This is a genomic window from Persicobacter diffluens (assembly GCF_036244895.1).
Classification (GTDB): domain Bacteria; phylum Bacteroidota; class Bacteroidia; order Cytophagales; family Cyclobacteriaceae; genus Persicobacter; species Persicobacter diffluens.
Genome location: NZ_BQKE01000001.1, coordinates 1,614,802 through 1,672,472 on the forward strand (window position 1 = coordinate 1,614,802; position 57,671 = coordinate 1,672,472).

At 42.9% G+C, this 57,671-nt stretch carries 47 protein-coding genes (1 of these 47 running past the window's edge); 30 read left to right on the top strand and 17 right to left on the bottom strand.

The features are described from left to right. Nucleotides 1–88: 88 nt before the first annotated feature. From AAA970_RS06730 to AAA970_RS06755, 6 genes are all read left to right on the top strand, one after another. Nucleotides 89–2,041: an OmpA family protein gene (locus AAA970_RS06730; protein ID WP_338236469.1), complete on the top strand. Its 1,953-nt coding sequence runs from the start codon at nt 89–91 to the stop codon at nt 2,039–2,041. Nucleotides 2,042–2,053: 12 nt separating this feature from the next. Then, nucleotides 2,054–4,120 carry a dipeptidyl-peptidase 3 family protein gene (locus tag AAA970_RS06735; RefSeq protein ID WP_338236470.1) on the top strand — a complete coding sequence of 689 codons (2,067 nt, stop codon included), beginning with the start codon at nt 2,054–2,056 and terminating at the stop codon, nt 4,118–4,120. A gap of 621 nt (nt 4,121–4,741) precedes the next feature. Further along, nucleotides 4,742–5,779 (top strand): PorP/SprF family type IX secretion system membrane protein, encoded by a 1,038-nt coding sequence (locus tag AAA970_RS06740; RefSeq protein WP_338236471.1) that lies wholly within the window; start codon nt 4,742–4,744, stop codon nt 5,777–5,779. 62 nt (nt 5,780–5,841) lie between these two features. Continuing rightward, the gene (locus AAA970_RS06745) at nt 5,842–6,360 is read left to right on the top strand and encodes a hypothetical protein (protein ID WP_338236472.1); all 519 of its coding nucleotides are present in this window, start codon (nt 5,842–5,844) and stop codon (nt 6,358–6,360) included. A 17-nt stretch (nt 6,361–6,377) separates the two neighbouring features. After that, nucleotides 6,378–7,793 carry a CCA tRNA nucleotidyltransferase gene (locus AAA970_RS06750; protein WP_338236473.1) on the top strand — a complete coding sequence of 472 codons (1,416 nt, stop codon included), beginning with the start codon at nt 6,378–6,380 and terminating at the stop codon, nt 7,791–7,793. A gap of 96 nt (nt 7,794–7,889) precedes the next feature. Continuing rightward, a complete protein-coding gene (locus AAA970_RS06755) occupies nt 7,890–8,600 on the top strand; it encodes a hypothetical protein (RefSeq protein WP_060686150.1) in 711 nt (236 codons plus the stop codon). 241 nt (nt 8,601–8,841) lie between these two features. Here AAA970_RS06755 and gldC read toward each other — a convergent pair whose 3' ends face one another. Then, entirely contained in the window at nt 8,842–9,192 is a 351-nt protein-coding gene (gene gldC / locus AAA970_RS06760; protein WP_060686151.1) for a gliding motility protein GldC, read from the bottom strand. Between the two features lie 720 nt (nt 9,193–9,912). Between gldC and AAA970_RS06765 the strand changes: the two genes are divergently transcribed. From AAA970_RS06765 to AAA970_RS06820, 12 genes are all read left to right on the top strand, one after another. Next, nucleotides 9,913–10,947 (top strand): NADP(H)-dependent aldo-keto reductase, encoded by a 1,035-nt coding sequence (locus AAA970_RS06765; RefSeq protein ID WP_338236474.1) that lies wholly within the window; start codon nt 9,913–9,915, stop codon nt 10,945–10,947. Between the two features lie 144 nt (nt 10,948–11,091). Then, nucleotides 11,092–12,114: a DNA polymerase III subunit delta gene (gene holA / locus AAA970_RS06770; RefSeq protein WP_338236476.1), complete on the top strand. Its 1,023-nt coding sequence runs from the start codon at nt 11,092–11,094 to the stop codon at nt 12,112–12,114. A 214-nt stretch (nt 12,115–12,328) separates the two neighbouring features. Further along, the gene (locus tag AAA970_RS06775; RefSeq protein WP_338236477.1) at nt 12,329–15,421 is read left to right on the top strand and encodes a tetratricopeptide repeat protein; all 3,093 of its coding nucleotides are present in this window, start codon (nt 12,329–12,331) and stop codon (nt 15,419–15,421) included. A gap of 19 nt (nt 15,422–15,440) precedes the next feature. After that, nucleotides 15,441–17,081, top strand: a complete 1,641-nt coding sequence (locus AAA970_RS06780; RefSeq protein WP_338236478.1) for a TonB-dependent receptor — start codon at nt 15,441–15,443, stop codon at nt 17,079–17,081. 157 nt (nt 17,082–17,238) lie between these two features. Continuing rightward, complete coding sequence (locus tag AAA970_RS06785) at nt 17,239–17,979, top strand: SPOR domain-containing protein (protein WP_338236479.1); 741 nt, start codon at nt 17,239–17,241, stop codon at nt 17,977–17,979. A 214-nt stretch (nt 17,980–18,193) separates the two neighbouring features. Next, on the top strand, nt 18,194–18,892 hold the full coding sequence (locus tag AAA970_RS06790; protein ID WP_060687443.1) for a MotA/TolQ/ExbB proton channel family protein: 699 nt from the start codon (nt 18,194–18,196) through the stop codon (nt 18,890–18,892). A 19-nt stretch (nt 18,893–18,911) separates the two neighbouring features. Continuing rightward, nucleotides 18,912–19,307, top strand: a complete 396-nt coding sequence (locus AAA970_RS06795; RefSeq protein WP_053404695.1) for an ExbD/TolR family protein — start codon at nt 18,912–18,914, stop codon at nt 19,305–19,307. Between the two features lie 2 nt (nt 19,308–19,309). Continuing rightward, complete coding sequence (locus tag AAA970_RS06800) at nt 19,310–20,158, top strand: hypothetical protein (protein WP_338236480.1); 849 nt, start codon at nt 19,310–19,312, stop codon at nt 20,156–20,158. Between the two features lie 376 nt (nt 20,159–20,534). Beyond that, a complete protein-coding gene (locus tag AAA970_RS06805) occupies nt 20,535–20,837 on the top strand; it encodes a type II toxin-antitoxin system HigB family toxin (protein WP_338236481.1) in 303 nt (100 codons plus the stop codon). After that, a complete protein-coding gene (locus AAA970_RS06810) occupies nt 20,834–21,196 on the top strand; it encodes a helix-turn-helix domain-containing protein (protein WP_053404699.1) in 363 nt (120 codons plus the stop codon). Before AAA970_RS06805 ends, AAA970_RS06810 begins: the two co-directional genes overlap by 4 nt. 126 nt (nt 21,197–21,322) lie before the next feature. After that, on the top strand, nt 21,323–23,302 hold the full coding sequence (locus AAA970_RS06815; RefSeq protein ID WP_338236482.1) for a LamG-like jellyroll fold domain-containing protein: 1,980 nt from the start codon (nt 21,323–21,325) through the stop codon (nt 23,300–23,302). 120 nt (nt 23,303–23,422) lie between these two features. Next, complete coding sequence (locus AAA970_RS06820; protein WP_338236483.1) at nt 23,423–26,074, top strand: glycoside hydrolase family 3 C-terminal domain-containing protein; 2,652 nt, start codon at nt 23,423–23,425, stop codon at nt 26,072–26,074. Nucleotides 26,075–26,371: 297 nt separating this feature from the next. Here the strand turns inward: AAA970_RS06820 and AAA970_RS06825 are convergent, their stop codons facing one another. The 3 genes from AAA970_RS06825 to AAA970_RS06835 are packed head-to-tail and all read right to left on the bottom strand — an operon-like array spanning nt 26,372 to nt 28,929. Then, nucleotides 26,372–27,232: an SAM-dependent methyltransferase gene (locus AAA970_RS06825; protein ID WP_338236484.1), complete on the bottom strand. Its 861-nt coding sequence runs from the start codon at nt 27,230–27,232 to the stop codon at nt 26,372–26,374. Beyond that, nucleotides 27,222–27,956: a hypothetical protein gene (locus AAA970_RS06830; RefSeq protein ID WP_338236485.1), complete on the bottom strand. Its 735-nt coding sequence runs from the start codon at nt 27,954–27,956 to the stop codon at nt 27,222–27,224. Before AAA970_RS06830 ends, AAA970_RS06825 begins: the two co-directional genes overlap by 11 nt. Nucleotides 27,957–27,984: 28 nt before the next feature. Continuing rightward, the gene (locus AAA970_RS06835) at nt 27,985–28,929 is read right to left on the bottom strand and encodes a prenyltransferase (protein ID WP_338236486.1); all 945 of its coding nucleotides are present in this window, start codon (nt 28,927–28,929) and stop codon (nt 27,985–27,987) included. Nucleotides 28,930–29,002: 73 nt separating this feature from the next. Between AAA970_RS06835 and AAA970_RS06840 the strand changes: the two genes are divergently transcribed. Continuing rightward, a complete protein-coding gene (locus AAA970_RS06840; RefSeq protein ID WP_338236487.1) occupies nt 29,003–30,850 on the top strand; it encodes a mechanosensitive ion channel family protein in 1,848 nt (615 codons plus the stop codon). On the opposite strand, the gene AAA970_RS06845 is transcribed toward AAA970_RS06840, so the two are convergent. From AAA970_RS06845 to AAA970_RS06875, 7 genes are all read right to left on the bottom strand, one after another. Next, nucleotides 30,847–31,311 (bottom strand): GNAT family N-acetyltransferase, encoded by a 465-nt coding sequence (locus AAA970_RS06845; protein ID WP_338236488.1) that lies wholly within the window; start codon nt 31,309–31,311, stop codon nt 30,847–30,849. The two genes, AAA970_RS06840 and AAA970_RS06845, sit on opposite strands and share 4 nt — an antisense overlap. Before the next feature lie 75 nt (nt 31,312–31,386). Beyond that, the gene (locus tag AAA970_RS06850; protein WP_338236489.1) at nt 31,387–32,589 is read right to left on the bottom strand and encodes an acetate/propionate family kinase; all 1,203 of its coding nucleotides are present in this window, start codon (nt 32,587–32,589) and stop codon (nt 31,387–31,389) included. A 111-nt stretch (nt 32,590–32,700) separates the two neighbouring features. Next, on the bottom strand, nt 32,701–33,921 hold the full coding sequence (locus AAA970_RS06855) for an acetate/propionate family kinase (RefSeq protein WP_338236490.1): 1,221 nt from the start codon (nt 33,919–33,921) through the stop codon (nt 32,701–32,703). 43 nt (nt 33,922–33,964) lie between these two features. Then, entirely contained in the window at nt 33,965–34,921 is a 957-nt protein-coding gene (locus AAA970_RS06860; RefSeq protein WP_053404709.1) for a 3-hydroxyacyl-CoA dehydrogenase family protein, read from the bottom strand. Nucleotides 34,922–34,999: 78 nt separating this feature from the next. Further along, on the bottom strand, nt 35,000–36,001 hold the full coding sequence (gene pta, locus AAA970_RS06865) for a phosphate acetyltransferase (protein WP_053404710.1): 1,002 nt from the start codon (nt 35,999–36,001) through the stop codon (nt 35,000–35,002). Between the two features lie 412 nt (nt 36,002–36,413). Then, nucleotides 36,414–38,225 carry a membrane protein insertase YidC gene (yidC, locus tag AAA970_RS06870; protein WP_338236491.1) on the bottom strand — a complete coding sequence of 604 codons (1,812 nt, stop codon included), beginning with the start codon at nt 38,223–38,225 and terminating at the stop codon, nt 36,414–36,416. A 120-nt stretch (nt 38,226–38,345) separates the two neighbouring features. Continuing rightward, a complete protein-coding gene (locus AAA970_RS06875) occupies nt 38,346–39,962 on the bottom strand; it encodes a CTP synthase (protein ID WP_338236492.1) in 1,617 nt (538 codons plus the stop codon). 370 nt (nt 39,963–40,332) lie between these two features. On the opposite strand from AAA970_RS06875, the gene AAA970_RS06880 reads away from it, so the two are divergent. Then, complete coding sequence (locus tag AAA970_RS06880; protein WP_338236493.1) at nt 40,333–41,535, top strand: response regulator; 1,203 nt, start codon at nt 40,333–40,335, stop codon at nt 41,533–41,535. 30 nt (nt 41,536–41,565) lie between these two features. Here AAA970_RS06880 and AAA970_RS06885 read toward each other — a convergent pair whose 3' ends face one another. Both AAA970_RS06885 and AAA970_RS06890 read right to left on the bottom strand, forming a co-directional pair. Continuing rightward, entirely contained in the window at nt 41,566–42,579 is a 1,014-nt protein-coding gene (locus tag AAA970_RS06885) for a 3-oxoacyl-ACP synthase III family protein (protein WP_338236494.1), read from the bottom strand. A 218-nt stretch (nt 42,580–42,797) separates the two neighbouring features. Beyond that, nucleotides 42,798–44,501 (bottom strand): GAF domain-containing protein, encoded by a 1,704-nt coding sequence (locus tag AAA970_RS06890; protein WP_338236495.1) that lies wholly within the window; start codon nt 44,499–44,501, stop codon nt 42,798–42,800. Between the two features lie 128 nt (nt 44,502–44,629). On the opposite strand from AAA970_RS06890, the gene AAA970_RS06895 reads away from it, so the two are divergent. The 6 genes from AAA970_RS06895 to AAA970_RS06920 all read left to right on the top strand — a co-directional run bounded on the left by AAA970_RS06895 (nt 44,630) and on the right by AAA970_RS06920 (nt 50,800). Continuing rightward, the gene (locus AAA970_RS06895; RefSeq protein WP_338236496.1) at nt 44,630–46,036 is read left to right on the top strand and encodes a DUF5106 domain-containing protein; all 1,407 of its coding nucleotides are present in this window, start codon (nt 44,630–44,632) and stop codon (nt 46,034–46,036) included. 111 nt (nt 46,037–46,147) lie between these two features. Continuing rightward, nucleotides 46,148–46,537: a GtrA family protein gene (locus AAA970_RS06900; RefSeq protein WP_084792842.1), complete on the top strand. Its 390-nt coding sequence runs from the start codon at nt 46,148–46,150 to the stop codon at nt 46,535–46,537. Continuing rightward, nucleotides 46,538–48,250 (top strand): ArnT family glycosyltransferase, encoded by a 1,713-nt coding sequence (locus AAA970_RS06905; protein WP_338236497.1) that lies wholly within the window; start codon nt 46,538–46,540, stop codon nt 48,248–48,250. Nucleotides 48,251–48,341: 91 nt separating this feature from the next. After that, nucleotides 48,342–49,943: an OmpA family protein gene (locus AAA970_RS06910; RefSeq protein ID WP_338236498.1), complete on the top strand. Its 1,602-nt coding sequence runs from the start codon at nt 48,342–48,344 to the stop codon at nt 49,941–49,943. A 1-nt stretch (nt 49,944) separates the two neighbouring features. Continuing rightward, nucleotides 49,945–50,133: a hypothetical protein gene (locus AAA970_RS06915; RefSeq protein WP_053404720.1), complete on the top strand. Its 189-nt coding sequence runs from the start codon at nt 49,945–49,947 to the stop codon at nt 50,131–50,133. Beyond that, nucleotides 50,120–50,800 carry a DUF7255 family protein gene (locus AAA970_RS06920; RefSeq protein ID WP_338236499.1) on the top strand — a complete coding sequence of 227 codons (681 nt, stop codon included), beginning with the start codon at nt 50,120–50,122 and terminating at the stop codon, nt 50,798–50,800. The genes AAA970_RS06915 and AAA970_RS06920 overlap by 14 nt, the downstream gene beginning before the upstream one ends. A gap of 307 nt (nt 50,801–51,107) precedes the next feature. Here the strand turns inward: AAA970_RS06920 and AAA970_RS06925 are convergent, their stop codons facing one another. The 3 genes from AAA970_RS06925 to AAA970_RS06935 form a co-directional block, all read right to left on the bottom strand. After that, the gene (locus tag AAA970_RS06925) at nt 51,108–51,725 is read right to left on the bottom strand and encodes a deoxynucleoside kinase (RefSeq protein ID WP_338236500.1); all 618 of its coding nucleotides are present in this window, start codon (nt 51,723–51,725) and stop codon (nt 51,108–51,110) included. Between the two features lie 13 nt (nt 51,726–51,738). Beyond that, nucleotides 51,739–52,356 (bottom strand): deoxynucleoside kinase, encoded by a 618-nt coding sequence (locus AAA970_RS06930; RefSeq protein WP_053404723.1) that lies wholly within the window; start codon nt 52,354–52,356, stop codon nt 51,739–51,741. Nucleotides 52,357–52,796: 440 nt separating this feature from the next. Continuing rightward, nucleotides 52,797–53,129, bottom strand: a complete 333-nt coding sequence (locus AAA970_RS06935) for a tetratricopeptide repeat protein (protein WP_338236501.1) — start codon at nt 53,127–53,129, stop codon at nt 52,797–52,799. 207 nt (nt 53,130–53,336) lie between these two features. Between AAA970_RS06935 and AAA970_RS06940 the strand changes: the two genes are divergently transcribed. The 4 genes from AAA970_RS06940 to AAA970_RS06955 all read left to right on the top strand — a co-directional run bounded on the left by AAA970_RS06940 (nt 53,337) and on the right by AAA970_RS06955 (nt 57,184). Next, nucleotides 53,337–54,071: an electron transfer flavoprotein subunit beta/FixA family protein gene (locus tag AAA970_RS06940; protein WP_338236502.1), complete on the top strand. Its 735-nt coding sequence runs from the start codon at nt 53,337–53,339 to the stop codon at nt 54,069–54,071. Between the two features lie 57 nt (nt 54,072–54,128). Further along, on the top strand, nt 54,129–55,100 hold the full coding sequence (locus tag AAA970_RS06945) for an electron transfer flavoprotein subunit alpha/FixB family protein (RefSeq protein WP_338236503.1): 972 nt from the start codon (nt 54,129–54,131) through the stop codon (nt 55,098–55,100). 6 nt (nt 55,101–55,106) lie between these two features. Then, on the top strand, nt 55,107–55,769 hold the full coding sequence (locus tag AAA970_RS06950) for a bifunctional nuclease family protein (RefSeq protein WP_053404727.1): 663 nt from the start codon (nt 55,107–55,109) through the stop codon (nt 55,767–55,769). Between the two features lie 98 nt (nt 55,770–55,867). After that, nucleotides 55,868–57,184 carry a NupC/NupG family nucleoside CNT transporter gene (locus AAA970_RS06955; RefSeq protein WP_053404728.1) on the top strand — a complete coding sequence of 439 codons (1,317 nt, stop codon included), beginning with the start codon at nt 55,868–55,870 and terminating at the stop codon, nt 57,182–57,184. Between the two features lie 324 nt (nt 57,185–57,508). Here the strand turns inward: AAA970_RS06955 and xseB are convergent, their stop codons facing one another. After that, nucleotides 57,509–57,671, bottom strand: the 3' portion of a protein-coding gene (gene xseB, locus AAA970_RS06960) for an exodeoxyribonuclease VII small subunit (protein WP_060686184.1). The gene runs 47 nt beyond the window's last position; the window shows 163 of its 210 coding nt (coding positions 48–210); its start codon lies beyond the right edge, outside the window; its stop codon occupies nt 57,509–57,511.

The following is a 57,671-nucleotide window of genomic DNA, read 5'->3' on the forward strand; positions in this document are numbered from 1 at the left end:
ATTCAGGAACAAGCTCTGTATTATTCTTTATATTTCCGTTTCAACGGCATTATGGCACTAATTTTCAATAGCCAGCATTAACAAAATTATGATTAGAAAAATATTTGCGATTATCACGTTGATGTTATTCGGAGGCATAAACCTTTATGCCCAGGGACATCAGGGATTTTCCACTTCCTCCAAAAAAGCAATTAAACTTTATGACCAGGCAACAGTCCTGCTGAAGGCCCGACAGTTTCCGGAAGCAGAGCGAAAGCTTTTTGATGCCCTGAAGAAAGATCCGGATTTCATTGAGGCTCACCTTCGTCTGGCGAGCATCTATAGTTTATACCGCAAGCCTCAATATGAAAAGGAACATTTAGAGAAAGTGGCCACCATAGCGAATGGGAATCCGAAATACGCTAAAGTCTATGGTAAATTGGCCGGTGTCTATTTTAATGAAGGGCGATACGATGATGCTTTGGCCATGGGGAAAATGCATATGCAGGCCCGGCCACCAGAGCGGGAAGCAAAGCAAACCGAATGGGTGATGGAGTGTGCGGCTTATGCGAAGGAATTAATGAGCGAACCGGTGCCCTTTGTGCCAAAGGAGATGGACGCCAATGTGAATCAGTTTGCTTTGCAATATTTTCCGGTAGTTACAGTGGACGAAAAAACCTTGATTTTTACACGTCGGGTTGGTAACGGCCGCACAGATACGGAAGATATTGTGATTTGTAATAGAAGGGAAGACGGCAGCTGGTCAGATCCGGTGTCTATTTCTGACCGGATCAATACCGAGATGAATGAAGGAACCTGCACTATTTCCTCAGATGGGAAAATGTTGATTTTTACCTCTTGCAGTGGAGAAAGAAAGAGCTTCGGGAGCTGTGATTTATACGTGACCTATAAAGTTGGAGAAGAATGGAGTGAACCGGAGAATCTGGGGAAAACGGTCAATTCTAGTGCCTGGGAATCTCAGCCTGCCTTAAGTGCAGATGGGCGGGAATTGTATTTTGTCTCTGATCGTCGGGGAGGTTTTGGGAAGCGAGACCTATTTGTGACCTACCGTACGCCGAAAGGCATCTGGACGCCCGCTACCAATTTAGGGAAAGAAATCAACACGAATGGAGATGAAGTCGGGCCTTTTATTCATGTGAATGGGCAGCGCTTGTATTTCTCTTCCAACGGGCATAAAGGAATGGGCGGTTATGATTTCTTCTATTCCGATAGAAAATCTGATGGCACCTGGGGAGAAGTAAAAAACCTGGGGTATCCGATTAATGATCATAAAGATCAGTCCTCTTTGGTAGTGAATGCCACCGGAACTACGGGCTATATCTCCATAGATGATTTGCATGGAGAGCAGCCGGAGTCCAAACTTTATACTTTTGATATTCCGGAAGATCAGCGCATTCCGAACCGAAGCAGCTATGTGGCCGGTACCGTCTTTGATCTAGACACCAAGCAACCATTGGATGCAAAAGTGGAGCTGTATAATGTGGCCAATAATACCATGATTAATACCGTGGTATCAGATCCCGAGAATGGGGGCTACCAAATTGTACTGACCGAGGGAGAGCAATATGCTTTGTTTGTTTCGCGCAAAGGCTATTTGTATAAGTCTATTCCATTCGATTATAAAAGGGTAGAAGGAGAGACGCCTAAGCCGGTGCATCAGGATATTTACCTGGAGCCGATCCGTACGGGCACGGTTACCCGACTGGAAAATGTCTTTTTTGATTCGGATTCCTACCAATTGCGTGAAGAGTCCAAGTCAGAGTTGATGAAGGCAGTGAAATTCCTGGAAGAAAACCCGAAGCTGGTCATGGAAATTTCCGGTCATACGGATGATGTCGGAAATGCCAGTTATAATAAGGAGTTGTCCAAAAACAGAGCAAAGGCGGTTTATGAATTCATGGTGTCGGAAAATATTGATGCCAACAGACTTCGTTATAAAGGCTATGGTATGGATCAGCCGGTGGTGGATAATGATTCCGATGCCAATCGTCAAAAAAATAGAAGAATTGAGTTTAAGGTCATTGGTGACCAATATAATTAATGCATAACCTTTATGAATAAATTTTTTATCACCCTTGGATTGGCGGCCGCTTTGGTGGGTTTGCAATCCTGTGGCGGGAATACTCCGGAAAATTCAGCCCAAACGGAAGTAGCGGAGGAAGCTTCGGATTTTAAATATAAAGTGGATCAGTTTGCTGATTTATCCATTTTGCGCTATAAAGTACCGGGATTTGAAGCGCTAAGTCAGCAGCAAAAAGTATTTGTATATTACCTTTCTCAGGCCGCTTTGGCCGGACGTGATATTATTTACGATCAGAACTATAAGCACAACCTGTCGGTGCGCAAAACACTGGAAGCCATTTTGTCGGCAGAAGGAATGGATAAAAATACGGAAGAATGGAAAGGATTTGAAACCTATGCCAAGCGGGTATTCTTCTCCAACGGTATCCACCATCATTATTCTTCCGATAAATTGAAGCCGGCCTGCTCTCAGGCGTATTTCGAAGGTTTATTGGCCAATATTTCGGAGGATCAGTTGCCTTTAAATGGGAAATCGAAGGCGGATTTCGTCTCTTTTATTGCGGAAGTGATTTTCTCGGATATGGACAATAAGCGGGTGAGCGCTGATCCTAAGACCGATTTGATTCAGTCTTCTGCGATGAATATGTACGCAGATGATATCACGCAAAAGGAGGTTGAGGAATTTTATAAAGCAAAGAAAAGCCCCAACCCGGATCGACCATTGAGTTTTGGATTAAACTCCAAGCTGGTGAAAGAAAATGGGGGAATTGTGGAGAAATTCTACAAAGTAGGCGGCCTGTATTCGGAGGCCCTGGAGCAAATGGTGTATTGGCTGGAGAAGGCCAAAACGGTTGCGGAGAATGAAGGGCAGAAAGAATGGTTGTCGCTTTTGATTCAGTACTATCAGACCGGTGACTTGCAGACTTTCGATGATTTCTCAGTAGCCTGGACCAAGGCCACTGAAGGAGATGTCGATATGATTCACGGTTTCATTGAAGTATATAATGACCCGATGAGTTACCGCGGTTCCTTTGAATCCATCATCGAAATCAAAGATCCGGAGGCCTCTTCCCGCATGGCCGCTTTGGCGGAAAATGCACAGTGGTTTGAAGATCATTCCCCAATTGATAAGGCTCATAAAAAATCAAAAGTAGTGGGGATTTCCTATAAAGTAGTGAATGCTGCCATGGAGTCTGGTGATGCAGCTCCTTCCACGCCGGTAGGGGTGAATTTGCCAAATTCCAACTGGATTCGAAAAGTATATGGCTCGAAGGCGGTTTCTTTAGGAAATATCAAGAATGCTTACGAAGAAGCCGGCGGTCCCGGGATGCTGGATGAATTTTCCTGGTCACAGGAGGAAAAAGAGCGTGCGATTAAATATGGCGTTCTATCGAATAATATGCGCACGGCTTTGCATGAGGTAATTGGTCACGCTTCCGGTCAATTGGAGCAAGGGGTAGGCACGCCTAAAGAAACACTCAAAAACTATTCAGATGCTTTAGAAGAGGCCCGGGCAGATTTGGTGGCGCTTTATTATCTGATGGATCAGAAATTGGTGGACATTGGCGTGATTCCGAATCTGGAAGTTGGAAAAGCGGCTTATGATGCATTTATGAGAAACGGCATGATGCTTCAATTGCGTCGCCTGGAACCGGGAGCGATTATTGAACAAGCGCACATGCGTAACCGCGCCATGATTTCTCATTGGATTTTTGAAAAAGGGCAGGCGGAAGGCGTCGTGACGGAAGAAAAGCGCGATGGTAAAACCTTCTTTGTGATTAATGATTATGAAAAAATGCGTACCCTGTTGGGGCAGTTGCTGAATGAAGTGCAACGCATTAAATCTCAGGGAGACTATAAAGCTGGACAAGCCTTAATTGAAAATTATGGTGTACAAGTAGACGCCAAGATTTATCAGGAGGTGATTGATCGCTATGCACATTTGGATAGTGCGCCTTATGGAGGCTTTATTCAGCCAAAGTATACGGTTATCAAAGAAGGTGATGAAATTAAAGATGTTGAAATTTCTTACCCGGACGATTTTATTCAGCAGATGCTGGAATATGGGAAAGAATACGCCTTTTTGCCAGTGAATTAATTCGGGATAATGCTAAAGAAAAAAAGGTTACCAAATTTATTGGTAGCCTTTTTTTATGTACTTTATTTAAAATTTTTTAGTCAAGATTTTCTGTCAGTGTATACGATTTGGCTTTACCTTCTTATTGAGATGTGATTATAAAAATTTATAGGCAAGACGAAAAATCAAAAAACCTTGTAAGAATTTTGCAAATTCTGGGTGAAAATCAATGATTTTAGATGGAAAATGATTTTTTTTGAAGCGTGAATAGCAATAGGGATATTTCATATAGATATTTTGATATTTATTGGACAAAAAAGGAATTTCCTCTATTTTCATTCATGAGTACTGTTTCTGGCTTTTCTGTATTATTTTTTTGATTATTATTAGAATGACTTATTGCTTTTTCTAATAATTCAGACCGAATAATGGAGTAAGTTCGCTTAACATGAACAAAAGAAGTTTTCTTGTGGGATTTGGATACAGATATTTCGATGTAATGTTTCGTGTGAGCCGGCAACAGCTTTAAGGGATAAGGCCGCTGTGTGGTACTTTTAGCCTCATATTTTGATTAACTAATCAAAATATATATGGTTAATGAGGCCAAGGGGTGCCTTGTACAGCCCAAACCAACATCATCCTATGCATCGAATTTTACGCTTTATATTTATATGCCTGTCATTGATTTTTATTGACAAGCATTGCCAGGGGCAGGACTTTATGTTCTCTCAATTTTATAATGCGCCCTTTTATGTTAACCCTGCTTTTGTAGGGGCTACCCCTTATCATCGGATAACGATGAATAACAGGATTCAGTGGCCACAGCTTCCGCAAGCGGTGCAAACCCATGCGGTCTCCTGGGATTATAATGTCCGCAAACTGAATTCCGGATTTGGGGTAATGGCCTCTTCGGATAGAATTGGTACCGCCAATCTATCCACCAATCAGATGGCCTTTATGTATTCTTATATGCTACGCATTCAGAATAAGTTGATTGTTCGGCCCGGACTCTCCTTTGTGGCGGGAAACAGAAGCCTGGATATGGATAAATTGCTGTTTTCAGATAATAATGGGGTGCAACCCATCCCGCCCAATATCAAGAATGAGTTGGGGATGCATAATATCTTCGATTTTAACACGGGCTTGTTGGTGTATACTCGAAATTATTGGTTCAGTGCGGCGGTTTATCATTTGGCAACGCCTACCTTGACTTTTCAGGAAGATGGTACAGGAACCATTCCGATTAAATATACTTTCGCAGTAGGAGGGAATTTCAAGGTAAAGCAGAACGTATTTAATGCCAAATTGCGTAGTCTGGCTTTTTCTCCAAGTTTGATGTATGAACGTCAGGGGGATTTTGAAACCCTCTCTGCCGGGGTGAAGTACTACCACTATCCCGTAACCATTGGTCTCTGGTACAGAGGGGTGCCTATTCCAATTTATCCGGAGGCCGTGACGAACAACCAGGCTTTTGTGTTCACAATGGGACTGACTTACGATATTTTTGAATTTGGTTACTCTTATGATTTCGGCTTAGGGGGAACAGGTTCCAAAAGTTTTGGTGGAGCGCATGAGCTTTCGATCAAAATCCTGATCAAACGCCATCCATTGAAACGAAGTAAGGATCATTACAAATCTTTACCGTGTCCGGCCTTCTATAAAGAAGAATTATTCTACTAAGAATGGCTTATGCATTTAAAAAAAAGATCGCTTTACCGGCGATCTTTTTTTATTTTTGCAAGATGGAAATAAGACAAAATCGGGATTGGAACAATAAAGTCTGGACCATTTCTCAGGGAAAGAAGAGTTGTTTGGTTTTTTCATTAAAAGAATATGCGCTGTTTGAACAGTTACAGCAGCAAGGCGGCTTTTCTGCGGATCAATGCTATTTACTGGTCAATGAGATCGGCTTGTTGAATATTTATTTTCATGAAGTTCCGGAGACCTCGCTGGATATTCTGGAATTTACAGATCGGCCGGTGGCGCTGAAATTAAATGGAGGGCGTAATGTGCCTGCAGGGATGATGGCTGAAGACGATCGCTTAAATGCCTTTTTTATGAAAGCCGAACATTTTGGTGCGCTGGCCAGAGTACAGCAACCTTTGGTGCTGGTGGAGCTGAAAGGAGGAATATCCGGGCAGGCATGGTTGCAGGCTGAGCAGAATCTGTTAATTTTGCAGGATGATAGTCTGCGGTTCCCTTTTAAGCGCCGGGAAGTGGCCATGGGGACCAATGGGGACATCAAGATTAAAGATCTTTAGTATCCAAAAGGGATTCAATGAATTATAAGTCATATTTAGACCAAATTCCGATTTTTGCTAAAATCGGTGCGTGCGCAGATGCTTTGGGGGTAGAAACCTATGTGATTGGTGGATTTGTACGCGATATTATATTAAATCGTCCGAGTAAAGATATAGATATTGTTTGTGTGGGTTCAGGTATTGAACTGGCACAGGAGGTGGCCAAGGCCGTTGGAAATGTGAAAGTGAATGTTTTCAAAAACTTTGGTACTGCCATGCTGAAAGATGGCGACTGGGAGGTAGAGTTTGTGGGGGCGCGTAAGGAGTCCTATAACCGTGATTCCCGCAAACCGATAGTGGAGGATGGCACTTTGGAAGATGATCAGAATCGTCGGGATTTTACGATCAATGCCATGGCGATTCGTCTGAATGCCGATCATTTCGGGGATTTGATTGATCCTTTTGACGGTATGGGAGATATCGAAAGGAAGATTATCCGTACGCCACTGGATCCGGATATCACTTTTTCGGATGATCCCCTGCGGATGATGCGCGCGGTGCGTTTTGCTACTCAGCTTAATTTTGATATTGACGCGGATACCTTTTTTGCTCTGAGCAAAAATGCGGAACGTTTGTCGATCATTTCCCGCGAACGCATAGCGGATGAAATGAACAAAATGATTCTGGCCAAAAACCCCTCTTACGGCTTCAAATTACTTTTTCAGTCCAGGCTTTTGCATCAGTTTTTTCCGGAGATGGTAGCTTTGCAGGGTGTGGAGGTGAAAAACGGTCGCAAGCATAAAGATAACTTTTACCATACGCTGCAGGTGTTGGATAATGTGGCCGAAATGAGTGATGACCTTTGGTTGCGCTGGGCGGCGATTTTGCACGATATCGCCAAGCCACCAACGAAGCGTTTTCACCCTAAAGCAGGCTGGACATTCCACGGGCATGAGGATAAAGGGGCACGCATGGTGCCAGCTATTTTCCGTAAGCTGAAATTGCCTATGAATGAAAAGATGAAGATGGTGCAGAAGTTAGTGCGCCTGCATCTTCGTCCGATTCCATTGGTGAAAGAGGAAATCACGGATTCCGCCCTTCGTCGTTTACTGTTCGAAGCAGGGGAAGACCTGGAGCGTTTGATGATGCTTTGCCGTGCGGATATTACCTCTAAAAATGAGCGTAAGGTCACACAGTATCTGAAAAATTTCGACATTGTGGAGGAAAAGCTGCGCATAGTGGAGGAGAATGATCAGGTACGAAATTTCCAGCCACCGGTATCGGGAGAGGATATTATGGAATATTTTGATTTAAAACCTTCCCGTGAGGTAGGGCTTATCAAGGATGCGATAAAAGAAGCAGTTTTGGAAGGCGAAATCAAAAATGACAAAGAAGAAGCTTTTGCTTTGATGATTAAATTAGGAGATGAAATGGGGCTGAAAGCCGCAAAATAAATGGAAAGGGGTATGATCCCCTTTTTTCTTGTTAAATACTGTTAATTTTTATCTGATGGGTGATTTTTTCACTTATCTTCAAAGAAAAATTTTTTTATGAAAAGAATATTATTGGTGTTCGCCTTGATTTTGGGATGGAACGGCGTGCAGGCACAGGAGGTAGCAACAGATACACAAGATGAGCTTCCGAAAATTAATATTGCCGATTTTTATCATATTAATGATGCGGTTTATCGTCGTGCTATGCAGTATAATGACATGGGAGTGGCCAAGGATGCCCTTTACCGATTGATTACTGTTGATCCGCAGAATGATTCGCTTTTGGTGAATTTGGCCAATATTTATTTTGAGCAACGCCAGTGGATTTCAGCCGTTTTGGCTTCCAAAGATGCAAAAACGGTTAACCCGAATAATGTGGCGGCGCTACAAATTGAGGCGTATGGTTTGCAGTATTTGGGGGTGAAGGATAAGGCAGCCGAAGCTTTTGAGGCCTGGTATTTAAAGACTACCGAGAAGGAGGCCCTTTATCAGTTGGCCCTTTTGCAACTGGAGTTGAAGAAATATGCCGAATGCGAAACCAATGTGGATATTCTGTTAGCAGATGCGGAATACATCAAAAATACTGCTCAGGTAGAGGGTACCGAGGGGAACCAGGTGACCATTCCGATGGAAGCAGTTCTTTATAACCTGAAAGGAGTAGCAGAATCTATTCAGGGCAATAAGGCAGAAGCTAAAAAGCTGATCGGAAAAGCAGTGGAGATCGCTCCGGAATTTAAAATTGCCAAAGATCGCCTAGCGACATTATAAATAGACACGCGTGGCTTGCGTATAAAAAAGGGATGAAGTTGGAGCTTCATCCCTTTTTTTGTTTTCCGGGAAAAATGATGGAATAGTTTCCTGTTTCGAGTTTTTCTCATGGCAGCAGATAAAGCCGGAAAATGGCAATTCACCTAAGCCTGGGTTATTATGAAATCAGTAGCATCCATCTCCATAATACAATAGAGCCCTTTTTAGTGTAACTCCTAAATATATAGGGGGATAATTTGGGCTAGGCTTCTTTCTTGCCGTTTTCCATTTCTTCAATATGGCGGCGCATCATTTTATCTGCCAGGGCTTTGATGTCACTGGCCATTTCTTCGTCTCCCGTTGAGTTTAGCAGGGTTTGGGCCATGCCACCAAGGGTATCAATACAGAATCTTTTCATTTGATCTACCGGCATTTCTTTGTCCCAAAGATCAATTCGAAGGGTGTTCAGCTGCTTTGGATCCCAGATTGACAGGCTGAAAGCATGAGTTTCCTGCATTTGATCAAATGGGCCGTCTGTGGCATCCCAAAGGATTTTTTCGGGTACGTTGTTTTCATCCAGTTCAACGTCGATTTTTATGCTTGATTTTTTCATGGTTTCAGGTCTTATTTGATTAAAATTCCAAAAAATTTGAACGACAAGACTGCCGTTTGCTCTTTTGTGCTGGCAATAATATTGAAATTTTCCTCCAAAAAAAATTGTTGACCCGCGAAGGTATCCGAATGTCTGCTTAATGATTTTCGTATCCCGGGAGATTAAACCGGATTATGCATACTTAAATCTTTCTTTAGCTGCAGGATGGGAAAAATGAAGGAATTTTTCTGTTTCGAGTTTTTCCCAAAGAAGCAAAGGAATGAGGGGGAAGTAAGCCTACTTAAATTGGGGCTATTGTAAAATCTTCAAAATTATCGTAACACATTGTTGGTGTGTCTCTTAGGGGGTGAATCTAGCGGGAATAATTTGGGTGATTTTTCTGTTCCTTTAATAGGATAGGGGGAGCACAGTCAGTGGCCTGTTTCGAATTTGGCAGGGAAGCGATTTTGGTGATAGTTTGATCGGTCATTTATACCTAAATACATTGAAAGACCACTCTTTAGCCCGAATGATTGCAAAAGGGGGGAGGAGTAGGGGGATTATAGGCATATCCGAAAAGTGCATTTGTGGCTAAGGACTTCAAGGTGGGTTCATGTGATCATTTTTCTGTATTGAATCATATAAAAAAACAATAATAATTGTCTTCTATCGCACTTTTTTTTCCTTGTGGGAATTAATTTGCTTGGTATATTTGAGCGCTTGTTAAATCTTCATCAATTTATGAAATACTCCAAATTAGGAAATACATCGCTCGAGGTGTCTAAGATATGCTTAGGAACCATGACCTTCGGGCAACAAAATTCTGAAGCAGAAGGCCACGAACAGATGGATTACGCCCTGGATCAGGGGGTGAACTTTTTCGATACCGCCGAGCTGTATTCCATTCCTCCCAAGGCCGAAACGCAGGGATCTACCGAACGCATTATCGGAAGCTGGTTCAAGAAAAACGGGAATCGTGATAAAGTGATTTTAGCTTCCAAAGTGGCGGGTCCGAATCCAAATTTTAAATGGTTCCGTGGAGGCGCTGATTTTTCCCGTCAACAAATTCGGGAGGCTGTTGAGGGTAGTCTGCAGCGCCTGGGGACAGATTATATTGATTTGTATCAATTGCATTGGCCGGATCGCTCCACCAACTTCTTCGGCCAATTGGGTTATGAACATCAATCGGATGACGTGACGGACTTTGCCGGTATTTTAGAGACCATGCAGGAGTTGATTTACGAAGGGAAAATCCGTTATGTGGGCATTTCCAATGAAACCCCTTATGGCTTTATGAATTATCTGCATTTAGCGAACAGCAAAAAAATGCCCAGGGTCATGTCCATTCAAAACCCTTACAATTTGCTGAACCGTTCATTTGAAGTCGGTAATGCGGAAATTGCCATTCGGGAACAGGCCGGTTTGCTGGCTTATTCACCTTTGGGTTTTGGCGTACTTTCCGGCAAGTACCGGAATGGTCAAAAGCCGGAGAATGCCCGAATCACCATCTGGCCGCATTATAGCCGATATTCTTCGGAGCAATGTGTTCAGGCAGTGGAAGGCTATGCTCAGGTGGCCGAAAAGTATGGTTTAAGCCTTACCGAACTTTCTTTGGGTTTTGTGAATAGCCGTCCCTTTCTGACTTCCAACATTATTGGAGCCACGACATTGGAACAGTTAAGAGAAAATATCGCCACCGTTAATGTGGAGATTACGGAAGAGATCATGGCTGATATCAATGCCGTGCATCAACAGTTTCCGAATCCGGCGCCATGATGGCCGTGGGAAATAAAATATATTAGGAGCTTCGGCTCCTTTTTTATTGCCCTACAGATTTTCTATTGCCCTACTTTCCGCTATTTTTGTGAATTAAGAAGGGGTACTCCCTTCAAAATTTGTCTGAATTCAGCCTTTACCTGTATGCCACATAAAGCCGAGGACGTTCTGAAGCAACTTCGGAAAAAAGAATACGCCCCAGTTTACTTTCTGCAGGGCGATGAGCCTTATTTTATCGATCAAATTGCAGATTATATTGAAAAAAATGCCCTTCAGGAGCATGAAAAATCTTTCAATCAGATGGTGCTTTACGGGAAAGATGTTGCGGTGAGCGATATCCTTTCTCAGGCAAGGCGATTTCCCATGATGGCAGAGCGTCAGGTAGTGATCGTCAAAGAGGCACAGTCTATTAATGGCTTCACCAATAAGGAGCCTTCAGAGCTGATGGTGAATTACTTGAAGCAGGTGGTCCCTTCTACCATATTGGTTTTCTGTTTTAAAGGAAAATCTCTGGATAAGAGAAAAGCAATTTATAAGGCTTTTGAAGAATATGGTATTGTGGTGGATGCCAAAAAGATGTACGATAATCAGCTGCCGGCTTGGGTAGGCCGATATGTTCAGTCTTTGAAATGCACCATTACCGAAGAGGCCAGCTATTTATTGACGGAGCATATTGGAAATGATTTGGATCGGTTGACCAATGAAATCGCTAAGATTCAGACCAACTTCGAAGGGCCGGTCAACATTACGCCTGAGCTTATTGAAAAATATGTCGGCATTTCCAAAGACTATAATGTATTCGAAATGCAGCGGGCCCTGGCCTCCAGAGACGTATTGAAAGCCAATAAAATTGCACAGTATTTTGCAGCGAATCCTAAAGAGCACCCTTTGATTCCACTGATTTCGGTCCTATTTGGTTTTTACTCCAAATTATTAATTGCTTCCCGTCAGCAGGATAAATCGGAGGCCGGACTGGCCCAAGTACTTCGATTGCCTCCTTTCGTGGTCAGGGAGTATAAGCAGGCCCTGCATTTGTACAATGTACAACAGCTGATGGCTAGTATACAAGCCCTTCATCTGGCGGATTTACAATCCAAAGGGGTGGAGAGTGGGCAAAAAGACGAAGGGGCTATCCTGACGGAGTTGGTCTACAATATTTTACATTAAAAAAAGGGTAGTGGACTTTTAACCAGCTTTTCGTTCTTCAAAGCAAGGTCGAAAAAAATCCTCTCCTCTATCGGATAAGCGCACAAATATGCTTATTAAGTCAATTCTTTGATGTATTTTGAGGAATATTTTGTGCTTTATGAATTTTTCCTGATCAGTCTATGATGATCAGCTAACTTAGATGGCAATCTAAATGATGGTGAAAAAATTGCTTATGGCGGCAATGTTGCTTAGTGCTACAGAAGCAACCTATGCCCAAACTTCGGAAGGCCAGCAGGCCCCTCACCGAAAATACTCCCGCGGACTGGAATTAATGCAGCAGGGGAATTTCGTGGCGGCGCGATTGGCCTTTGAGTCCTACTTAAAAACTCAGAATGCGGCTTATCGAGCGGAGGCCGCCTATGGTCAGGCCAAAAGTGCCATTCAGGTGGAGGATATCGACGGCCTGCCACTGATGGAAGGTTTTATTAAAGAATACCCAACGCATCCTAAGCATCATTTTGCGCTGAAGGAGGTCGGGGATTATTACTACCGCAAGAAAAAATACCCTCAGGCGCTCAATTATTACGAGCAGGCGGATACTTATCAATTGGATGAAGCGGCGGCGCTGGAAGTGAACTTCCGCAAGGCATACGCCTATTTTTCCCAGGAAAATTTCGATCAGGCATTTCCACTGTTTGCAAATATCAAGCGGGTATCCGGACCACACCAGCATCAAGCGGCTTATTATGCCGGGGTGATTGCCTATCAGCAGGAGAAATATGATCAGGCCATCAGTGATCTCAAACTGGCGGCGGAAGATGATCAGTATAAGGCACAGGTGCCTTATATGGTGGCGAATATCTACTATCAGCAAAACCGCTATGAAGAACTGGTGGCCTATGTGGAGGAGAGCAAAAAGATTCCCCGTTTGGCCAATAAGCGGGAGATGATGTTACTTTCCGGTGAAGCTTATTTCCAGATGGGGCGTTATGAAAAAGCAGGAGAAGCATTTGATGCTTATTTGAATAATAACAGATCCACGCTTTCGGCGGACGTTTTATACCGCATTGCCTATACCTATTACAAATTGGGCGAAACGGAGAAAGCGGTAGACGCCTTCAAAAAGGTTGCGGCATCTGAGGATGAATCTGCGGTTCTGGCATCTTATTACTTGGGGCAATTGTACCTGAAGCAGGGCAATGATACCTATGCGCTGACGGCTTTTAATCAGGTGAGGCAAGCAGAAGTGGAGCCTGCCCTGAAAGAAGAAGCAGAGTTTCAGTTCGCGTATTTGAATTATAAATTAGGCCGACTGGATGTGGCAGTGGAGGCACTCCAAGCCTTCGCAGCGAATTATCCAAGGTCCAGATATATACATCAGACCAATGATTTGATTGGAGACGCTTATTTGCATACCCGAAATTATGAGAAGGCGCTGAATTATTTTGATCGTATCCCTAATAAATCCGCCAAGGTGCGTCAGGCTTATCAGGAACTGGCTTATAAACGAGGAGTAGAATTATTTAATAATAACCAGCCAGCTGAGGCCATTCAGCTTTTTGAGCGATCACTGACTTATCCATTGGATCCGGAATTTGAAAATCAGGCTTATTACTGGATAGGGGAGGCAAAATCGATTCAAAAGGAATGGGGCGATGCCATCAATGCTTATGCCCGCGTATTTGTCATTACAGCGCCAAACAGCCGCCTTTATACCAAGTCCAATTATGGAATGGGTTATGCTTTTTTTAATTCGAAGCAGTATAAAAAAGCTATTCCGCATTTCAAGGATTATACCCGTAGCCTGAGAATGGCCAGCGATAAAATGTTCTATAACGATGCACTTTTGCGTTTGGGAGACTGCTATTATGTGACCAAGGATTATTCTCAGGCGAAGAAAACCTATCAAATGGCCATTGATGAGCATTTGACCACCCAGGACCATGCCTGGTTTCAGAAAGGAGTGGTGGCACAGCTGACCGGAGATGTGAAAACAGCTGAGCGTTCTTTTGATTATCTGATTAATTTGAAGCCTCAGAGCACTTATTATAGCAAAGCCTGTTTGCAAAAAGGGCAATTGTATTTGGAAAATACCCAGTATCAAAAAGCCATTGCTTCTTTTGATGAACTGATTCAGAATAACCCACAGAGTGCCTATGTGCCATTGGCCATTTTGAAAAAGGCAGGAGCACAGTACAACTTGCAGCAGTATCCGCAAGCATCGAAAAGTTATATTTCTATTATCGAGCAGTATCCGCAAGACCCAGTGTCGGAAGAGGCCTTGATGGCCCTTCAGGAATCTTTGGCTGCCGCGGGTAAACCGGAGGATTTCGGGAAATATTTAACCGCTTATAAGGCACAGCATCCGGATGGTAATCTGACGGATGTAGAGCTGGAATCTGCCAAAAGCCTGTATTATGCGCAAAAGTATGATGCGGCCAAAGGGCAGCTGGAAAAATTCCTGCAGCAGTATGACCATACCGCAGCGGCTTCGGAGGCCCGTTACCTGATGGCGGAAATTTATTATCGTACAGACCAACTGCCGCAGGCATTGGAATGGTACAACAAGGTGGTGAAAGACGGAAAGAATAATTATATCAATAAATCCCTTTACCGTCTGACGGATTTGTACCGTGAGCTGGGAGATTATCCGCAGGCCATTACTTATGGTCGTCAGTTTGCTTTGAGAAGTAGCACGAAGAAAGAGCGTTATAATGCATGGTCTGGCTTGATGCGATCCTATTTTGAATTGCAGAACTATGATTCGGCGGTATTTTTTGCCTATCAGGTGAAAGAAAAAGCAGCCGTGAATGTGAATGCTTCCAATTTGGCCAATCTTTATATCGGAAAGTCATTATTGGCAGAAGGAAAACGACCAGAAGCCATGGATATGTTTGTGGAGTTAATGAATTCTGCTAAAGATGAAAACGGGGCAGAAGCACAATATTTACTGGCGGATATTTTCTATCAGCAAAAGCAACATAAGCAGTCGGTGGAAACGCTTTACGACCTCTCTCAAAACTTCGGGATTTATCCAAAATGGGTAGGCAAAGCTTATTTGTTGATGGTAGACAACTATGTGGCAATGGATGAGCTGTTTCAGGCAAAAGCTACGCTGACCTCTATAATAGAAAATGCCAATGATCCTTATTTGGTGAGGGAAGCACAGGTGAAGTTGGAGTCTGTGGAAAACCTTTTGGCTAAGCAGGTGGCGGTTAAGGATACTACTAAAGTCCAAATTGCCGAGCCGGATAGTGTGGTGGAGTCCGGAGATATTGTGGATGCCGATGGTGCCCGTAGCGCTTTAGAAACTGAAATCGATTAACCCGCTGACCGAATTGAAAATGAAAAAGACGATATTTTTATTCACAGGGATGATGCTGGCCACCGGATGGGTGGCTGCACAGGAACAGGAGCAAATACAGGATGCTCGCATTGTGATTGAAAAAAACAGAACCAATGAGGTGCAGGTCGAGGAACGTTCCTTCGAAAAAATTGCGCCTCCGCGCCAAAATCGTAATGCGCCTATAGAATTGAATTATCAACCAGTGGAATTTCAGGCGGAATTAAGTGCCCTTGATCCGAGTATTCGGGTGTTAGGGCTGAAAAGTCCCAAATTACCGAAATCTTCCAGTAATTTCTTTCGGGCAGGATTCGGGAACTATATCACGCCATTGCTGGAGGGATATGTGAATACGGTGCGGAATAAGAATATGGATGCCGGTTTGTATTTACGCCATTATTCTTCCCTTCAGGGGCCGGTAGACAAAAAGAACTCGGCCAGCTCCGAGAATATTTTGGGCGGGCAATTTAATTATTACGGTAAGGGTGCCAGCCTGAATACCCACATTGATTATCAGCGTTGGGGTAATCGTTTCTATGGTTATCCGGCAGGGACAGAAGTGGTGTTGGATGATATTAAGCAAAACATCAATTTCTTCAATTTAGGCTTTGACCTGAAGAATACCATTGAAGATGCTAATTTGGATTATAAATCCAGTTTGAATTACCATTATACCGGAGACCGCTTTGAGGCTTCAGAAAATTGGGTGGAATTTGACGGAGACTTCCTGTACAATTCCGGTGATGTTTGGCAGGCGGGCGTAATGGTGGAGCTGGACTTTGCTGCTCGTCAGGATTCTTTGGTAAGTGATAATCGCCTGGGCTTGCAGATTATTCCAAATGTGAAAATGTCTTTCGATCAGTTTGATCTCCGTCTGGGGCTGAATTTTGCTTATCAAAACGACACGACAGATCATCTGGACAATTTTATGGTATTCCCTCATTTTGAAGGAATTTACCATATGGGAGAGTATTTTGAAGTATTTGCCAGCCTAAAAGGAGATTTGCATTTCAATACTTATCATAACGCGATTCGCTATAATCCATGGATGGCCGCTAACTTTGCGCTTTATAATTCTGCCACACCCTACGATTTTACTGTTGGGGGAAGAGGGAAATTTTCTCATTTTCTAAGTTATGAAGCCCAGGTGGGTATCGGGCAGGTGAGTAACCTGATGACGGTAGTGAATAATCCCTTGGATCAGGCCGGTTTTTACACCCTTTACGACGGAGGGAAAACGACCCTGTTTCATATTGAAGGGCATTTGACTTATGAAGGAAATGGCATCAATGCCGGTACAGATTTGCGATTGAATACTTATGGAACCGATCAGTTGGAAGCGGCTTACCATTTGCCCAAGCTGGATTTAGCTTTATGGGGAAATTATCAATTCAATGATAAACTTTCTTTTGGGGCAGACCTTAAAGTATTAGGGGGAATAACCGCAGCCAATGTTGAAACCGGTGCTACCGAAAATCTGAAAACCATTATTGATTTGGGTGCAAAGGCCGATTATAAAATTACAGAGCAGTTTGGAGCCTTTGTGACCATTGACAATATGCTGGCGCAAAAATATGAGCGTTTTCAGCATTATCCGGTAAGAGGTTTTCAAATGATGGTGGGCGCTACCGCTCAATTTTAACCCATTGATATATGGTATATTGAAGTGATCTCCTTAAAAATTCAGGCTTGAATTTGTCCGTTTTATGATAAAAAAGCAGGATTTTTTAGGGAGATTTCTTTTAATTTCATTTAATTACAAATAATTAACCTTTTTTTCACTTTAGCGGCTTAAAAGAATGGCTGACATCAACGACTTAAACAACCCAAATGAGGAGAATGAACGCAAAGATGAGTTCGATGCGGATAATTTTGGGCTTCCAAATGTGAATTTTGACAATAATGAGGATCAGGGCTCTACTTTTGAAAGTGATCCCCCTCAGAATGAATTTTTCTCTCACTATCAGGAGGAAACACCGGAGGAAGAGCCTGAGGAAGAGTTTTCTTTCGCTGAAAATCAGGATTTTACTTCAGATTTTGATATTGATGAGGAAGAAGAAGAAAGTAATAAGAAAACATGGATTTGGATTTCTGTGATCTTAGTTCTTTTAATAGGAGGTGGGGTTATGTTTTGGTTATTGAGCGGAGAGGAAGAACCTGTCGTTGCTGAAAAACCAAAAGTGGAAGAAACAAAACCTGTTCAGCCGGAACCTGAGCCAGAGCCAGTTGTAGAGGAGCCGGAGCCATTAGAAGCTAATGTTGACAACGATGGTGTTTCAGGGATTGAGCGATTAACTTCACTTTCAGGAAATTTCCATGTAGTAGTAAAAAGTTTTCTGGATGGAGATTTAGCATTGGATTTTGCTAAATCATTGGAAGCAGAAGGTAAGATGGTTTACTTATTCCGCTCTCCAAAGAAAAATGGCATTAGTTATCACCGTGTTTCTTTAGGGAAATATGCCACAGAAGAGGAAGCGAATGAAGAACTGGATCTTTACAAATCCAATTTTGGTGAGGATGTGTGGATCAAAAAATTCTAGACTCAAAATAGCTTAAACGTTTTAAAATAAAAAAGCCTCGGTAATGTACATTGCCGGGGCTCTTTTTTTGGGCTCAGGCATCACAAAGCGAAGATTTTATTTTATATTTCGCATTAAACGCATACAGGAAAAGTGTTTTCTGTTGCCGGGTTTTTGAAAATTTCACAGGCCCTTATTGATCAATGAAATATAACTGTAACCCCATATGTTACCTATGCTTTTACTTCAAATCTCTACGACTACCACTGAGCAAGTGATGACGGATGTGGCGACTGAGCCGGCAGCTTCCATCAACCTTTTAGAATTATTGTTTAAAGGAGGCTGGATGATGCTTCCGCTGGCGCTTCTATTAGTCGGAGCCATTTACATTATTTTGGAGCGTTGGTTCACCCTGAAGAATGCCTCTAAGCTTCCCAAAGATTTTAATGAGACGATTCGCGCTTTGGTGGCAGAAGGAGAAGTACAACAGGCTTTGATGGTTTGTCAGCAGAGTGATTCACCGGTGGCAAAGATGATAGAGAAAGGCATCAGCCGTATAGGAAGTTCTTTGAAAAATATCGAGGCCTCTATTGAAAATGTAGGCAAGATTGAGATTTACCGATTAGAGAAAAACCTGAGCGTTTTGGCGACTATTTCCGGAGCAGCGCCTATGATGGGTTTCCTGGGGACGGTAACCGGGATGATTTCCGCCTTTATCGCCATTGCACAGGAGGAAGGATCGGTAAGTCCGAAATTACTTTCTTCCGGTATTTATGAGGCCATGATCACCACTGCTTTTGGTTTGTTGGTAGGCTTAATTGCTTATTTGGGTTATAACTTTTTGGTGGCAAAAGTGCAGAAGCTGATTCAATCAATGGAGTACAATGCCATTGATTTTATTGATTTGTTGCAGGAGCCTCAAAACAAAGTTTAATCCTCCAAAAAGAAAAGCGATGCCTTTACAATCAAAAAATAAAATTAATGCCGCTTTCAGCATGTCTTCCATGACGGATGTGATCTTTTTGCTGTTGATCTTTTTCATGCTGACTTCTAACTTCATTACGCCTTCCGGCCTGCCGGTGAATTTGCCCTCCAGCAAAAAGGCAGAAATAGTGATGCAGAAGTTAAGTGTTACGGTTACATCTGATTTGAATTATTTTGTAAATGACCGCAAAGTAGACCGCGGAATGGTAGAAAGTGCTCTGGCGGCCGAATTAAAAGGAAAGGAAGGAGTGGTGGTGCTCCATATTGATAAAAGTGTACCCACCGAGCATTTAGTTTATGTGGCAGGAATTGCCGCAAAGTTAAAAGCCAAAGTTTCTATTGCGGCCACACCGGAAAACAGATAGATATGAAGGATGCAAAGCAAAAGAAAAGAGAACAACTCAGTGGCATCCTGACGGCAATACTGACCATCGCTTTGGTGGTGTGTTTTTATTTTATTTCCGTCTGGCAGGCACCGGATCCACCTTTGCCAGTGTATGGCTTAGAACTTAGCCTGGGCATGGATGAAAGTGGGAGTGGAGAACCTGTACAGGAAATTCAGGCGCAGGCCCCAACGCCCAATAACCCGGAGCCTATTCAACCCGAGCCATTGCCAGAAGTAGAAGAAGTGCCCCAAGAAGTAATGGAGGAAGTTCCTGAGCAGACGCAGCCGGTAGAGGAAACGGTGGAAACGCCGGTAGAAGATATACAAGAGGAACCGTCCTGGGTGGAGGAAAAGCCGGAAGAGGTCGTGAGTGAGCCGGAAGAACCGAAAAAGGAAAAATTGCCGGCTTATGAATTCCCTTCGGATAAAAAGACGGAAGATCAAAGCAATGCCTCAGCGGCTTCCTCGGGTGATGATGATCATGCCACCGGAACCAAAGGAAAAGAAGAGGGAAAGATTGACGAGAGAGGAATTTATTCCGGTAGCTTTGGTGCTAAGGGTGCGAGTCTGGACATGAAAGGCTGGGCCTGGGATGCTGCGCCGAGGCCTTCGGATAATTCCAATGAAAGTGGGAAGATTGTCTATCAGATCCGGATTGATGAAGATGGGGAGATTCAGGAAGTGCGAAGATTAGAATCCACGGTGCGCCCGGAAGTGGAGGCCCGTTATCGAAGAGCTGTCGAGCAGTTAACCTTTAGCCGTTCGGCGGATAATCTGCGACCGGCACCCTTTACCACAGGTAAGATCACCTTTATCATTAACGCTAATTAAGATTTTGAATAAGAAAGCCGCTGGAGTCAGCGGTTTTTTTTGTTTGGGATTTAACCTGAATTATACATACCTGAGCCGGACTATTCATGATTATATCCTCGATAAGCTGGAAGGCGGGAAAAATGAAGGAACTTTTCCATTACGAGTTTTTTCCAAGGAAGCAGATGAATGAGGAGAAAGTAAGCTTTTCCAAATTTGGGCTATTAAAAACCAAAAAATATCGACTATAATACATTGATAGTAAGTGGTTTGAGTTGTGTAAATGCATCAGTTGGTAATAATCCTAGATGAGGGGATGTAATATTGGGGATTAAACAACTGACTTAAAATATGTTACGCAATTCGTAATAAATTATTTATTTTGTAACTTTCTGTAATGAGAAGGGTTCATATTATTAGCAGGCCGGTATTAAAGGCTTTTGTAGTGAAATATCCGGACAGCAAATCGGCTTTGGATTCCTGGTGGCAAATCAGTTCTCATTCTTATTGGCAAAGCTGGTCGGAATTGAAATCAGTTTTTCCTCAGGCTGATAAGGTGGGGGATAAAGTGATTTTTAATATTGGAAGAGCGTATCGGCTTATTTGCAGATTAAAGTTCGGAACCAATAGAACCACCTTGTTTGTGTTGTGGTTGGGTCACCATAATGCATATGATAAATTGGATATTAAAAAATTATGATGGATTACGAACAATATCAGGCTGCATTAGAGAAGGTTGATCAGTTTATGAAATGTCAGGAACTGGATTTTATGGAGGAGACTTTGATGGATAGTTTAGTAGACAAAATTGAGGCTTATGAGGAAGTGCATTATCCTCAAATTCCTGCAAGTCCGCAGCAGGTGATGCGTTTAATCATGGAAGAGCGGGGATTGAAACAAAAAGACTTAATTCCTTTGTTTGGGTCAGCCCCAAGAGTGTCGGAATTTTTCTCCGGAAAATTACCTACGGTGGAAACCATTGTAAGCCTGTCAAAAGCCTTTAATTTATCTTTGGAGATATTTTTAAATGAACACACCGTAAAGGTGAGGGAGCTTTAAAGTTTTTTCAGGAGCTTATTTTATGGTCGCTCTATTTTGCTTTAGATTTTTAATAACATCCGATGCCCTTATTATTGATGCTGCTGGAAATATGGCTTAACTTTGTGTTTTTGAAAGAATTTGATCATGCCCAAAGGATTCCATTTTTCTTTTTTGACCATGCTGCTGTTACTTCCTGTGGGGAAGGGTTTTGCTAGCGCAGCAATTCTGAATTTTTCACATCCTTTGGCAGATACCACCTTGCTTTGGGCTGACCGGCATATTCATCTGGAAAAAGAGGGAAATCAGCTCTTCCCCTATACCCTTGAACAGGCCCGAACGGGACACCTGACCTTTCTGGATTTGGATACCCTTTCTAAAAATGCAAAAGCTTATATTTTAAGGACTTGGAGGAAATCCGGCAAGCCACCCGTTTTTATAAAGGGTAAAGAAGCCCAATCCCTGGTTAGCTGGGTAAATTCACAAGAACGTGCGCAAGTTAATTTACAGTCAGAAGACGGAGTTTTGCCTGAGCACATTCTTTGGGAGGGGACACCGGATTTAATAACGGGTGCGAGGTGGACTTACCCATGGGGAAATAAACGTACCTTAAAAGTTAGCCCCCAGAGTCCCTCCTGGTCCTTTAGTCCTGAAAATTTACTTTTATTAAAAAGTCGCCCCGGTTTAAAAGTGATTTCGGCTTTTAGGAAATCCTTAGAGGAAGATTTAATAGTGAAATGGTCCATTAATAACCGTTTTAGTGCTCTTGGCGCAACTACTAATCATCATCAATGGCGCCCGCAACATATTGAGGAAAGCAAGGAGGGCTGGCATTTCAATGGGAAAAATGCCAGCGTGCTGGTGAATGATCCACCGATTGATGATGCCAAAGCTCCCTTTTCGGTGTTGATCACCTTCCGGCCGGAAGAAATTAAGGCAGATCGTATGAGTCTGTTAAACCAGGGAAGGGTATTTGACATCAAGTTGATTGATAATCATTTGGTATTCAATCATCATTATGATTACAAATTCGAAAAGGTGGCGCTAGTGCCTTATCAATGGTATGAATTAGTGGTGGTATTTTTTCCCGGTAAAAAGTTTGAGTACTACCTCAATGGTGAACTTCTTTTTGAAAGGGATTTAGTCGCACATCAATATGTAGGGCAGGCCTGGGTAGTCGGAAGTAATATTTGGGGCGAGTATTTTAAAGGGACAATTCAACATTTTCTGGTGTGGGACAGGCCACTCAGCAAAGAGGAAGTAAGTCGCTTATATGAATTTACCAACAGTCCTTTATTTCGACCCTATATTTATTGGGGGCTGATGGTCTTGGGTTTCTTTTTAATATTGGTGTTTTATTTATATAAAAAACCCAAGAAAATGCCGGTGTTTAAGCAGCATAGTCCTGGTCCTGTTTCAAAGTGGCAATTGATCGGGGGCTTTCAAATATTGGATGCCGCCGGAACATTACAATCTCACCATTTTTCTGCTTTGCAAAGAGAGTTTTTAATCAGTCTGTTTTTATGTCAATTACAAAATAAACCATTGACGACTAAGCGGATGAATCAGATATTCTGGCCGGATAAATCCACAGATCAGGCTAAGAATTCCCGTAGCTCTCTTTTGTCACGTCTCCGAAAGGAAATAAAGGCTATAGGGATGGGGAGTATTGAACAACGCGATGGCCATTGGTTTTTTGATGTCAGTGAAAAATTTCAGGTTGACGCGCAGGAGCTGGAAAATTTGTTAAATACGGGGAATTGGGAGCGAAAAGATGCGAGGGTCCTTTTGCAGTCTCTTGCCAATGGAAATTTAGTGGAGGAAGATGCTACAGACTTTATTCATCAGGAGGTCCTTCATATAGAGCGAAAATGGTGGGCTAAACTTCAGGCACAGTTGGAACATATTCCTTCTCCTTTACGAAGTCTTGCCTTTGATGCCCTACTGCGTTTAGATCCTTTAAATGAAGAGGTCTTTGAAAAGAAAACAGCCTTTCTCTTAATGGAAGGAGAATTTCATTTGGCGGAAAAGGGATATCAATCGTTTGTAACGAACTATTTCCAACAGTTAGAAATGGAATTTCCGATAAAGTTTAGCGATTACCTAAATCGATTTGCTAAGCGTTAGTCTTGTTTTTATTGTGTTTTTTTGATCATTTTTTAAACACAGTACACCCTCGCTACACGCTCCAATACCCATTATTTCCCATTTTCGAGCATTATGTTTTTTGATTTAAAATATGCTGAAATGAAAAAATGGTTGCTCTTATTTTTAATGTGGATACCCGCTTTTTTAGGGAAGGCGCAGGACTTTCAAAAACCGGATATTCCGTTTTACAATCATCAACTGAGTGTTGAGGAACGGCTGGATGATATTTCCAATCGCCTGACCAATTCTGAAAAAGGTCATATGATCACCCTTTGGAATAAGGGGGTGCCTCGCCTGGGCTTAAAAAGCTTTATGCCTGGAGAAGCTTTACATGGGCTTGCGGCACCAAGACATAATGCTGCTACTGTTTTTCCGCAATCCATAGGACTGGCGGCAAGCTGGAATCCGGATCTTATGAAGGCCATTGGGGATGCCGTTTCAGACGAGGCCCGGGCGCAGTATCACAATGGGCCGGTGATTAAGAAAGGGAATGAAAAAGGGAAAAAAGGTCCTTTATTTTTTTGGTCGCCGGTAATTAATATTGGTCGGGATCCACGTTGGGGGCGTAACCAGGAAAATTATGGAGAGGATCCGCTTTTAACCAGTCAATTTGTAAGTCATTATTTAAAGGGCCTCCAGGGGGACGATCCAAATTATTTGAAAGTAGCGGCAGGTGCCAAGCATTTTGTGGCGAATAATGAAGAACATAATCGCTTTAATGGGAATGCCGATGTCTCCGAGAAACAATTGCGTGAATATTATTTCCCTGCTTATAAAGCAGCGGTTCAGGAAGGGGATGCAAAAATTATCATGACCGCTTATAATGCGCTGAACGGTTTGCCTTGTGTGGAAAATTCCTGGTTGGTGAATGATGTGCTGCGTAAAGAGTGGGGATTTGATGGTTTTGTGATTGGTGATTATGGCTCTGAACTCATGTTGACGCAAGGGTGGAAGGAAAGAGGTTTCCAGGGGCATGAAAAATATGCTGATAATGTGGCCTCAGCTGCAGCCGTAATGAATGCGCAGACTTTGGATATGGGGAATACCCGTTTATTCCGAAAAGAGTTAATGCAGGCGATTGAGGAAGGAAAGGTAGATGAAAAAGAACTGGACCGTGCTTTTCGAAATGTGATGCGGGTAGGTTTACGTTTAGGGATGTTTGATCCGGAGGAATTATCACCCTGGAAAGATTTGCCTTTCGAAACCATGTGCGCTGATGCACATAAAGCTTTGGCATTGAAAGCTGCTGAGGAAAGCCTGGTGCTGTTGCAGAATAATCCGGTGGATGGACAGCCTATTTTGCCCTTTCAAAAGGAAAAAATAAAAAAAGTGGCCATTGTGGGTCCAAATGCAGATGCCCTGAATTTTGGAACATACAGTGGTGTAGCGAAAGATCCCGTGAGTGTGTTAAATGGTTTACGTCAGTACCTAGGAGAAGACATTGAGGTGGTATATGTTCCCTGGAAGAAAAAAGACCAGGAATTGGTGGATATCCCAATGGATCGCATTATTTCATTGGATAATCAGGGAATGGGTGTATGGAAAGCCCGCTACTATACTAATAAGCAGGCGCATGGAAAGCCTATTGCTCAAAATACCGTAGCGAATATTGATCATCATTGGAATGAAAAAGCTCCCCATGCAAAATTGAAAGGCCAGGATAGCTATTCCGTGGTTTATTCCTCCACTATAGCCCCAACCAAATCAGGTTTATACACCCTGGGTATTGAGACTGCAGGAGCGAACGTAACCGTGAAGGTAAATGGTGCTCCATTGATCAGAACGCACGGGGATAAAGAGAATGTAGAGCATCTGGCTAAGGCGATCCGATTTGAGGAAGGACAAAACTATGAGTTGGAAGTGTTGTATATGAAAAATGCCAATGCTCAGCTTAATCAATTGCGTTTTGGCTGGCAGTTGCCCGTGGATGAAACAGCATATGAAGGAGGAGAAATGGAATTAGCCGCCAATGTGGATGCCGTGATTGCGGTGATGGGATTAAGTGTGGAATATGAAAGAGAAAGTATAGATCGTTCCTTTGAGGGTTTACCTAGAGAGCAAGTCGCTTTCCTGAAGGAGTTATTGCAGGTAAATAAAAATACAGCGGTCGTTTTGCAAAATGGTAGTTCTATTGAAAGCGAATGGCTTAAGCAGCATGCTCCGGCTATTTTAGAAGCCTGGTACCCGGGAGAACAGGGTGGCTTGGCCATCGCGAAGGCACTTTTTGGAGCGGTGAACCCAGGGGGTAAATTACCGATGACATTTGTGAAAAGCTGGAATGATCTTCCGGGACAAGACGATTATGACATCGCGAAGGGAAGAACTTATTTGTATTTTGAGAAGGAGCCGCTTTTTGCTTTTGGCCATGGTTTGAGTTATACCGATTTTGAATTTTCCCCTATGGAAATCAATGCGGAATCTTTCGCATTAGAAGATGAAATCGTGGTGAGTTTCTCTGTCCGCAATACGGGTGACCGAAGTGGCGATGAGGTGGCACAGCTTTATGTCAAAGAGCTATTTGAGCGAAATGAAAAGCCCATTCAAAGATTAAAGGCTTTCCAGAGGGTGCATTTAGGACAAGGAGAGCACGCCAATGTACAATTGAGCATTCCGGTAAAAGATTTAGCTTATTGGGATGAAAATGATAAGCAATGGAAGGTGGGGAATGGCCCAATTGAACTGCGTCTTGGAAATGCTTCCGATAAAATTCATTTGACTAAAACCGTGAATATTGTAGGAGGGGCCTTGTAAGTTTTCCTAATACAGCATTATCTGCCACTTTCCTCTATTCAAAAGGAGCGGAAGGCGAGCAGGTGATCAAACAAAAATAAGCCGGGAATTCAGTTTTCCGGCTTTATTTTTTAATCCGGAGTATTCATGCCTAAAATCCCGTTAAGCTGCAAGGCGGAAAAAATGAGGGAATAGTTTCCTATTTCGAGTTTTTTCCAACGAAACAGATGAATATGGAGAAGGCAAGCTCGCCCCAATTTTGGCTATTAAAAATGAAAGAAAATTACTCCTAATGCCCTGGTGGCAAGCTATCTGTGATTAGTTGTTGGATTTAGTAGTGAATAATTCGGGTTTAATCGCAGAATATACGCCATAAGCCCAGAGGTTCTGTTCTAATGCTTTATGTTGGGCAATCACACTTTCAATCCGGCTTTTTGGTACCCGCAATTTTTTTGGAAACAGCCATTGAAGAGGAAAAGTCCATTGACCCATTTTTCCGAAAAAATAGAGTCTTTTGGAAGAGGGAAGGATGTGAGGGGTAAAATCTTCCCAGGAAAGTGCTCTGAAACCCAAATTTTTTAATTGGTGGCTGAAATCTTCCACTTTGCATAATTCCTGAATATGGTAACCCGTAAACCATTGTTTTAGCAGGGCTTCCCGGCCATCGGTTTTACCCCAATAATCAGAAATCACCATTCGCCCGCCGGAAGAGAGTACTCTGGCGGCTTCTGTCAGGAATTGGGCTTTGTCCTGAGTGTGGAAGGCACTTTCCAAAGCAAGATAATGCGTAAAATGCTGATCCGGAAAAGCTAAATGATGGTAATCCCCTAATTCAAACTGGCATAAATGGGCCACCTCATGTTCAAGGGCTAATTGTTTAGCTTTTTCAATTTGCCGGGGAGAAAGGGTAATACCGGTGACACGGCAACCATATTTTTGAGCCAGCCAAACAGCCGTGCCGCCATAGCCGCAGCCTGCGTCCAGAAGGTGAGCACTTGAATTTAGTTGCAGACGCTCTGCAATTTTTGTCCTCAGATTGATTATGGCTTGACGGATAGTTTGCGTGTCCGCCTCCCAATAACCATAATTCATGGACCATTCCTTCCCCAATCCCCAAACCAGTTTATACAGCCATTCAGACTGATCATAGGCAGCGGCTATCTCCTGCTTAGGATCCATGCTTTTGAATTTTTTGGGCCATTTGTTTTCTGGCCTCCTGATAGTCCATTTCCCAATGGGCTTGCCCATTCCAATCCCAAAGTGGAACTGGTATCATACCATGGGTAAAAAGTTGCCGCATCAAACTTTCCTCATTTTCGGGATCCCTTTGATAGGAGAATGGATTCCGAAATCCTTGTTGTGGTTGGAGCTGGTGGTATTTTTGATCATTGATTTTTATCAATTCCAGCATTTCTTTTCCACGATTGACCATCGCTTTCAGAAATTCCGGATGAAAAGGCGGGATTTGCTTTCTTTCCTGCGGATTTTTGGCCACCCATTTTGCCCAGTCAAAACCATAGGTGAAATCATGGACAAATTGAAAATTGATGGTAGTGTTACCTCCAAAAATCCCCATTAATTGTACTAATAACTCATCCATTTTCCGGAGAAAATGAGTGGGGTGATCCGATGCTAATGTCATTTTCACGATTTCTCTGACCATCAGATCATAATCGTAAAAGATATTTTGGGGGTAATGTTGATACTGACTTTGAATAAGGTCCCGGCAAAGCAGGGCAAGCTCCTGGAAATGGTGAAAATCCGGAAATTCCAACGCTGTTTTTTCAGCTAATGCAGCAAAGGAAGTGGCGGTATTTTTACCCGGATCTACTGATTTAAATTCAATGCCCTGATGGGAGATCCATTGATCAATGGGTGTAAAAAGTTGTTGGGGTTCTCGCATAAGCTTTTCAAAGCAGGAATTTAGGGATTCATGGGGAGGCTAACAAGAGTAATCCAATAATTAGCATGCTGGCCCAAATGCCAATATGCAACTCCTGTTTGAAGGCATTTATGGCTTTGAATTGGTTGGTTTGTGCTAATGGGGAAAGTTGCAGTACTTTTCGGCCGTACCATAATATGATGACGGCACCGATGAGGTGGATAATAAACGGAAGATGCCAGCTAAAGAAATAACTAATAATCCAAAAGGCTAATGCCATTATCCAAAGCCAATGTATAGCTTGCCGAACACGCTGATTACCAAATAGCGTGGTGAAAGTGTTCTTTTTTCCTTTAATATCTGATAATTCATCCGATAAACCACTGGCCAGGGCGCTACTTAGGGAGAGCAACAGGGTCACCGGAAGGATGATGCGTGCCGAGGGAATGGCTAGTGTGCCAGCTTGTAGGTAGGCCGAAAACAGGGGCAATAGCGCGCCTACACCTAACATCTCCAGTATTTCTCCTCCACCTCTGTAATTTAGTTTAATCGGAGGGAGGGTGTAGGCGACAAAGGTCAGGCAACAGATGATCGCCATGAGAAAAGCTTCTTTTCCCAATGCGATATGTTTCCCCGCCAAAAATGCCGCGGAAAACCCTATGATCATGCTTAGTGCTGCGGCCATTTTCAATTGTCGGGCATTCAGAATATTATCGGGTAAAGTTTTGGGCGAACAGCCCTCCGGGAACATCTGTCGCTTTATTTTATCCACTTTAAAGTCCCCCAAATCATTTACGACCACAATAAATATGACACCGGAAACGGCAAATATACTTCCAAATAGCAGGGGAGTCCATAAGATTTGTCCACTGTAATGAATTCCCATAAGCTGACCTAAAATGAAGGGGACTAGTATTTTGGGCCAGGAGTTGATTTTCAGGGCTTTGATCCAGGGAGTGTAGCTGTTCAGATATTTGGCTTGTTTGTAATTCACAAAAGAGGTTTTTCAATAAATATAGTTAAAGAAAGGATAATCTTTATTTTTCAACGAAAAGGTACAAAAGTAAATGTGCTTTCCTCAGTCCCCCTCAAAATCCTTATTATCGGCTTCAACGGTTTATGGAATCATTTTGTCCTTACTATTGCTGTTATTTTTTCATACGAATTTATGGGCCCAGTCAACGAAAAGAGACTCACTGGCGCTGAAAATATCAGAAAGGATAGAACAATTGATCCTGCAGGATTCTCTGAATAGGGTGCAACTGCAACAGGCTTTGTTGGAATATCAGCAATTAGATCAGGAGGATGAAGAATCCATGGCAATGGTTCCAATTGATTCGGCCACCGAAAGTGATATCAGTAAAAAGGAGGATCATCTGGTTAAACTGCCTGTGGTGCCTTTTGAAAATGATACGATATTTTTCTTATCAGACACCAGCCGGACCATTGCTTTGGAGCAGCGGAAAATAATTACTGAAGGTAATATTCGCTATATCGTAGATCATTATTTGTATTTTGAAGACTCCCTAAAAGTAATTCATCGACCCCGATTGAGTAAAATTGTATATCGCGATACGGTATTATTGCGCTTAAGTGAATACGATGCTTTGTTGGCAGACACTTTGTTACGCCCCATGGCTGAAAATTACCGAAGGGCCATCCATAAATCGATTAAAAAAAATGTTACGCAGCGAAATTTAATTTCTTTCGGGATGGGGCTGGCCCTATTAATCGGGCTCTACTTTTTCATTCGCATAATTCGTCGCTCTTTTAGATGGATGGCCGAAAAGATGTGGTCGAATAGGGAGGAGTGGTTCAAGACGATTAAATACAAAGGAGTCGATTTTTTAAATGCACAGCAACAAGAAACTATTGTAAGAAGATTCCTGAAGTTGTTGGAATATGCGGTCCTGCTGTTGGTTTTGTATTTATTTCTGCCACTTCTTTTCAGTGTTTTTCCACCGGCCCAGCGCATTGCGGATAAATTATTCGGCTTTATTTGGAGTCCGGTAAAGGCCGTGGTTGCCGCAGTATTGGACTATTTGCCCAATTTATTCTTTATCCTGGTGATCGTGTTGGTATTTCGTTATATGATCCGGGCCATAAAGGCGGTATTCAATGAAATAAAAGTCGGCAAAATCAAAATTAGCGGATTTTATGCCGAGTGGGCAAAGCCAACCTATAATATCATTGCCTTTCTTCTGTATTCCTTTATGATGGTATTGATATTCCCCTATCTTCCAGGTTCCCAGTCAGAAGCATTTAAGGGGATATCCGTTTTCGTTGGGGTCTTGATCTCCATTGGTTCCAGTTCGGCGATCACTAATTCCATTGCCGGTATCGTGATCACCTATATGAGGCCTTTTACCATTGGAGATTGGATTGAGGTGGATGGCATCCGCGGGGAACTTATAGAACGGTCGATGTTTGTCATTCGGATGCGAACCAATGAGAATAAAATTATGACGATTCCCAATTCCTCCGTTTTGTCTAATAACACCATTAATTTAAGTATGAGTAATCAGCGCTTCAAATTGATTATCCATACTGAGGTGACTATTGGCTATGATGTGCCCTGGAGGAGAGTGCGGGATTTACTTATTCGCTCCGCGCAGGAAACTGACGGAATCCTTCAGGATCCCAGACCTTTTGTATTGACCACCCAGCTCAATGATTTTTATATAGAATATAGTATTCGTTGTTGTACGAATTATCCCGCGAAGATCCCGAGGACGCTTGCCTTGTTAAATCAGAATATCCTGGATAACTTCAACCGCGGTGGGGTAGAAATATTGTCGCCGCACTTTCGAGCGCAACGGAAAGGGGAGGACATCACCATTATCAACCAGAAAGATTATCCGGAAATGTGGGATATCGGAGATTCGGGCGAAGAAGATTCCGCTCCAAAAAGCTAATGGTCAGTGAAAGCCTCCAAATCTAATTTAAGCCGCAACATATCTTTGTGTTGGAGACCCGTTTCGAAAATAGGGGAGGAGTAACTGTTCAGGAAATGGTCTTTAATAATGCGATCTACCCGGAAACCAGCCTTCTGGTAAAAGGCCAATTGGTAGCCAAAAGTGCCGGTGCCTAATTCAATGGAGGAGAATTGGTGCATAATGGCCCACTGTATACTTTCCTTTAGCAGTTGTCCACCAATTCCCTTTTTTTGATGGGAGGGGTAAACAGCAATGTTCATTAATTCCAGTTTACTTTCACTGATTTCCAAAAAGACAATCACTCCGAGGATCTGACCCTCTTCCATGGCCGCCATGATTTTACTCTGAGGTAAATATTCCTGAATAATGGATGCCTCCGGATCTGCCAAAAGCAGCAAGTCCATGGGGGTTTCAGCGGCTTGTAAAAAATTGAATTTCATCCCTAATAATAATTAAAAAAATAAAAAAAGGCATCCCGGAGCGGAATGCCTTTCTGTTAATTTTTTGAATGTATTTTACAAATTGGACACGATTTGCTCCGTGTCTCTTGCAATCATATATTCCTCATTGGTCGGAACCACCATTACGTCTACTTTAGAATCTTCAGAAGAGATGATGGTTTCCGTTCCAAAGGTTTTAGCGTTCAATTCTTTATTGATCTCCAAACCTAAGTAACCAAAGTTGCTGCTTACGTCCTCACGAACATAGAATGCATTTTCACCAATACCTCCGGTGAAGATGATCAAATCAACCCCATTCATTACGGCAGTATACGAACCAATGTATTTGGCAATTCGCTGACAGTACATATCATAAGACAATTTCGCCTGCTCATTACCGTCTTTCATAGCTGCTAAGATATCGCGCATATCCGAGGATACACCAGATACACCCAACATACCAGAGCGCTTGTTAATTAAACTATTGGCTGTATTGGCATCAATACCTTCCTGAATCATGATGTAAGTCAAAACACCCAAATCCACATCACCGGCACGGGTACCCATGATCATACCTTCGGTTGGGGTCATCCCCATAGAGGTATCCACAGATTTACCATGCTGGATAGCGGTTACCGAGGCACCACCACCCAGGTGACAGCTGATGATTTTCTTAGTGGTAATATCCCAACCGCGAATTTCACAAGCACGTTCTGCGACATATTGATGAGAGGTCCCGTGGAAACCGTAACGACGAATACCATATTTCTTGTAAAGCTGATATGGAATGGCGTACATATAAGATTTCGCCGGCATGGTCTGGTGGAAAGCGGTATCGAATACTGCCACCTGAGGTACCTCAGGAAGAAGGGTGTCGATAGCGCTGATTCCCATCATATTGGCCGGGTTATGCAATGGCGCTAAGTCAAAAAGCTTGTTAATGCTCTTTCTGACCTCATCATTGATCAGGGTAGAAGTTTTGAAGCGCTCACCACCATGCGTTACACGGTGACCCACCGCATTGATTTCGTTCAGACTCTTAATTACGCCGTGTTTCTCGGAAGTGATGATTCCCAAAACGTACTCAATACCCTGAGTGTGGTCGTTAATTTCTCCGTCAAAGACTACTTTATCCCCATTAGGTTTTTTAATGGTTAAAAAAGCCCCTGCTAATCCTACTTTTTCTACTAATCCGGTGATTTTCACCTCACGTGAATCAGTGTCGAATAATTGAAACTTAATGGATGACGATCCACAGTTTAGGACAAGAATGTTCATGTATTATGAAGGATTTGTTAATTACTATATTATCATTTGAAAATAAGTATTAAGCCAAAGCGGGGTTGATCGTCGGGAAAACAGGGCCTGAAAATCAAGCCCTGTTTTCATTTATGAACTTACACTTAAAACCTGTTCAGAAAGACGGTAGGTGTCTTCGGCGATGACCAACTCTTCGTTAGTCGGTACTACCATAACCGTAACTTTGGAGCCTGGTTTGGTAATTACCTTTTCTTCTGCCCGGAATGATTTATTGATCTCGTGGTCAAAATCCACGCCCATAAATTCTAATCCCCGGCATACCCCTTCCCGGGTGGCATCTCCATTTTCGCCCACCCCTCCGGTGAAAACGATGGCGTCAACGCCTCCCATGGCTACCGCATAAGCACCAATATATTTTTTGATACGATAATCATACATGTCCAAAGCCAGCTGGGCACGGTCATTACCTTTTTCAAAGGCTTCCAATTCTATATCTCTCATGTCTGAGGAGATGCCCGTAATGCCCAAAACGCCGGAGCGTTTGTTGATTAACGTATTGGCGGTATTGACACTGATGTCTTCTTTCTTCATGATAAAGGTTAACACCCCAAGGTCCAAATCCCCGGCACGCGTTCCCATAATCATGCCCTCTACAGGCGTAAGCCCCATAGAAGTATCGACGGATTTCCCACCATCAACCGCAGCGACAGAAGCTCCACCGCCTAAATGGCAGGTGATGATTTTCGCCTTACTGTAGTCCAGCCCCAGGATTTCACAAGCCCTACGTGAAACGTATTTGTGTGAGGTCCCATGGAAACCATATCGTCGAATTCCATACTTCTTATATAATTCATATGGAATGGCGTACATATAGGCATGTGCCGGCATTGATTGGTGAAAAGCAGTGTCAAAAACCGCTACCTGAGGTGCTTCCGGTAAAAGTTCCATCATAGAGCGAACCCCTAAAAGGTTCGGCGGATTGTGCAAAGGAGCCAAATCGATACATTTCTCAATTTCTGCCAATACGCTTTCGTCTATCAAAGCAGAATCTTTAAAAGCTTCTCCTCCGTGGACTACGCGATGGCCGATCGCATCAATTTCATTTAATTCCTTCACCACACCATATTTCTCACTCTTCAGCACGCCGAGTATGTACTCGATGCCGATTTTGTGATCCATGATGTCGCCTTCCAAAATGACTTTATTTCCGTCTTTATCCTTGGTTTTTAAGAATGCTCCGGTCAATCCAATTTTTTCTACTATCCCGTTGGCTAATTCTGTAGCCTCCGGCATCGCAAGCAATTGGTATTTGATTGAGGAGCTTCCGCAGTTTAATACTAAAATTTTCATTGTTTGTGTGATTGTGATTGGGGTAAGGTCTTGCGACCCTTATTTAGTCATGGATCTTGGATCCGTATTTGTCGTATTTATAGAATCCTTCACCCACTGAACGGCCAGTCTTACCTGCTCTCATCAATTTTTTCAACATTGGAGATGCTTTGTAGCGGGTGTTACCGAATTCGTTGTAAAGGTTATCCAACCAGCGGGTTACGCGATCAATACCAAAAAGATCTGCCGCCTCGAATGGCCCCATGGAGTTCCCCATGCCTAAACGCATCGTGGTATCGATATCTTCTTTGGTCGCTACTCCTTCCATCAAAATGGAGCAAGCCTCGTTGATCATCGGTGCGATCAGACGGGTGGAAATGATGCCTGGAGATTCTACTACAGGAATTACGGTTTTCTTCAACATTTTTGCAAAACGCTGCACACGCTCGTATGCGGCTTCGGAAGTGTGCAAGCCACGGGCTACCTCTACGATTTCTGCATCTTCTACTGGGAAAATGAAGTGCAGGGAAGCACAACGCTCCGGGTGATCCAATTCAGCGGCAAGCTCAGTGATCACCAAAGTAGTGGAGTTCGTAACGATTAAGCACTCCTCAGAAACTACTTCTTCTGCTTTTTTGAAAATGGACTTGCGATCCGGAACACATTTCTCACGGGTGCGAGACTTGATCGCTTCAATAACGATATCGCTTTTTGCTAAGTCAGCATAAACGGTAGTTCCGGAAATACGGGAAAGGATGGATTTCTTTTCAGAATCTGTTAAACCCCAACGTTCGATTTCCAAATCCAATGCGTGAGACATGCCGTCCATCGCCTGGTCCACACGCTGTTGGCTCAATTCCAAGAAAACGACATCGAAACCACGGCGCGCACATAATAAGGCGATGGCTTGCCCAAGGAAGCCGCAACCTACGATACCTACATGGGAAAAGATGTTGTTCTTAGGAGCATCATTTCCTGCATGTAGGCCATATGATGCAATTGATTCTCTAATTTCAGACATTATTGATATAAAAGGATAAATATTTCGATAACTGTATTAACGCCAAAAGCCCGAGGATTTCCCCGGGCCAGTGCTTTATTAAGCTTCTGCAGCCTGATTTGCCGTAATGGCCACCAGGTTCACGATGTCATTCACAGAACATCCACGTGACAAATCATTGATTGGTGCTGCCATACCCTGAAGTACCGGGCCGATGGCTTCCGCACCTGCTAGTCGCTGTACCAATTTGTAACCAATGTTACCTGACTGTAGATCCGGGAATACCAAAACGTTGGCCTGACCGGCAATTTCAGAGCCCGGCGCTTTAGAAGCCCCCACTGCTGCTACAATGGCAGCATCTGCCTGCAATTCACCGTCAATTTTTAAATCAGGCGCTAATGCTTTTGCCAATGCCGTAGCTTCCGTTACTTTGTCTACAAATTCGTGTTTTGCTGAACCTTTAGTAGAGAAAGACAACATGGCCACTTTAGGATCGATTTTAGCAATCGCTTTCGCAGTTTCCGCTGAAGAAACCGCAATTTGCGCCAATTGCTTCGCGTCCGGGTTCGGTGTTACGGCACAATCCGCAAATACCATTAGCCCATCCTGACCATAGGTGTCATTTGGTAAAATCATCACAAAAGCTCCTGATACAACAGAAATACCAGGTTTGGTTTTTACGACCTGGAAAGCAGGGCGCAATACATCGCCAGTGGCATTTTGTGCGCCGGCAACCTCCCCATCAGCATCACCAGCTTTGATCATAAGTGTCGCCAGGTATAATGGGTTTTCAACCAATTTGGAAGCTTGTTCCTCGGTCAAGCCTTTAGATTTTCTTAAATCTAGTAATAATTCCGTGTAAGCCTGTTTCTTGTCATGATTGGTAGGATCGATGATCGTCACCTTGTCCAAATTGTTTAAACCTAATCTTCCGGCTTCTTCCTGAATGGTATTCGGGTTTCCAATTAGGATGATATGTGCCAGACCTTCGGCAGCAATTTGGTCCGCTGCTTGCAAAGTACGTTCTTCCTCGCCCTCAGGTAGGACGATTCTTTTATTGTACTTTTTTGCGTTTTCCTTAATCTTCTCAATCAAACTCATAACGGGCTTAACTTATTTTTATTGTTAATCAAATGTTTCTTTATTTAAAAGCCGGGTATCGACTATTTTGCTTCGAATGTAACAAATTATTCCATTAATCGCTGTTTTTTGGCAGACCAAAAATGATTTTGATCAAAGAAAATTTGTTATTCCTGCTGATCTGTGTTTCAGAATATGATAGATGTCTGCATTACGCTTGATTTTGTATTATTTCAATCAGGGCTTTGCGTGTGTTTTGGTTAACCAATATGAGTAAAGGTCAATGTATTTATCCAAATTTGCAATTATTTAAGGCTTTATTCTAATGTAATTTTGCTTAGACTCAAACATGATGATTATCATATATTTGCGCAAAATGTCAAAAAAAAGCCCATCCGACTGGATGGGCTTTTTTCAATAGTTTAATATTTAATTATTTCTTTTTCTTATTCTGGTCAGCAGTGCGTTGCTTTTGCATTTCCTGAGATTGCTTCATGGCTTCCTGAAGACGAGCCTGGAATCCGGTTTTCTTGCGGTTGCCGGCATTCTTTTTTGCTTCCTGTAATTTTGCATGGATGGCATCGTCATCTACAAATTTACGGATGGCGTAAGTCTGGCCAAAAGTAATGATGTTAGACAGGAAGTAGTAGTACGTCAAACCAGCAGGGAAATCATTCAGGAAGAAAATCATCATGATCGGCATCATGTACTGAATGCTTTTCATAGGTCCTTCCAAATTCGTGTTTTGGTTCGTTGCCTTGGTGTAAAGGATGGTGGATACCGTCATCAACAAGGTGAACAAGGAAACGTGATCTCCATAAAATGGAATTGAGAATGGAAGATCTAAAATACTATCAAAAGTGGATAGGTCATGTGCCCAAAGGAAAGATTCCTGACGTAATTCCACGGAGTTCGGGAAGAATCGGAACATTGCAAACAGAATAGGCATCTGAAGCAGCATCGGGATACAACCACTTAGTGGGTTCACGCCTGCTTTAGAGTACAATTCCATCTGTGCGGATTGTTGTTTCTGCATGTCGTCCGGATGCTGTTCTTTGATTTCAGCAAGTTCCGGCTGCAACACCCGCATTTTTGCCATGGACAGATAAGACTTATAAGTCATCGGGAACAACAACATCTTAATCACCAATACCAGCATCAGGATGATCAATCCGTAGTTGGAGGTGAATTTCTCAAAGAAGTGGAAGATATTGATGATGATGTATTTGTTGACATACTTAAAAATGAACCAGCCCAGGTTGAGGTTTTGGTCAAAACCAGGCGCTACTTCTTTCAGGATATCGTACTGGTTAGGTCCAAAGAAGAATTCAATGGACTGATCTGCATTGTAGTCAAAAGTCGCGCGGCCAATTTTTACCGTCGTGCTGTCATTCGCAGGCGTTTCAATACTGACTTCCGAAACTTTTACCGCAGTCGATGGAATTACAGAAGATGTGAAAAACTTCTGCTTAAAAGCAATCCAGCTGATTTGTTCCGCCGGAGAAGCAATTTCTTTATCACTGGAAGACATGGAAAGCTCTTCGAAGTCCCCACCGGCAGTGTAATAATGTGCAGTGGTGTTCATACGAGCACCAGCCCGGCTATCCAAATCAGGCTCTACTCTTTTGAGTCGGTTGGTCCAGTCAAAAGCAATGGTTTGTGAATTCAGGGAGCTCCCTAAATTGTTTAATTTGGTGTCAGCGTTTAAGGTATAACCTTCTTCCGCTAGGGTGTAGCTTTGCTGAATGCTACCATTTCCCACTGGCAAATTAAAAGTAATGGTGTTGCCATTAAGCTGAGGAGTGGAAAAGTATAATTCCGAAAGGTTTACATTACGACCTTCAAACTGAATCGTACGATTGAGTTGAGAAGATTCCTCATCTAAAAGAATTAAAGGCTTTTGGTCGTAAGTTTTATATTTTTTCAATTCCACAGAAGCAATGCTTGCGCCTTTGGAAGAGAAAATCACTTTAATGTCTTCGTTTTCTAAAGTGGCATTAGTGGCAGTTCCGGTAGTGGCCTCTGCTAAATTGCCAAATTTTTGCTGGTTGATAAGGGCTTGAACGGAGTCCGGAAGTGCCGGCGTTTCCGCAGGTTGGGAAGGCTGAGTAGTCGTCTGCTCGACTTTTACTGCTTCAGCGGCTTGCTGTTTTGCTAAATCCTCTTCGGATGGCGCAAAAAAGTAGCCGTAGGCGAGAAGTAGGGCAGAGATAAGTACTAAGCCTGTTACTTGATTTTTGTCCATAATTAAACGTCAATTCTAAAAATTGATCCTGGTTATTTCGATTTTAAGAAACGCGAATTTAATGAAAAAAAACACCTCGATGAACCATCGAGGTGTTTTTTAAAGGCTATATTAATGCTATTATTTGTTTTTTGACTGGTAATCCAAGGCCGCTTTCACAAATGAAACAAAGATTGGAGATGGATTGATCACGGTAGATTTCAATTCCGGGTGGAACTGAGAGCCCACAAACCAAGGGTGATCCGGAATTTCCACCATTTCTACCAGTGTAGAGTCCGGGTTAATGCCGGAGGCAATCATACCGGCCTTTTCAAAATCCGCTAAGAATTTATTATTGAATTCCCAACGATGACGGTGACGCTCGCGGACTACCGGTTTACCATAAACCTCTGCCGCTTTCGTGTCCGGTTTGATCTCGCAGGCATAAGCCCCCAAACGCATGGTGCCGCCCAGGTTGGATAAATCCTGTCCTTCCATCAAGTCAATTACCGGGTGAGTGGTCTGAGGATTCATCTCTGAAGATGCTGCATCTTCCCAGCCCAAAACATTGCGGGCGAATTCCACTACCGCCATTTGCATTCCCAGACAGATACCAAAGAATGGAATTTTGTTCTCACGAACAAATTGAATCGCTGTGATTTTTCCGTCAATACCGCGCTCACCAAAGCCTGGTGCTACCAATACGCCGGCAGAATCACCCAATAAGTTAGCCACATTATCTTTATTGACAGACTCTGCGCTTACCCAGTTGATGCGAACTTTGGCTTCGTTTTCTGCACCCGCATGAATGAAAGATTCAACGATGGATTTATAGGCATCGTGAAGTTCTACATATTTTCCTACCAAAGAAATTTTCACTTCTGCCGTAGGATTTTTCAATCGACCCAGGAAATCTTTCCAAAGCTCCAGCTTCGGTTCGCTGTCATAAGTCAATTGTAATTTTTCAATAACACGCTCATCCAGCTTTTCTTTTCTCATCAAAAGCGGAACATCGTAAATGGTCTCTGCATCCAAAGATTCAATTACGTTTTTATATTCCACATTGCAGAAAAGAGAAAGCTTGCGACGAACATCATCAGGAAGTGAATGCTCAGAACGACAAACCAAAACATCAGGCTGGATTCCGGCTTCCAAAAGTTGCTTCACCGAATGCTGCGTTGGTTTGGTTTTTAATTCACCTGCTGCTTTCAAATACGGAATCAGCGTCAGGTGGATCACCATAGCATTGGAGGAACCCAATTCTAGTTTTGCCTGACGAACGGCTTCAATAAATGGAAGTGATTCAATATCACCCACGCAACCACCGATTTCTGTGATGATGACATCATACTCGCCGGTTTGGCCTAGTTTATAGAAATTTTCCTTAATTTCATTGGTGATATGAGGGATGACCTGTACCGTTTTTCCAAGGTATTTTCCTTCACGTTCCTTATTGATCACGTTATGGTAAATCCTACCCGTGGTCACATTATTTGCCTGAGAGGTCTTAATGTTAAGAAAACGTTCGTAGTGTCCCAGGTCAAGGTCGGTCTCCGCTCCATCCCGAGTGACGTAACACTCGCCGTGCTCGTATGGATTCAGTGTTCCCGGATCAATATTTAGATAAGGATCGAATTTTTGAATAGTGACAGACAAGCCTCTTGCCTGTAATAATTTTGCCAAAGAAGCGGCGATAATTCCTTTTCCCAAAGAAGATGTTACCCCACCGGTAACGAAGATGTATTTTGCTGAACCCATAAGAAATAAACTGCTGTTTCTGTACTTATGGGATACAAAGTTAGGGGACTTTTTATATTCTGCACAATAAACTGACTTAATAATTATTAAAAATCGTAAAGCCCCACTGTCTTAGTAAATTACCATTTCGCTAGTGATTTTTAATGGCATGGCTGAAATTTAATATTACATCTTGTTTATGTTTAATTTCATCTGTAGGTCTTACATCTTCCTCGTTGATCCTTCTGCGCTTTTTTCAATAATAAGGAGGAATAACAATATTAGTAATTGCCTGTTATACCCATATTAGTTGCGTAATCTGGCTGAGAGACGGTCATATTATGTTTGAATTAGGAATTAATGTTACATGGTATTGTATAGCGGGATGCAAATGTCTTCTTTTTCTACGAGGGAAACCATACATCAGTGGATGGCGGATTTGAAAGCGGTTGCCCAACAGAAGCAGGTTAAAGTGAAAGCTTGGGTGGATACGGATATCCCGGAATTTTTGGTTGGCGATAAGCTAAAGGTTTATCAATTGGTGCATCAGCAGGTAACCGATCTGCTCGAAACCACGGGGGATCACGCGATTGAAATGGAAGTGGGGGTGGGGAAATGCCTGGAGAAGAATATATGGCTGAATTTCCATATTTCCGGAGGCTTTGATTCTTCCTCTCTAAGTCAGGAGCACCTTATTCACACCTATAAAAAAATGGTAGCTGGAATTGGGGCCGAGATGGAGGTCAGTTTTTTGAAAGACAGGGTTAAATTTTCCCTGTGTATTCCCTTTCTAAGAAGTGAAGAGGGACTGCCCAGGCCGCTGGCCAATATGAAAAAAGGTGATTTCGAGCATCGTTCCATTTTGCTTATAGAAGATGATCCGGTGAATGTGATTGTGTTTAAAAAATGGATGAAGCGGTGGAATTTAGAGGTTGTGGTCGCCCAGAATGGCCTTCAGGGTTTGAAATTGCTCAATGAAAAACCTTTTTCGATGGTTATTCTCGATCTGCAGTTACCCATATTAAATGGCTGGGAATTGATGGAGATGCTCCGGCAATCCGAGCATGCTTATTTTAAGCAAATCCCGGTGGTAGCCATTACCGCTTTGGTGGATTGGTATGAAGGGGTAAGGCCTGTAAAGGGTATTCAGCAGTTATTGATCAAACCATTTAGGCCAAAGGATTTATTATCGGCCATCGGTGATCATGTGTTATTTAAAAATGCCACCTTTAAAAAGTCTGCTGCGCTGGCCAAAAAGATCAATGCACATTATTCCAAAAGGGATGCCTTAGGCGTACAAACTCTTCCGCTTTATGGGCAGCATGAACTGAAATTAAAGAAATTTTTGCATCGATACCGCAAAGCCCTTAGTACGGAGGACTATTTTTCCCGAATTGAAGCGGTAGATAATATCCGTTCCACCCTTATTCAGTTGGATGCTGACCAGTTATTGTTGGAAATTGACAACAACGGAGGTGATCTTCAGGGGTATGCCGCGGTCGAAAAAGGAGTTCAAAATTTACTGCAATCTTTTGGTCAATATGGCTTGGAAAGCAATGCCAAGCCGGTACAAGTACAAAAAAAGCACCACTAGTGTGGTGCTTATATGGCTGTTATCATCGATTTACCAGCGAATTAAAGCGGATGCCCAGGTAAATCCGGAGCCAAAGGCGGCCAGGCAGATCAAGTCTCCATCTTTCACTTTTCCTTCCTCCCAAGCCTCACTCAAAGCAATCGGAATAGAAGCTGCTGTGGTGTTACCGTAGCGCATAATGTTGTTGTATACTTTTTCTTCCGGTAATTTCATTTTTTGTTGAATGAAATTACTGATTCTCAAATTGGCCTGATGTGGCACCAGGAGATCAATCTGATCCGGCGTCATTTGATTAGCTTTTAGGGCTTCCCCAATCACTTCCATAAATCTCACCACCGCGTGTTTGAAGACGACATTGCCATTCATATGTGGGCGGATGCTCATACTCTCTATCACTTCTTGGTTCAGTCTCTGATCCGGATGTCGGCTGGAGCCCGGGTCCTTCCCAAATAACTCCTCCGCATGCGTGCCATCGGCATGCAAATGCGTGGAAAGAATGCCCTGACCGCTTGCTCCCTCTTCGGCCTGAATGACGGCCGCTCCTGCTCCATCGCCAAAAATAACCGAAACATTCCTACCACGGTCCGACATTTCTAAAGCAGAGGACTGGATTTCGGCACCTACCACTAATACCGTTTTATACATGCCGGTTTTGATGAACTGATCTGCCACCGACAGACCGTAGATAAAACCGGAGCAGGCATTTCGGATATCAATCGCCGGGATGGTTTTTTCATGAAGGCCCAATTCTCTTTGCATTAAAACGCCGGAGCCCGGAAAAAAGTAATCCGGGGTGATGGTCGCGAAAACGATCATGTCTACCTCCTGAATGGCGATGCCAGCGCGCTCCAATGCCATTTTTGATGCACGGGTTGCCATATTGGAACAGGTATCTTTTTCCGGATCAAAAAATCTTCTGCTTTTAATACCGGTACGTTCCTGAATCCACTGGTCCGAAGTGTCCATTTGGGCAGCCAAATTATCATTTGTCACCACATTTTCGGGAACATAGTGTCCTACACCTTTAATTCTTGAAAATGTCATATTTCTTATCTCTGTGTTTGTTTCTTTTCATTATTACAGCCATCAATTTAATAGTTTATGCGGCAATGGCAAATGACATTTAAACTCCTCAAACCGGCTTGTATTTGGGATCTTCCTTTTAACCATTTGGGATTTAGTGGAATATTACTCAGGATAGGGTGAATTATTGATAGATTAATAATTTTAAAGAATCAGGAAACTCTCTTATTTCTGATGGTTTATTGTGATTTTTTAGCATGCGTATTTCGGGCGGCTGCCACTTGGTTGGAAATGTTATAGGCGAGTAGCTTTTGTTGACCTCCGGAAATCACCTTTTTGTTCAGCTGCCATTGTTTTGGATTGTTGTTGATGTGGTCTTCAGCCAAAATTTCCGCTTTGATCATGTGGAAATAGGAGGGCGTCTCCGCTAAAGCCATCTTCCGGATGTTTTGCCCACTGTGATTTTTTTTATTACAATCTTTTATAATCAATGGACTCAGCCATAAAATATCGCCACTTTGGCTCAATAGCAAGATTCTTTCTCCGCTAATACCATGACATTCCAGCAGTATTGAAAAATGCAGATTGAAACGATCGATTTGTTTTTGATGGTGGTTTTCCTGATCGGCCTGCATGCGGGTCATTTGTTCGTGTGTAGCGGCCAACTCTTCCATGTTTTGCCGCATTTCTTCTTCCTGTGCCTGCAATTGTTCGGTTTGTAGATTACTGGATTCCAATAGTTTTTTGGTTTGTTTGTTGATGTTCAGGTTGATCAGATGAGCGCCGAGATTATTACATATGCCCTTTAAATACTCGAAATAATGTTTTGGATAGGGGTGTAGGGCCGCTAATTCGAGTATTCCTACCACCTCTTCATTGTATTTCATCGGCATCAGGATGATGGAAGTCGGCGGTGCGTCTCCCAGTCCTGATTTGATACTAAAATAATTGGAAGGGATTTCTGTAAGGTAAATTTCCTGAGCCTCCAGATAGCACTGACCCACCAGGCCTTCCCGATCGGTATAGGACTTGTGCAGGTATTTTTTTCGATTGAAGGCATAGCAGGCGACCATGTTTATTTGGGTTTTTCCATGGAGTTGGTCAATATGGTAAATCGCACCCTGCATGCTGTTGGTGTATTGGACGATTGCACTCAAAAGTTGGTCCTGCTGATTTTCCGCCCCATCGGTGGTCCTGAGCAGATGATCTATGGCCGCAATGCCTTCGGTTATCCATTGCCTTTTTTTGTCTTCTTCTTTTTGTGTCTCTACCTGCGCGACATAGGCTTGTAATTGCTCCGATTTCGATTGTAAATCTTTCTGGCTTACTTCCATTTTATGGATCATTTTCTGAGCGCTCAACTGAAGATTGCGTTGCACCTTTTTATTGACAAATGTCAGGGCAATGATCATCATCACCCCACCAATCGTATTAATGAAATATTCAAGTGAAGTAGTTTCGTAACCCATAAAAGAGCTCATTTCGAAAAGAGGCGCCATATAAAGCAGGGCGAAGAGGTGAGCGATATTGATGGCTGTGGCCCACCAAAGTGGTTTTTTTTCTGAGAGATCAAATAATACCCAGGGTAAAATAATCATAGCGGTCATCGTGAGGAATAAGGAAGGTACCGGATTTTGTCCCAGAGGAGTAATCAGGCTAATGGCCACTGTGGTGAAAGAGGAGGGGAAGATGGCGGTAATAATTCGTGCAATATGATTGAGCCGGAGTTTGTTTAGGGTCAGGGAAGTCAGGTATACCAGACAGCTTCCTCCGAGTAAAATCAATAGGGAAGGGGCGGTGAAAAGCGCCAGGCTTCCAAAAATCAGGCAGGCGATCAGACAAAAATAATTTACCAGATTACAAACCCAGAATTTGGTTTTTACCTGTTGATTGTCGGTCGGAAGGCTCCCTAAAAAGAGCAAATTGTCAATTGTCGTCTTCATATTCGTTGGTCAAATCGGCATTATTTATAATATTTGAAACTTAACCACTTTGGGAGCGTGCAAGTCAGGAAGGTGAGGGGGAGTGGTGTCAGAAAAATCAAACAGTTCAATTATTTAGACATTAACTTATGTTTTTAAGGAATAAAGCACATTGGCTATTAGGGGTGATGATGTTTTTTAGCTATGTGGTGAAGGGGCAGGGGTACGAAATAGATCTTCAGATTAAGGGCGTGGCCCTTCCTGAAATGTATTTGGGCTATTACTTTGGAGAAAAACAGTACGTCAAGGATACTGCAAGTATTTTAGCAGATATATCCGGTGTGGGGCATTACCAATTTAAGGGAGAAGAGCCCTTAAAAGAGGGGATTTATTTTATTTATCATCCGGAAGGGGTTTATTTTCAAATGGTGCCGGACGAGCAGGCTTTTGCGCTGAAGACCGATACCCTGGACCTGACGGGACATATGGATATTCAGCATTCTCCTAAAAATGAGCTTTTTATTGGCTATGAGCATTTCATCACCAGCCAGAATAATAAAGCGCAGCAGATTCAGCAACAGCTGCAGGCCCTGCCGGAGGGAGCCACTGATCAGCAAAAGGCCTTTCAGGAGCAATTGATGCAATTGGACCAAGATGTGAAGGCAAGACAGTCAGCGGTACTGACCCAACATCCGGAATCCATGACCGCCAAGATTATTAAGGCAACCAAACGACCGGAGGTACCGGCCTCGCTTGGGAGTCAGCTGGAGCGGGTGATTTATTACCGATCTCATTTTTGGGATAATTTTGACCTGAGCGATCCGGCCTTGCTCAGAACTCAATTCTATGCACCAAAAGTGGAGGAATATATGGAGAAACTGACCTATCCGCAGCCGGATTCTTTGTTTGATTCGGCCGTTAGGTTGATTGAATTGTCGAAAGGCGATGAGGAGACTTTCAGATATATGGTGGTGAATTTGTCCAATCAGTTTGAAATGGGCAAGCGCATCGGGGCCGAGAATGTTTTTGTGAAGCTGGCGGAGCGCTATTATTTGTCCGGTCAGGCGACTTGGGCAGAGGAGGAAACCATTTCAAAAATCGAGGAGCGGGTAAATCAGTTGAAGCCGAATTTGATTGGAGAGAGGGCGCCTGATTTAGTGTTGAGAGATCCGGAGGGGAATGAGTTGAATATGGCGGACCATTCCGCACCTTTTACGGTGCTGTTTTTCTATGATCCGGAATGCGGGCATTGTAAGAAAGAAACCCCGAAAGTATTGGAGGCCTTTCATGAACTGCGAGATCAGGGCGTTGAATTTTGGGGAGTGAATACGACTACGGATACGGAAAAATGGTTGAAATACGTAGTAGAAAAGCAAATGGACTGGATCAATGGGGAGGATCCTTATGTGCAAAGTAATTTCCGCTACGATTATGATATTCGAACTACGCCCATCATTTATATTTTGGATAAGGATAAGAAAATCATTGCCAAAAAGATAGCGGCGGAGAATATCACGAAGTTCATCGAAATTTATCAAAAAGAAGGCGCTAACTAAATTAAAAACCTCTGAGCGGGAATGTCCCCTCAGAGGTTTTTTTTGGCTTTTGGTTACGGGGTTTAGCGGATTTGCTTATTTTTGCCCCCTTATGCGCATTGGCAATTTGATATGAAAGAATTATTCATGAAGCTACTCAAATTCGGAGTGGTGGGCTTCTCAGGACTTTTTATAGATTTCGGCATTACCTATTTCACCAAAGAACGTTTGAAGTGGCATAAGTATGTGGCCAACAGTACGGGCTTTATGGTGGCGGCTTCCAGTAATTATATGCTGAACCGCATTTGGACTTTTGAAAGTCATGATCCGCAAATATTAATGCAATACTCTCAGTTTATTGGTGTTAGTGTGATCGGATTGGTGTTGAATAATATCATTATTTATATTTGTAATGATCGTTTTAAGATCAATTTTTATATCTCTAAAGTTTTCGCAGTGGGTGTGGTGACTTTGTGGAATTTCTTTGTGAATTATTACTTTACTTTTTCGTCTACCCTGTAAATGAGCCTTTTCGATAAATCTAATACCCGGTCTCAGGGGCTGCTAATCTTCTTGGTAGCCTGGTTGATCATTAATTTACTTCAGGCCTGGGCCGTAGGCGTGCATGAAGATGAAGCCTATTACTGGATGTGGTCCCGTTGGATGGATTGGGGGTATTTCGATCATCCCCCCATGGTTGCGCTTATCATAAAAATCGGTAAAGGGTTTTTCAGTGGTACATTAGGTTTGCGTCTGATGACGGTGCTCATGAGTACGACTGCCATTTACCTGTTGTGGGAATTGGTCCAGCCTTATCAGGTGAAATTTGCTCACTTTTGTATGGTGGTGGCCTCTGTTCCGTTGATTCACATTTATGGCTTTGTGACCACGCCGGATGTGCCTTTGTTTTTCTTTGGTGTGCTGTATTTTCATGCGCTGAAGCGCTATTATCAGGAAGACAGCTGGAAAAATGTGTTGTTGCTTGCAATAGTCATCGCCCTGATGTTTTATAGTAAATACCATGCGGTATTGTTGGTGTTTTTCAGCTTGCTGGCCAATTGGAAGTTATTAACAAGACCAAGCTTTTGGGTGACGGCTGTGCTTTCCGTTTTATTGTTGACGCCGCATATTTACTGGCAAATTTCCAATGAATTCCCATCTATCCAGTATCATTTATTTGACCGCTCTAAGGAGCCCTATAAAATAGCGAATACCTATATGTATTTGCTGAATGAGTGGGTGGTCTTTGGGCCATTGACGGCTTATTTCTTATTTAAGGCCGCGCTTAAAGTGAAATTGGAAGGCGATTTTGATCGCGCCTTGTTGGTGAATTTATTCGGGATTGTCCTATTTTTCTTTATTTCCTCTTTTAAAGGTTGGGTAGAAGCACACTGGACATTGGTGGCGACGATTCCATTGGTTTTATTGGCGCCCCGAGGGATTCAATATTTATCAGTGGGAGAATACAAGTGGTTTAAAAATTTGTTTGTGGTCAGTTTAGTTTTGCTGATGACTGCTCGTTTGTTGCTTGCCATTCCGGCAGGTCCATGGTACAGTTTGCCGGCATTGAAAATGTTTAAGGAACGCGAGGAATGGTCTGAAAGGATACAGGAAGTGGCACAAGGTCGTCCGGTGGTTTTCGTGAACGGATTTCAAAAACCTTCTCAATTCGGTTTTTATACAGATGGCGCTCCCGTGGCTTGCCTTACACAGGTGAATTACCGCAAACACCAGTACGATCTTTGGCCCATGCTGGACAGCCTTCAGGGGAAATCCATCGCATTGGTGGGCTATGAAGGGCAGCTTCCTCAAATGCAATCCTTTGATACGCCTAATGGTAAAGTGAGTGTGGGAATAATGGATGATTTTCAATCTCTGGGGAAAATTTGGAGTGAAATCCAAAGTCCGGCGCCTACTTATTCTGCCGGGCAAGAGGTGAAACTGGAGGTTTTACTGACGAATAAATTTGACCGAGCCGTTCAATACCATTTGGATTTGGAAGGGGCGTCTCCGGCCTTATTGCCTACCTTTTGGAAAGAAGGAAAAATAGTTCCGGTAGCGCAGCAGCCGATTCCTCTGGAGCAATTAAACTGGAGACAAGGCGAACAGCGCCTTCAATCTGTGCATATCAAAATGCCTGCGGAAGCAGGAAAATATAAACTGATGATTTCAACCTGTCAGTCTCCCTTTGAAAGAAGATTAAGTGGACGTGCGATAGATGTGGAGATAAAATAGGGGAATTCAACAGGCTTTCTTAATTTTGGTTAAGGCCCAAAATCAACCTATAGATTTGGTATTTTTTCCTTGAAAATTGAATGTTTGGATAATGCTTTTTAAAAATACACTTTTAACCATTGGTTTAACGATAACCGCAGCCACTTTTGCTAATGCTCAAAATTGGCAGCAGGGCCCGCTGAATGAGGAAATAAATTCCATAGTAGATGAGCGTGCTCCGGTACTGTCGCCGGATGGGCAGATTTTATATTTTGTGCGTGCTTCTCATCCTGAGAATGCAGGTGGGAAGAAAGATAAGGGTGATATCTGGCAGTCGGAGCGCATGGCCAACGGCAGCTGGACAGCTCCTGTTTTATTGAAAGGCCGGGTGAATAATGAGCAACGCAATGAGATTCTGGGCCTGAGTGCAGACGGAAAAACCATGTTTGTAAATGATGCCTACCGTCAGGATGGGCGCACGGGAATTTCAGTGAGTCAGTTGGAAGGTGGAGCCTGGTCCGCTCCAAGAGCCCTGGAATTGCCTTATTTCAAAAATGCTTCCAAAGAAATTTCCGGTGCTCTAAGTGCTGATGGCAAGGTGATGTTCCTGTCGATTGAGTCTTTTAATAGTCGGGGAGCAGAGGATTTATATGTTTTGTTCAGGAAGGGCAATGGGAGTTATGGCGATCCGAAAAATTTGGGTTCTGTGATCAATTCCGCCTTTCAGGAAGTGTCTCCCTATTTAGCTCCTGATAATAAAACCCTGTATTTTGCTTCTAACGGATATGGGGGAGCGGGAAGTTTTGATCTTTTCCGTTCTGAGCGTTTGGATGATAGTTTCACCGCCTGGTCAAAGCCGGAGAATCTGGGTCCCGAAGTTAATACCAAGGGGAAAGAAACCTATTTCCGCATTATCAATGAAGGCAAGCAAGGACTGTATGTCTCCACTCAGGATTCGAATGGTTATGGCGATTTAAAGGTTTATACCTTCCCGGAGCCACAGGAAGTGGTGGCGCAGGCTGAAATTCAGGTGGAGGAAGCGACCATTACTACGGAAATTTCCGATAGCCTGAAAGTGTCAGCAGTGCCGGAGGTTAAGGAAGTATTGGGCCGAAGATATTTGCAGTTATGGGTGGTTGATGAAAATAGTAATGAATTAATCGCTGCTGAAGTGGAAGCGGTTTTGGAAGACAGCCTTGCGCAGATCATTATTCCACATGGTCATGAATCTGTGCCGCTGCCTCAGGGAAAGCGTTTGAAAGAATTCAGGATTAAGTCGGAAGGCTATTGGGGGATAGAACAAGCGGTGAATGAACTGGTGGAGGAAGCCGCCTCTGCCTACAGGTTTAAATTAAAGCCTTTAGAGGTGGGGATGAACGTCCGCCTGGATAATATCTTATTCCAAAGGGGAACGGCCATTATGCTGGAAGGTGGAGATGCGCAGCTGGATAAAATGTATGAGTTGCTAAGTGAGAATCCGAATATGGTGATTGAAGTGGCTGGGCATACGGATAACCGTGGAAGCACGGATGCCAATCGTAAATTGTCCTTGCAAAGAGCGGAATCCATTAAAGCTTATCTGGTGGAGAAGGGCATAAAGAAAAAGCGTGTAGAGGCCAAAGGTTATGGATCAGCCAAGCCTGTAGCAGATAATAAGCGGGAAGAAACCAGAAAATTAAATAGAAGAGTTGAGTTTACCATTTTAGCCCAATAAGATGAAACGCTCCAAAATCATTTTTATCGTCTTTGCCATTTTGTTTTTTGCGGCCTTGTTGTGGGTGAGCTATGATATTTCCACCCGCACCACCTGGCCCGGCTCAAAGGGACAATTGAAAGAGCGAATAAAAGAACAATTACAGGAAGACGAAACGGACAGCAGCCAAACTGAAGATGGACAGAAGTAGTAAGATTTTTTACCAATGGATGGAAGAGCATCTGTTGGTCCGGCCACAGACCTTGCCACTGTCGGAAGCCTTGTTGCGAAAGTGGAAAAATTATGAAATGCTGGAGGAGCTATTCAGGGAGATGGGGGGCGTTTCAGCGCGTATTTATGTGCCAAAGGAAATCACATTGTGGACGGCCAACAGAAAGGCCTTGTTGATTGACACTCCTTTGGATTATAACCGATATCGCATGCAGACTTATCGCTCCAAATGGTATGGGGAAAAGATGCCGGAATTGGATGCAAAAGCATTTGCCAGGAATTGCCGCCAGAAGGAAAAGGAATGCCTGAAGTTAGGTTTAGGTCCTGAACAGTGGACCAATAAGCTGGCAGAGCAATATTTTGGAAAAGCAGCCACTGGTGGGGACTTTTTTGGTAATGGTGCGCCTGCATGGAAATTACGGGCATGGACGGCATTACTAACGGATGTTGCTGCTCACGGGCATTTTTACAATCTGCAGCGGGTGAGTATTTACCAATCCGTGATGATGGATAAAAAGTTGCAGCCTTTGGGAAGTATCCTGCTTTTGGGTAAAGAAGTACATGCTGAGAAGATCGCCAAGCTGGTGAAAAGAGGCTGGGGAGAAAGCAATCCTGCTCCCGCACCGGATGATCTTTTTAAAATATAACCCGAATTATTCACCGTTAGATTTAGTGGTTCACTATAAGTGTTTTGTTATCAGGTGTTTTACGGTTAACGCTATCGAATTTTCAATAGCTCAAATTTGGGTATGCTTGCTTTCTCCTCATTCATCTGCTTCCTTGGGAAAAACTCGAAATAGGAAACTATTCCTTCATTTTCCCGCCTAGCAGCTAAACGAGGATTTAAGCATGAATAATCCGGGTTAAAGCATGAATAATCCGGGATAAGGACATAAAAAAGCCGATTTCTACAGTTTGGAAATCGGCTTTTTTGTGCTGAAATGTAAGCTAACATTAGGAGAATAGCCCATGAAACTCCACATCAATGGCCTGGGTGATTTTGGCGAAATCCTCTGGCTTATTTTCATAATCCATCTCATTTACGTTAAAAATCAAAAGCTTGGAATCACTGTATTGACTGATCCATTCCTCATAATTTTTATTCAGGCTTTCCAAATATTGAAGCGGGATGCTTTGTTCGTAATCCCTTCCTCTTTTCTGAATTTGCTTCACCAATTTGGAAATGTCTGCCTTCAGATATATCATCAAATCCGGTGGCTGAATAAAGCGTTTCATATGCTGGTAAACGGCCAGATAATTATCCCAGTCTCGCTGGTTTAAAACACCTGAATCAAATAAATTCTTAGCGAAAATATTCACCCCCTCATCAATGGTTCTGTCCTGGACGGTCGTGCTGATTCTTTCCTTGATGTCAACGGCTTGCTTGAATCGGCTCTTCAAGAAGTACAATTCCAAATGGAAGGCCCATCGCTCCATATCATCATAAAAATCACTCAGATAGGGGTTGTCGTCCACCGGTTCAAATTCTGCCGTCCACCCGTAATGGTGGGCCAGTTTATTGCAAAGGGTGGTTTTGCCTGAGCCTATATTTCCTGCAACTGCAATATGCATGGGTAAATAAATGTTAGGAGAATAAACCGTTTAATTCTACATCAATTTTGTCCACTACCTGTGCAAAGTCTTCCACACGGTTTTCGTAATCCATTTCATTTACATCGATTACTAAAAGTCGGCCCGCATCATAATTGTCAATCCATGAATTGTAATAATTATTCAACGACTGCAAATAGTCTATGCGAATAGAGTTTTCGTAATCCCTTCCTCTTTTCGTAATCTGATCTACCAGCTTTGGAATATCCGCCTTCAAATAAATCAGCAGGTCAGGTGCCTGAATATAGCGTGTCATGGCCTGAAACAGGTCCATATAGTTGGCATAATCACGCTCATTTAAGTTTCCACCTTCGTGCAGGCTACGGGCGAAAATATAGGCGTCCTCATAGATGGTACGATCCTGAATAATGGATTTTCCGCCTTCGCGAATATCCAGAATCTGCTCATAACGCTTGCTTAAAAAATAGACCTGCAAGTGAAATGACCATTGGGACATATCCGCATAAAAATCACTCAAATACGGGTTGTCATCCACGGATTCAAATTGTGGAGTCCAGTGGTAGTGTTTTGCTAATTTTTTGGTCAGGGTGGTTTTGCCTGAACCTATATTTCCTGCTACTGCAATGTGCATTATATACTCTCCCTTTTGAAATTCTTAATTTTTCGGACGGCAAAATAACGCAATAGAATGCTAATAAAAAAGGTTGATTATTTGACCATTTTTATTATCTGAATATATCTGCCTTAAATCCTTCTTCTTCTGTTTGAAGAAAATAGGAGGGAACCGAAAATTTTTCCAATGCCTTTTCTCCCAAAAAAATGACAGCACATAAATTTCTCCTTCAGGATCTGGTTTAAACCAAATGATTCACCCTCAGATTCAATCCCTCTAGTTAAGAGAGCTTGTCCTTAGGCTGTTGTTTCTGGTTTTAAAGTAGTCCTAATCTGGTTAATCGTGCTTTCCTCTCCTTCTTTGGAAAATACCCGAAACAGGAAACTATTCCTTTATTTTCCTTCCTTGTAGCTGAACGAGTCTTTAAGCCGGCTTCATTCGGCTTTAAAAGCAAAAAACTATTCTTCGTCGTACTCTTCAAATAGAAAATTCTGATAGGCATTTTGCAGTTCCCTAAGCGCAAAGTCATCCCCTTGATTTTTGGCCAGTGCAATACCTTCTTCATAAGTGGTTTTCGCCTCTTCCAGCAGTTCCAGTTCTATATATAATTTTGCTGCATGATAATAGGTAGGCAGGTAATTTTTGTGATTTTTTAATAAGTGTTCAAAGTGATTTTTAGCCTTTTGCAGGTCGGATTTCGTATACTCTAAGGCAATTGAATACCAGATAAACGGATCACTTGGATCCTCCTCTTTGAAGGCAATTAATTGCGCTAACCGATCGAAACTCATATCTGAAAATTAGTTTTATTTAAAAATTTTTTAATAAATTAAAGTAAATGAGCTTGCGTGGATAAATTTGAGCTTAAAAAACGAGTGATTTTTTTTATCTTCCTATTCGTCATTTCGTTTCCATAGGTGTGAATTTTGACATACGCTTCTTTTTATTGAAACAATCAAAATCTCAAATAAACTTTAACCCATAAATCACCCGATTTTATGAAAATCCTAGTATGTATTACCCACGTCCCAGATACGACGTCAAAGATTGCCTTTACTGACAATAATACCAAATTTGACAGCAGTGGAGTGCAGTATATCATCGGACCTTATGATGATTACGCCCTGGCCAGAGCCGTAGAGTTGAAAGAGGCACATGGTGGCTCGGTGACCGTTTTGAACGTAGGAACGGCTGAATCTGAGCCCACCATTCGAAAAGCCCTGGCCATTGGTGCGGATGAGGCCATTCGGGTAAATGCCGAACCTACCGATTCTTTCTTTGTAGCCAGTCAAATTGCGGAGGTAGCCAAAGAAGGCTATGACCTGATTCTGATGGGAAGAGAATCCATTGATTTTAACAGCGGGGTAGTACACGCTTTGGTTGGAGAAATGCTGGGCATTGTGTCAGTTTCTCCTGTAATGCGTCTGGAAGTGGAAGGCAATACCGCCACCATGGATCGGGAGATTGAAGGAGGGAAGCAGACCATTCAGATTGATTTGCCTTTTGTGGCGGGTTGTCAGGAGCCGATAGCGGAATGGAAAATTCCTAATATGCGCGGTATTATGACCGCACGTACCAAGCCGCTAAACGTAGTGGAGCCTGTTGGAGGAGAAAAACAGGTGAGGCTGGTGGATTATGAATTACCAGCAGCTAAAGGCGCTGTGAAAATTGTGGCACAGGAAGAGGTGAATGAACTGGTGAAGATGCTACAAAATGAAGCCAAAGTATTATAAACCCGCCTTTCAGAACAACAACCAAACAACCCAAACTTCAAATTAGAATCAATTATTATGTCTGTATTAGTATTTATAGAATCAGATAACGGAAATATAAAGAAAAGCTCATTGGAGGCCGTTTCCTTTGGTGCCGGAATTGCCAAGCAGGAAGGAAGCGCAGTTACCGCTTTAGTATTAGGGCTGGTGGAAGATTCCCAATTGGGCGCTTTAGGCATGGCGGGAGCGAGTAAAATCCTGCATGCCAAGGAAGAAAGATTAAACACGCCGAGTATTATGGCTTATGCTTCTGCGATTTCGCAGGTGTTTGAGCAAACCGGTGCCACCACTTTGGTGTTGGCGCAATCTGCTTTAGCAACTCCCGCGGGCGCCAGAGCGGCGGTAAAAGCAGGCGCGGCCATCGTGTCTAATGTGATTGAATTGCCGGTCGTTGAAGGTGGGCAATTCAAGGTTAAACGCGGAATTTTCACCGGAAAAGCTTTTGAAACCCTGAATGTAGAGGCGGATAAACGTGTATTGGTGGTAAAGAAAAATGCCGTGGAATTGAAAACCGATGGAGGAGAAGCCGTGGTAGAGGAGGTAGCAGTAAGCCTTTCTGATGGAGATTTTGTATTAAAAGTATTGGAAACTCACAAGCAGGAGGGGGATGTTTTACTTCCGGAAGCAGAAATTGTGGTTAGCGGTGGACGAGGATTGAAAGGCCCGGAGAATTGGGGGATTATTGAGGATTTAGCCAGTAGTTTAGGAGCCGCTACAGGCTGTAGCAAGCCGGTATCCGACATGGATTGGCGTCCTCATCACGAACATGTTGGACAAACAGGAATAAAAGTAAGCCCTAATTTGTACATTGCTGTTGGTATTTCGGGTGCAATTCAGCATCTTGCAGGGGTAAACTCGTCAAAATGTATTGTAGTCATTAACAAGGATCCGGAAGCGCCATTTTTCAAAGCGGCAGATTACGGTATCGTTGGTGATGCATTTGAAGTACTCCCTAAGCTTACTGAAGCGATAAAGGCGGTCAAAAGCTAGATTATTTTGGATAAAATCAAACTCGACATCTTAGGTCTTTCCTCCAGCCAGTCCCAGTCAGGTTCTTTTGCCCTGGTTTTGGGAGAAGAAAGTGGTAACCGAAGGTTGCCCATCATTATTGGTATGTTTGAGGCGCAGGCCATAGCCATTGAAATTGAAAAAATTATTCCTAACCGTCCGATGACGCATGATTTGTTTAAATCAATCGGTTATGCGTTTAATTTTACGGTGGTGGAAATCCTGATTTCTGATTTGCGGGAAGGGGTGTTTTACGCCAAGATTGTCTGCAATGATGGCTTGAAAAATATCGAGATTGATGCGCGTCCTTCGGATGCCATAGCGATTGGCTTGCGATTTTCAGCCCCTATTTATACCTATGAGCGTATTTTAGGAGAAGCAGGAATTGTACTGACTGATGAAGAAGAGGACGAAGGTAAGCCCGCTGAAAAGGCGGAGGACTTGTCTTCTTTTGCACCGGCAGACAATCCTACCAGTAAAGCAGATCCGGTACCACCAAGCTCCGGAAGTGTTTCCAGAAGTAGCGGTGGTTCCTCCAAATTGAAAAATACTTCTTTAGCCAAGCTAAATGAAATGCTGGAGAAGGCCATTATGGATGAGGATTATGAAAAAGCTGCTGAAATTCGCGACGAGATTAATAAGCGACAATGATTTTAATTAAAAAGTTCTTAGAAAAAGCTTACTATTCTGTAGTAGGCTTTTTTTGTGCCATAGAATAAATTACCTTTGCCGAAAAATTATATTATTTGATGGAAATTGTACGGGGTTTCGTTGGTGTACTGATCATTCTCGGAGTGGCGGTTGCTTTTTCACGTAATCGAAAAGCGATTGATTGGCGACTAGTAGGATCAGGGATATTATTACAAATTGTGATTGGGGTATTAATCACCCAAGTTCCTTTCGTAAAAAGTGGCTTTGAGTCCGTTAGTGAAGGCTTCGTGACCTTCCTTGGTTTTACAGAAGCAGGAGCGGGTTTCCTCTTTGGCCCCTTGGCAGATGTAGACAGTTCCGGTTTTATCTTCGTTTTTCAGGTACTGACCACCATCGTATTTTTCTCTGCGGTTTCCACTGGTTTGTATTATTTAGGGATTCTTCAAAAGATTGTCTGGGTATTGGCCTGGGTGATGAAGAAGACCATGCGCCTTTCCGGTGCGGAGAGTTTATCCGTTGCCGGTAATATTTTCTTAGGGCAGACAGAAGCGCCTTTATTGGTGAAGCCTTTCATTGCCGGAATGACCAAATCTGAGTTGATGTGTTTGATGACCGGAGGAATGGCGACTATTGCAGGTGGTGTTTTAGCGGGTTATGTGAAGTTTTTGGGAGGTTCTGATCCGGTGGAGCAGGCAAGATTCGCATCCTACTTACTTTCGGCCTCAGTAATGAATGCGCCTGCGGCCGTGGTGATGGCCAAAATTTTATTTCCTGAAGAGCATCATGATCAGATTGATACGGAAATGAAAGTAAATCCGGAATCTGTGGGGGTGAATATCATCGATGCCGTTTCCAGAGGGACTTCAGATGGTTTAGGCCTGGCGATGAATGTAGGGGCGATGTTGTTGTCCTTTATTGCCATTATTGCAGCGATCAACTATATGTTCACCGACCTTTTAGGAGAATGGATCGGTTATACTTCAGATGAAGATGTGTGGATTTCTTTGAATATGATGATCAAAGAAAGTACTAGTGGAGCTTTTGAAGGACTTTCTTTAGAATATTTATTCGGTCAGGTTTTTCGCGTATTTGCCTATATTATGGGGGTGGAATGGAGTGAGTCTTTATTGGTGGGTTCTTTATTAGGACAAAAAACGGCCATTAATGAATTTGTTGCTTACAGTAATTTGTCGGAGTTGAAGGCCGCTGGAGACTTAAGCTCCCGTGCGATTATTATCTCCACTTATGCCTTGTGCGGATTTTCCAACTTCTCCTCCATTGCGATTCAGGTAGGAGGTATTGGGGCATTAGCGCCATCTCAGCAAGCAAACCTGTCAAAGTTGGGTTTGTTGGCTTTATTAGCGGCTTCTCTGGCTTGTTTGATGACCGGAACAATGGCAGGTATTATTTTGTAAATTTTAAAGCTTAAACCAGAAAAAGGCGAAATGTGGAGTAATCCCGCATTTCGCCTTTTTTTTGTCCCCAAAATTTTGTGAGGGGATGGTTTAACCCGGATTTTTCATGATTAAATCCTCGTTTAGCTGTAAGGCGGAAAAAATGAAGAAATTTTTCCTATTTCGAGTTTTTTCCAACGAAACAGATGAATGAGTAGAAAGCAAGCCTGCTCCAGTTTGGGCTATTATAAATTAAAGAAAATAAATTATAATAAACCGAAAGTAAGCCACTTATGCTTAGCAGGTAAATTTAGCGGTGAATAATTCGGGTTAATTGGAGAATTGTCAGTCCTCTTCCGGATCTTCATTCAATTTTTCCAACGCCTTATTCAATTTTTCTTCAGAGCCTCTAAGCTTGGACTGGCAAAATTTTAAGAGGGTGGCCGCTCGTTCTACCATGCCGGCCAATTCATCGACTTCCGGATTTTCTTGTTCCATTTTCTGGACA

Excerpts from the sequence above, each read along its gene's own strand:
- AAA970_RS06840 (WP_338236487.1), top strand. The coding sequence starts at position 29,003 with ATGTGCTTTCCTCAGTCCCCCTCAAAATCCTTATTATCGGCTTCAACG.
- AAA970_RS06765 (WP_338236474.1), top strand. The coding sequence starts at position 9,913 with ATGAAATACTCCAAATTAGGAAATACATCGCTCGAGGTGTCTAAGATA.
- AAA970_RS06815 (WP_338236482.1), top strand. The coding sequence starts at position 21,323 with ATGCCCAAAGGATTCCATTTTTCTTTTTTGACCATGCTGCTGTTACTT.
- AAA970_RS06780 (WP_338236478.1), top strand. The coding sequence starts at position 15,441 with ATGAAAAAGACGATATTTTTATTCACAGGGATGATGCTGGCCACCGGA.
- AAA970_RS06900 (WP_084792842.1), top strand. The coding sequence starts at position 46,148 with ATGAAAGAATTATTCATGAAGCTACTCAAATTCGGAGTGGTGGGCTTC.
- AAA970_RS06905 (WP_338236497.1), top strand. The coding sequence starts at position 46,538 with ATGAGCCTTTTCGATAAATCTAATACCCGGTCTCAGGGGCTGCTAATC.
- gldC (WP_060686151.1), bottom strand. The coding sequence starts at position 9,192 with ATGAAAAAATCAAGCATAAAAATCGACGTTGAACTGGATGAAAACAAC.
- AAA970_RS06885 (WP_338236494.1), bottom strand. The coding sequence starts at position 42,579 with ATGACATTTTCAAGAATTAAAGGTGTAGGACACTATGTTCCCGAAAAT.
- AAA970_RS06775 (WP_338236477.1), top strand. The coding sequence starts at position 12,329 with ATGGCGGCAATGTTGCTTAGTGCTACAGAAGCAACCTATGCCCAAACT.
- AAA970_RS06820 (WP_338236483.1), top strand. The coding sequence starts at position 23,423 with ATGAAAAAATGGTTGCTCTTATTTTTAATGTGGATACCCGCTTTTTTA.
- AAA970_RS06875 (WP_338236492.1), bottom strand. The coding sequence starts at position 39,962 with ATGGGTTCAGCAAAATACATCTTCGTTACCGGTGGGGTAACATCTTCT.
- AAA970_RS06795 (WP_053404695.1), top strand. The coding sequence starts at position 18,912 with ATGCCTTTACAATCAAAAAATAAAATTAATGCCGCTTTCAGCATGTCT.
- AAA970_RS06920 (WP_338236499.1), top strand. The coding sequence starts at position 50,120 with ATGGACAGAAGTAGTAAGATTTTTTACCAATGGATGGAAGAGCATCTG.
- AAA970_RS06825 (WP_338236484.1), bottom strand. The coding sequence starts at position 27,232 with ATGGATCCTAAGCAGGAGATAGCCGCTGCCTATGATCAGTCTGAATGG.
- AAA970_RS06730 (WP_338236469.1), top strand. The coding sequence starts at position 89 with ATGATTAGAAAAATATTTGCGATTATCACGTTGATGTTATTCGGAGGC.
- yidC (WP_338236491.1), bottom strand. The coding sequence starts at position 38,225 with ATGGACAAAAATCAAGTAACAGGCTTAGTACTTATCTCTGCCCTACTT.
- AAA970_RS06790 (WP_060687443.1), top strand. The coding sequence starts at position 18,194 with ATGCTTTTACTTCAAATCTCTACGACTACCACTGAGCAAGTGATGACG.
- AAA970_RS06810 (WP_053404699.1), top strand. The coding sequence starts at position 20,834 with ATGATGGATTACGAACAATATCAGGCTGCATTAGAGAAGGTTGATCAG.
- AAA970_RS06890 (WP_338236495.1), bottom strand. The coding sequence starts at position 44,501 with ATGAAGACGACAATTGACAATTTGCTCTTTTTAGGGAGCCTTCCGACC.
- AAA970_RS06755 (WP_060686150.1), top strand. The coding sequence starts at position 7,890 with ATGAAAAGAATATTATTGGTGTTCGCCTTGATTTTGGGATGGAACGGC.
- AAA970_RS06745 (WP_338236472.1), top strand. The coding sequence starts at position 5,842 with ATGGAAATAAGACAAAATCGGGATTGGAACAATAAAGTCTGGACCATT.
- AAA970_RS06855 (WP_338236490.1), bottom strand. The coding sequence starts at position 33,921 with ATGAAAATTTTAGTATTAAACTGCGGAAGCTCCTCAATCAAATACCAA.
- AAA970_RS06800 (WP_338236480.1), top strand. The coding sequence starts at position 19,310 with ATGAAGGATGCAAAGCAAAAGAAAAGAGAACAACTCAGTGGCATCCTG.
- AAA970_RS06910 (WP_338236498.1), top strand. The coding sequence starts at position 48,342 with ATGCTTTTTAAAAATACACTTTTAACCATTGGTTTAACGATAACCGCA.
- AAA970_RS06880 (WP_338236493.1), top strand. The coding sequence starts at position 40,333 with ATGTCTTCTTTTTCTACGAGGGAAACCATACATCAGTGGATGGCGGAT.
- AAA970_RS06735 (WP_338236470.1), top strand. The coding sequence starts at position 2,054 with ATGAATAAATTTTTTATCACCCTTGGATTGGCGGCCGCTTTGGTGGGT.
- AAA970_RS06895 (WP_338236496.1), top strand. The coding sequence starts at position 44,630 with ATGTTTTTAAGGAATAAAGCACATTGGCTATTAGGGGTGATGATGTTT.
- AAA970_RS06935 (WP_338236501.1), bottom strand. The coding sequence starts at position 53,129 with ATGAGTTTCGATCGGTTAGCGCAATTAATTGCCTTCAAAGAGGAGGAT.
- pta (WP_053404710.1), bottom strand. The coding sequence starts at position 36,001 with ATGAGTTTGATTGAGAAGATTAAGGAAAACGCAAAAAAGTACAATAAA.
- AAA970_RS06860 (WP_053404709.1), bottom strand. The coding sequence starts at position 34,921 with ATGTCTGAAATTAGAGAATCAATTGCATCATATGGCCTACATGCAGGA.
- holA (WP_338236476.1), top strand. The coding sequence starts at position 11,092 with ATGCCACATAAAGCCGAGGACGTTCTGAAGCAACTTCGGAAAAAAGAA.
- AAA970_RS06740 (WP_338236471.1), top strand. The coding sequence starts at position 4,742 with ATGCATCGAATTTTACGCTTTATATTTATATGCCTGTCATTGATTTTT.
- AAA970_RS06850 (WP_338236489.1), bottom strand. The coding sequence starts at position 32,589 with ATGAACATTCTTGTCCTAAACTGTGGATCGTCATCCATTAAGTTTCAA.
- AAA970_RS06945 (WP_338236503.1), top strand. The coding sequence starts at position 54,129 with ATGTCTGTATTAGTATTTATAGAATCAGATAACGGAAATATAAAGAAA.
- AAA970_RS06955 (WP_053404728.1), top strand. The coding sequence starts at position 55,868 with ATGGAAATTGTACGGGGTTTCGTTGGTGTACTGATCATTCTCGGAGTG.
- AAA970_RS06830 (WP_338236485.1), bottom strand. The coding sequence starts at position 27,956 with ATGCGAGAACCCCAACAACTTTTTACACCCATTGATCAATGGATCTCC.
- AAA970_RS06930 (WP_053404723.1), bottom strand. The coding sequence starts at position 52,356 with ATGCACATTGCAGTAGCAGGAAATATAGGTTCAGGCAAAACCACCCTG.
- AAA970_RS06915 (WP_053404720.1), top strand. The coding sequence starts at position 49,945 with ATGAAACGCTCCAAAATCATTTTTATCGTCTTTGCCATTTTGTTTTTT.
- AAA970_RS06750 (WP_338236473.1), top strand. The coding sequence starts at position 6,378 with ATGAATTATAAGTCATATTTAGACCAAATTCCGATTTTTGCTAAAATC.
- AAA970_RS06805 (WP_338236481.1), top strand. The coding sequence starts at position 20,535 with ATGAGAAGGGTTCATATTATTAGCAGGCCGGTATTAAAGGCTTTTGTA.
- AAA970_RS06785 (WP_338236479.1), top strand. The coding sequence starts at position 17,239 with ATGGCTGACATCAACGACTTAAACAACCCAAATGAGGAGAATGAACGC.
- AAA970_RS06845 (WP_338236488.1), bottom strand. The coding sequence starts at position 31,311 with ATGAAATTCAATTTTTTACAAGCCGCTGAAACCCCCATGGACTTGCTG.
- AAA970_RS06940 (WP_338236502.1), top strand. The coding sequence starts at position 53,337 with ATGAAAATCCTAGTATGTATTACCCACGTCCCAGATACGACGTCAAAG.
- AAA970_RS06925 (WP_338236500.1), bottom strand. The coding sequence starts at position 51,725 with ATGCATATTGCAGTTGCAGGAAATATAGGCTCAGGCAAAACCACCCTT.